Here is a 56,447-nt window from a genome sequence, read left to right on the forward strand (position 1 = left end):
CGGCCTCACGCAGAAGCAGATGGCCCATCTGTTGGGTGCTTCATCGCTATCTGTCTACAAGTGGGAGACGGGCCACGTTCACCCCCGGGCCGCGCAACTGGAGCGCATTGCTGAAGTGCTCAAGCTGGGCAAGCGCAAGGCGCTGGCTCTACTTAATCCGCAGTGAACGGCGGATAGTGAGTCGGCGGGCTCCCCCGCCATGTTCTCAGCGGCGGCGGTACTGCTCTCCCGGTGACGAGTCATTGCGTTCGTCCGCTAGTTCGAACAGGCACTGCATGTAGGGCTGGACGTCGCTCCAACGGGCGCGATCTTCATAGAAGCGCGACAGATTGCGCGTGGCCTCCACAGCATCTGGCCACCTGTCTGCAGCGCTTACACGCGTCATAGCTTCCCGGCTGTCTTGTTCGTCGTGCAGACTTCCGTCCTGCGCGCCATAGGTATGGAATTCAACGATCCGCCTGGGCTGTGCCAGGTCAGTGTCCTGACACATGCCGCTCGGAGGTGAGCTCTCACGCGAGGCATGGGCTTCGGCAAACGAGTCTTGGACCGTATGGAGCACGGAGCCGAACGCCACATGATGCAAGTACGGGAGCAGCTTGTCCTGACGCCCGAGGATGTAGAGGTCCGAGACTAGCCACTGTGTGCACCCGAAGTGCTCCTTGAGCGTGGCGTTGTCGATGTCTCGAAGAAAGGTGTCGGGCTTGATTTCTCGCGAGGACACCTTCCAGGCGAACTCCAGCCAGTCCAGCACCTTGGCACGGGTGGCTCCGGGGTGCACGCCCTCTTCACTGGCCATGGCATGCAGAAACTGTAAGTCGCCGAAGTGCGAGCGGGTCATCACGTTGCCGTGAAGACTACCCTTGGTCTTGCTGCACCCAACGATCGGCTGGGTCTGTGCTTTCTTCTCTGCATCCTTGAAGAGGCAGTACCAACAAAGCGGCTGCGTGGAGAACCGGATGGTCTGGGACACGTTGCAGGACTTGCCCAGGTAGGTGCAGTTGCCCTCATCGGGTGAAAGCTTGAACGGAGGTAGATCGTTCCAACGCACCCCGTAGATGACATAGGGCGTGGCAAAGGGCAGGTCCCGGGAGCTGCAGCTGACGTCTATGGCCAGGGTACCCGGTTCTATCGGACAACCCATGCCGATCTGGGTGATCTCTTCATGGACGCGGCCCTTGATCAGAACGCCCAGTCTTCCAGCCACTGTCGCCAGCGAGTTTTCTGTTTCGTTGGTCATCTTGGATTCGAAGGCAGATCCCATGGGGGCTATCTGGAAGGCCATGGCAGCGCTCGAAAGAGCCAGAGTGACCGCAACCGTCACGAACTGACGCGCAACAGAGCGCATTGAAAGCGATGACTCGTGACGAAGAACGGCTGACTTGTCGATTGCGGCGTGCATATCCCCTCCTACGAGCGCACTCTAGATGGAGGGCAGTTTTAGGCAACTTAAAATTTGCGCGGCCACTCTGTAGTCACTAGGAGCGTCTAAGAGCTCCTGACTTCTTCAGGCTGGTTGCGGTCGTTCAGTATGAGCTGGCGAATGACCGGTTCGGCTAGAAGCGGAAATATGCCAACTCACCTAACCTGTGATTGGATGTGAGCACCATCGCCCGTGGGAGCGTAGTTGTGCGGCCGCCGGGGCGACTGAACTGTCGACTAGATTTCAGTCTGCTCAGATATTTCAAGCGCATCATCTACCTCGATGCCAAGATAGCGCACAGTGGACTCAAGCTTGGAGTGACCAAGAAGAAGTTGCACAGCGCGCAAGTTCTTTGTTCGCCGGTAGATCAGCGTTGCCTTGGTTCTTCGCATAGAGTGCGTGCCATATTCTGCTGGGTCAAGACCGAGCTCCTCCACCCAGCCACCTAGTATCCGCGCATACTGTCGTGTCCCCAAGTGCGGTGAGCCATGGATACGGCTCGGGAAGAGAAAGTCATCGGACTTAAGCCCTGCGACCTTGATCCACTTCTGCACAGCTTCACGGGCAGCTGCAGTGATTTCAAATTGGACGGGGCGTTGAGTCTTGTGCTGCATCACGACAGCGCGAGATGCAACTTGCTCACCGTGGCAGATGTCCCGAACTTTGAGGGCAACGAGGTCACAACCACGAAGCTTGCTGTCGATGCCAAGGTTGAAGAGAGCAAGCTCGCGAACGCGATTTTCTATCTGAAGGCGCACGCGCAGAGCCCAGATATCTTTGAGCTTGAAAGGAGCTTTCTGACCGACAAGCTTGCCCTTGTTCCAAGGCTCATAGCGAGGGGTGTTGACTTCGGATCCCATGATGGTCTCCCTTCGAGTTGAGGGGAGAAGACGATGCTCCTGATCGAATTCAAAGTCTTTGCTTCTGCTCAACTAGCTTGCTGACTCGCAATCAGCATTGGCCGACTGTCTGCTCAGTATTCCGGTGGACGCGCGTGTCTGCCGGACCGCGTCGAGTGGTGCTCCACAATTCTTGGCAACTTTCTGCAGTATCCGGGACGACTGAATTTGGATAGGCCGATGACCGCGATCCCCGAAAGCTGACTATCCTCTCCTTGCCGAGCAACCGACCACTGTCCTTACTGCCTGACCTTGACGAACTTCAGGGTTCATCAAGCAAGAGAATATCACCACGAGGATTCATGACGAAATCACCTGCACCATGAAGCGTGAACTTTTGCGTCTCCCCGCCTTGCGCGGCGGCTTTCTCGCCCTGTTGGCGGCGGTTCTTTTCGGCATCAGCACGCCTGCGGTCCAGAGGCTAGGAGCAGGGCTGGGGGCGTTCACGACGGCCGCGCTTCTGTACTCTGGAGCAGCTACAGTCGGAGCCTTGTCCTTGCGAACTGCAGCCCACGAGGCAAGGTTGCAGAGATCCGACACATGGCGCCTCATGGCTATGGCGGGGTTCGGTGCCGCCCTGGGCCCGGTCGCCCTAGCCTGGGGCCTGCAACAAACGAGCGGCGCAAGCGCATCACTCATGCTCACGCTGGAAGCGTTGTTCACCGCCACGCTGGCGTGGTGGCTGTACAGCGAAACTATGGATCGCCGTGTGTGGGCCGCCATGCTCTTGCTACTCGCAGGAGGAATGGCGCTCGTCCTGGACCAGGGCCTGCAAGGGGGCGTGCAGCTGCTGGGGCTGCTTGCCGTGCTGCTGGCCACGGTCGCCTGGGGGGTGGACAACACCTTGTCCCGTGGGCTGGCTGAGCGCGACCCCAGCCAGGTGGTGATGGCCAAGGCCACCTTGGGAGCCGCCGCGACGGCAGCATTGGCTGTTTCGACGGGTGAGCCCTTGCCGTCGTTGTATGCGGCACTCGGGCTTCTCGGCGTGGGAGCCACGGGCTACGGCCTGAGCCTCCGCTTTTACCTTCTGGCCCAGAGGGCGTTTGGCGCGGCGAGGACGGGCTCGGTGTTCGCCTTTGCGCCCTTCATTGGCGCTGCCGTGGCCTTCGGCTTCGGGGACCGCACTGCGGGATGGCTGATGCTGCCAGGCGGCGTACTGATGCTGGCGGGAGTGGTACTGCACTTGGCGGAAAGCCATGGTCACGAGCACACACATGAAGTGCTGGAGCACGAACATGCCCACCGGCACGACGACGGGCACCATTCACATGTGCACGATGTGATGCCGAAGGGCAGTCACAGTCACAAGCACATCCATGAGCCTATGACCCACGCTCACCCCCACGCACCAGATGTGCACCATCAGCACGTTCACAAAACCTCTTGAGTTCGACCGGATTGCGATGTACATACGCGGTCTGCATCTGACAGGATCTGTTGTCGGATCTGGCGCTTGTCCTTATCTCTTCCAAGAACGCAGCAGCAACGCATTGGTCACCACACTCACGCTGCTGAGCGCCATAGCTGCACCCGCCACCATGGGATTCAACAGTCCAAATGCAGCCAAGGGAATCCCGACCACGTTGTACGCGAATGCCCAGAAAAGGTTCTGACGGATCTTTGCGTACGTGCGCCGGGAGATGTCGATGGCATCTGCGATCAATACGGGGTCACCACGCATCAGCGTGATCCCCGCAGCATGCATGGCCACGTCGGTGCCCGTGGACATGGCAATTCCCACATTCGCCGCAGCCAGAGCGGGCGCGTCGTTGATGCCGTCACCTACCATCGCAACGTGCCTGCCACCTGACTTGAGCTGCGCCACGATATCCGCTTTGCCTTCCGGCAGCACATCGGCACGAACCTGATCGATGCCCAACGCGCGGGCTACCGCGCCTGCGCTCCCCTTGTTGTCCCCGGTGACCAGGACGGTCTTGATGCCCAGAGCATGTAGTTGGGCAATGGCCAGTTGTGAGCTTGGCTTCACTGTGTCTCCAAATGCCAATAATCCCATCACCACTGGCGCATCGGTCACCTCAGCCAACCAGGATACTGTGCGCCCCTCTTGTTGCATCTGTGCTGCAGCCCCGGTCAGACCGGCCATGTTGACACCCAACTCCTCCATATAACGTGTACTCCCGAGGCGGATCTGGCGTCCTTTGATGGCAGCAGAAATGCCTCTGCCTGCGACCGCTCTGACCTCAGTGGCGCGAGGAACGGTCACACCCTGGGTGCGCGCAGCGTCCACAACGGCTTTGGCCAGTGGATGCTCGCTGCCGTTCTGAATGGCCGCAGCAAACGGCAGTAACTGATCCTGGAGGCCTTCGGCAGGCATCGCAGCCGTCAAAGTGGGCTTCCCCTCGGTCAGGGTGCCGGTCTTGTCGAACGCCACGGTGTCGATGCGGTGGACAACCTCTAGCGCTTCTGCATCCTTGATCAGAATACCGTGGCGTGCTGCAACGCCAGTTCCTGCCATGATCGCAGTGGGAGTTGCTAAGCCCAGAGCACAAGGGCACGCGATCACAAGTACCGCGACGGCATTCAGGATTGCCTGCTCCCAGTTGCCAGTGGCGAAGCCCCAGCCCATCAGTGTGATGGCAGCAAGGCCGAGCACCACGGGCACAAAGACCGCACTCACTTCATCCACTATCCGCTGAATGGGAGCCTTTTTGGCCTGGGCCGACTCCACCATCCCCACGATGCGCGACAGGGTAGATTCAGCGCCAACGGCGGTTGTACGCACCAGCAGCAAGCCTTCTGCGTTCACGGAGCCCCCCGTCACCTTGTCGCCGACATGCTTCGCCACCGGCAGGCTCTCCCCGGTGATCAATGACTCATCCACCTGGCTTGCGCCTTCGATCACCGAACCGTCTACCGGGACTCTCTCCCCGGGGCGGACAACCACCATATCACCTACTTTCACGCGTGAGAGTGGTAGATCAATGTCACCGGTATCAGTGCGCACACGCGCAATTTCCGGGCGCAGCGCGTGCAGCGCCCGGATCGCTTCTGTGGTTTGCCGCTTGGCTCGGGCTTCCAGCCACTTCCCTAGAAGGACTAGCGTGACGATGACAGCGGAGGCTTCAAAGTACAGGTGGGGCGTGCCGTGCTCAGCGTGCTTGAACAGCAGGTACAAGCTCAAGCCGTACCCGGCCGACGTACCCAATGCGACCAGCAGATCCATGTTGCCTGCGCCTGCACGAAGTGCTTTCCAGCCAGCGCGGTAGAACCTCGCGCCCAGCCAGAACTGCACAGGCGTGGCCAGGGCCAGTTGAATCCAGCCGTTGAGCGTCCAGTCTTGACCGAACAGCATGCCAAGCATGGGCAATACCAGGGGGAAGGACAGACCAGCGGCTAGAGCGACCGGCCACCAGGGCGCCGACTGCTTGTCGTATTCTGTGGAGGTGCTCGTATCCGCAACCTGTGCCTCATAGCCCGCCTTTACAACGGCGGCTACAAGACGTTCGGGAGGCAAGCCTGCATCGAAACGAACCTGCGCACGCTCCGTGGCTAGATTGACTTCCGCATGCTTAACGCCTGGCACTGCCTTCAGCGCTTTTTCGACACGTCCAACACACGACGCGCAGGTCATCCCACCGATCGACAACTCGACAGAGTCGTCCGCCACGGCGTATCCAGCCTTTTGGACAGCTGCAGCCAAGGCTGGGACTGGTACCGTGGAAGCGGCGACCACTGACGCGCGCTCAGTAGCAATGTTCACGGTCACCTCGCGGACACCAGGGACGGCTTTGAGAGCCCTTTCAACCCGTCCAACACAAGAGCCGCAGGTCATACCAAGTATCGGAAGATTCAGGTGTGCGATCGAGAGCGAGGCGGACGGCCCCGCTTCATGGGCTGAGGTATTCATAGCAATCTCCATGTGGTGTTCAACTCCGGCGTTAACCGGCAGAGTTCGTACTTTCAGGGTTGACACGATGGGAGACGCAAGCGAGTCAGCGCTCCTTGTTTGGATATCTATCTGGCCACTTGACCTTGCCCCAGTGGCAAACCGGAGACTGAAAGCCTCTCAACTTTTTCCAAGAGGTGAAAAATGCATCAATTCCAACTCCCCGACATGACCTGCGGACACTGTGCTGGGATGGTGAGCCAGACGCTGCAGATGACAGACCCTGACTGCAAGGTTCAGGTGGATATGTCAAAACGTATGGTCACAGTCCAAAGTACTGAAGACCGCAAGACACTGGCCGAGGCGCTGACCGAAGCTGGATATCCGCCCGCCTGATCTAGGCTTTGCAAAACGTAATATTCGGAGCGCTCGACATTGACACGGTGGTAAGAGGCAAAGTCCTTGCTACCGTGTTATTCCATCGCACAGGAGCATCCATGACCACACTCATGAACATCGGCGAGGCGGCCAAAGCGGCAGGCGTATCGGCCAAGATGATCCGCCACTACGAGCAAACAGGTTTACTGCCAGAAGCTGAACGGAGCGAAGCTGGCTATCGAAAATACGGTGAGCGTGAAGTCTCAGTGCTGCGCTTCATTCGACAATCTCGCCGCCTCGGCTTCTCCATGCCCCAGATTGCAGAACTGATCGGCCAATGGGGTGACACACACCGCACCAGTCGGCAGGTAAAAGCGATTGCTGAGCGCCATCTAGCAGATCTGGAGGAGAAGCTGCGGGAAATTGTCGAGATGAAATCGGCGTTGGAGCAGTTGGTTTCGGTGTGCGCAGGTGACGATCATGCCCATTGCGCGATTCTGGAAAACCTCGCCGCAGACAGTCCCTCGGCCCCCAATCACAGTGCTAGCTTTGTCAAACCGAAGCGTCGCGGTGCCAAGGCCTCCACTGCGCACTCTGGGGTAGCCGAGAAGCCGACAACCAGTCATTTGGATCTCATGACTTGGATGCGTGGCGTACATGTACATCGTGGCGCGCACTGACCTGGATAGCCGAGAGCCATCCCCATGAAGCGGCTTCTGCGGGTCGCCGTGCTTGGCTGGCCGCGTATCGAGGCTCATGATTCCTTGCGCTCCCGGCCCAACTCCTGCTACTTGGAGTTGACTGGAAGCCTGAGTTGGGGCGCACGCTGAAAGAACGCGGGTGACCCAGCCGAAATCACAATGTCTATGCATTGAGAAATGGCTTTTTCGCTAACGATTTGACTCAGTGTGGTGACGAGCGCCCCTTGAGAGGTGTCCCTACTAGCTGGAACGCTTACGCCTGCCGAGAACGACTGTCGAAAATCACCATCTCAGCCGAGGGGAAAGACACCTCGGGCGCCTTGCTATGTGCCACCACTTGCCTAGCGCGCCGGCGCCACCATAGCGGTGGCAATTGCCAAATGCTGGGCCGGTCCAGTTCCTTCCTGAGAGAGAAAACCCTCGGCGAACGAGAAGTTTTTAGCAGATCGAACCACATGCGCTTGAAATGCAAGTGACTCGCTAACAAGTGCAAGGGACAAGAATTTGACCGACAACTCCAAGGTGACAACAACCCTGGAGTCGTAGTGGCCCAACCCGGCGAGTACGAAGGCTGCATCAAAGCCTGCAGCGATAACGCCGCCATTGATTGCGGAAGTCCCTCCACCTCCCTGAAGTCCAGATGTGATTTGGGTGAAATTTACGATCGCCGAGCCTGGCTCTTTGAACGCCCCCCTAAACCCAAACCAGGCAATCTCTTTCCTGGCGTTGAATTGAGCCAATTGTTCATCGCGCTTAGTGGGGTCTAGGCGAAACGGGATGGTTGGACTTTGCATGGGGAAGCAATGGTGCGTTTATCGTCCAAATGTACATTGAGGACGCGTCTTGCCTTGCATCCAACACACTTGCTGTATTGATTTCGATGCAGCCGTACTCCAACATTTCCACCTCGCCCTAACGCAAAGAGCATAGCCTTCGTCCTCGACGTGCTCGCGCGTCGAATCGTCGATTGGCGGGTGAGCAGCTCGATGCGAACGGACTTCGCGGTTGATGCATTTGAATAGGCTCTGTATGCCCGTCAGCCTGAGCGCGACGGCAGCTTGGTCTGTCACTCCGATAGAGGCTCGCAATACGTCAGCATTCGCTACACCGAGCGACTGGCGGAGGCTGGCATCGAGCCTTCGGTGGGCAGGAAGGGCGACAGCTACGACAACGCCCTGGCCGAGACCAACAACGGCCTGTACAAGGCCGAACTGATTCACCGCCGGGCTTCATGGGAAGCCAAGGAAGCCGTCGATTTCGCCACGCTCGAATGGGTATCGCGGTTCAACCACCATCGCCTGCTCGAACCCATCGGGCACATCTCGCATGCAGAGGCTGAGGCAAACTACTACCGGCACCTCGCCTGTCGGGCAACTGCGGGAGTGGGCTGACTTAAACCAAACAGCCTCCGCAGAAACCGGGGCGATTCACTATTCACGGGGCTTGATATGCAGAGCCCGCCCCGCCTCAAGCAAATGCAAATATTCAGACGCGTCCTCTAGCTGTTCTTCGCTGAATACACGAATACCCGCGTTCTCCAGAATGGCCGCCGTGACTCCCCTATGAGGCACCCGCGTCCCAGTGAATGTGCCGTCATAGGTACGCCGGGTACCACATGATGGACTACCCTCCTTCAAGACCGCCATGCGAACATTTTTGGCTCTTGCCAGGTGCAGTGCATACCGAGCCCCAGCGGTGAACGCTGCAGTGATATCGGCTGACTTCGAATCAATGACCCTTGCAACTCCAGCGAGTACAGCGTCGCCTCCTGAGCCAGCAGTGATTTCCGCAGGGTTACGCGGAATAGCCAGGCCGCCGGCCACCTCAGGACATACGGAGACGACTCTGCCTTCCTTCAGCCAAAGCTCCAGCAGGTTGTTGCTCGGCCGCTTATGTGTGCCGTCGTAGCGGACAGGATCGCCGAGTAAGCACGAGCTGACGAGAACGAGTTCCACACTTTTCCTGTTTACGTAGTGTGAGGGCCGGCCCCTCTCGCGGACGCTTGTCCGATATCGCCATAAATTGGCCTGACGTGGACTTGGAATGCGCTACGCCAATTGCGCAGGACGTAAAAAGATGATCGGGCAGCAATCTATTGACAGCTATTCGGCGGCTGTCGGCATAGCAACTACGCTGGGCGCGGCTGTCTTCCGCTCTGTTTGGAATGGGCGTCCACAACGGCCTCCAGAACTACGCGCGTAGCCGCTACCTGCTTTGATCCAAGCCTCTGCGCCAACGCCTCTTCGTAACGTTGATGGAAAGACCGGGCTTGGCACAAAGCGGCAAGACCCCGCGCTGTGAGTTCCAAGCGCTTGATGCGTTTGTCGCCCTCTACGGCGCTTCGGGAGACATAGCCCTTGGCCACCATGTCGTCCACCACCTTCAGCGCCCCCGGAGAACTCATGCCTAGCTGCGAAGCCAGCTCGCTCAGGTTGCACGGTGCCTCCGCCAGGAGACGGAAGACGTAGCCAAATGAGGATCCGATGTCGTCAAAACCGGCTGCAGCGAGATCGGCATCCAAGGCGTCCTTGAACGCTCCGAAAGCCACGTTCAGCAGTACCCCGAAGTCGAGGTGTTCGGTACTTGACATATTTAACCATGGTTAATAAACTGCGGTTAATTATACAAAGGAACCCTCATGCCATTGCTACTCCGTGCTGAATCCCCGACCTTCGATCTCCCTGGTATCTGCTTTACGACCTTGTCTTCACCGAGCCGTGGCTCTCGGGAGAACTCCGTCTGGGAGGTGACAGTCGCGCCCGGCGTCACCGGCTCCCCCCATCGAGTCACCCGTGAGGAGACCTTTGTGGCACTGCAAGGCGCTGCGGTCATTGAACTTGACGGTCAGCGTTGCGAACTGGTCGCTGGAAACGCCCTCGTTGTTGAAGCGGGACAAATGCTCTCGCTTTCTAACTCGGGGGCACAGGTGTTTCGCGCATTGGCCATCCTTCCTGTGGGAGGACAGGCTGTTGTTGAGGACAAGCCTCCCTTCACACCGCCATGGGCTGCTTAGGTACATAGCCTTAGTGCGGAAACTGCACGCCGACTGACCGGTGGCAGCGGCTGCTTCCGTTACGTGTGTTTGGTACCACCTGTTCTTTCTCGCGGGGAACACCCTGCCTTCGTCATCTTCACCATGTCCTCCATACTGATCTGTTCAGTCCCGATCCACGGCCACGTAACGCCGCTACTTGCGGTGGCGCGTTACTTTGTCGAACAAGGTCACAGCGTGCGGTTCATCACCGGAAGTCGCTTTGAAGCAGCAGTCCGTGAGAGTGGCGCCAGGCACATTCCATTGCCTGGTTCGGCTGATTTCGATGACCGCATCGATCTCAACGACCGATTTCCAGGAAGGGCAGCTCTTTCAGGTGTCGACGCCATCGCTTTTGATGTGCTGGAGTTGTTCACGCGGCCGGCCATGGCGCAATACAACGCTGTCGCATCTGCACATGCGTCTGAACCGATAGATGCCATGCTGGCGGACCCTGCTTTTGCTGGCGCTTCTTTGGTGCTGGGTAAATCCCGAGACGCGCGTCCGGCCGTGGTGATGTGCGGGGTGCTGCCCCTCTCCCTTGCCAGCTGCGACGCAGCCCCTTTTGGCATGGGCGTGCCGCCGATGCCTGGCTCGATCGGCAGGCTGCGAAACAAGCTACTCTCGACGCTCGCTGCAAGAATCCTGGCCCCAGCACAACGATATGCCGACGCCATGCACCGTCAGGTTTTCGGTGTGCCGATGTCGGGTCCCATTCTTGATTGGGCGCGGCGGGCAGACGCCATCACCCAATTCACCGTGCCCGAATTCGAGTACCCGCGCTCGGATGCGCCGTCAACGCTTCACTTTGTAGGGCCGATCTCTGCCTCGGGATCGTCAGCACCCCGGCCTGTTTGGTGGCGTGATCTGGATGGCACAAGGCCGGTAGTTCATGTAACACAAGGAACGATTGCCAACAAAGATTTCAACCAGCTGATCGGTCCAACCCTCCAAGCTTTGGCCAATGAAGACGTCATCGTCGTTGTAGCGACAGGCGGGCGGCCGCTGACGAGCCTTCCGCCACTTCCCGCCAATGCTCGCGCGGCTGAGTTCCTGAACTATGACGAACTGCTGCCCAAGACCGACGTCTTTGTGACAAATGCAGGATATGGCGGCGTTCAGTACGCCCTCCGATACGGCGTCCCCATCGTCGCCAGCGGAGGCCAGGAGGACAAGCCCGAGGTGGGCGCGCGCATTGCATGGTCCGGAGTCGGGCGCCGTCTGCGTCGGGTGTCGCCTCGTCCTTCCGAGGTTCGAGTTGCGGTTCGTGAGATCCTGCAAGACGACCGCTACCGCCGGGCCGCCGCAGCCATGGCTGAGCGAATGGCCCGTAGCGGAGGACTCGATGCTCTGGGTTCAGTCGTTGCGTCGGTGACCGACCGAGTTGCCGGGCTTACAGTCGAAGCTACCAAGGCTGGCGTTGCAATCCACCCGGTCCAAACCCAGTGGGAGAACGCAGCATGATTTTTGCGTTCAGCTCATCCACACCCGTGAAGCTCTGGAGGATTCCTGCTCTGGCTTTGCTACTAACCAGCCAATGCGCACAGGCGCAAATCGATTGCTGGATGGATGCTGAGTATCCCAAGACTGCAGATCTGAAGGTGGTGAGTGACCCCTCAGTCGCTCCGTTGAGGCAAACACTTTGGGAGTTCAACAAACTCCTTCACGCTCGCCCTGAGCTTCATTCGCTACCTCGCACAAGACTTCGCAGTAGCTGGCAGATCGGCGGCCAATGGACGGCTCCAGCAAGACCTGCACATTTCCTATTGCGTGACCACCGAGAGTCTGTGTGGGTGAAGGGCCGCTGCGATGTTGTTGCAGGTGCGGATCGAATTGGGCCCTTGTTGTCAGTAGTTGCCAGCATCAACGTACCTCACGCATTTTTTGAGTCAGAAGTACCGGAGCTGAAGGACGACAGGCTCGTAGCATGGCGCGCGTTGCCGGTCACTGGCACCCTGCGGGGGCGTCCCATATTCGGTGGGCACATGCTTGTCTTCACGAGCAGTGGAAAGTTGCCGTGGGTTCCGGTCACTACGGCGGAGTACCTTGACTTTACTGAGCGCGATCTGCAGCGCAAGTTGGAGGATGTACGCAAGGATGAGGAATCATCACCACCTGGTGAGCAAGATCGGATGTTGGATCGCATTGCCGAGGGACTGCGCCGCACAGATCCTGCAAACGCCGATCGACTCATCGCAGAGATTCGTGCGCAGCACTTACGCGCCAATGCAGGCGTTGCAGCGTCCGACGCGCGCCGGAGGAACCAGCTTGGTATTGACAATTCACCTGTAGAAACGATGTTGCGCCGAGTACGTACATGGCGAGCTAGCCTAACGGATGATCAACTGAAAGCGCAGGCACGGCTGGGTTTCAACGGACTGCATCCCGCAGACGTCCCGCCGGACCGCTTTCCCCTACTTGCGAAACCGGATCCCTCCTTCCCCTGGGACCGAGCAAATCCAGCAAGAGCACAGATGATCAAACTAGAAGTCCGAGGCGGAGATCGTTTCGAGCAGCCCATGCAACGCGTCATGGAAGGTCTGGATCTTGAAGCTATCGATGCGCTGGTCGTCGCTAGATGAGACGTGTCGATCAGGGAGAAACGCGGCGCACCGAGATTAATCTCAAGCCCAAAGTAGCGGCGTTGATACCGTGCCGTCGATATCCCACCAATGCCATTTCACCCGTGCATGACAACTAACGATCACTACGAGCAGCACCTGGCCCCCGTCTACCTGTGGATGGAGGGCGGATCCCAAGCTGCTTTGCAAAGAGGCGCCTCCGAAATTCAGACGTTGGGCCTACCGATAGGGCTGGGCTCCAACGTGGTGGACCTGGGCGCGGGATTCGGGATGCATGCCATTCCGATCGCGAGGACAGGTGCATCCGTCTTAGCAATCGATGCGTCTGCGCTTTTGTTGCGAGCGCTCGAAGAACTCAGCGAAGGCGTACCGATCCGTACGGTTTGCGACGACCTTCTCACATTTCCTAAACACCTGACGGAACGTCCTGACCTCATTCTCTGCATGGGCGACACCATCACACACCTACCCAATATGGGTGCTGTTTTGTCACTTATCGACAGTGCGGCAACGATTTTGACCTGCGGTGGAACCTTTGTGATCTCACTTCGCGACTACTCCACACCACTCTTTGGTAGCCAGCGATTTATCCCCGTGCGAAGCGACGAAGAGCGACTGCTCACATGCTTCTTGGAATACGAGGCAACAAGCGTGCTGGTGCATGACATTGTTCAAGAGCGAACTGCTAATGGGTGGACAACGCGGGTCAGTCACTACCGGAAACTGCGTTTATCCGTCGGCCATCTGATCACCCAGCTGGAAACAAGCGGATTTGTTGTGACAAGAGAGGTTGGCCTACGAGGTATGGTGCGACTTGTTGCTATCAAGCGCTGAGTGCATTTGGCTTAATCATATTCCCCTCGGCCAAAGGCAGCAAAAAAGAGTCATGGAAACGAATCCGCGTAGTTCTCTTTGTATTGCAGCGAGATCAGTTGGATATTGCCAGGCGCTGCACGGTCCAGTACAGCGACAGCACCAGCAACGCGACGGAGCCCCCACGCACCACCACTAAGCGGTACCACGCCCTGCGCGCCAATGCCACTGAGACCGTGCACCACAGGGCGACCACCATCAGTTGGCCCACTTCAACCCCCAGGTTGAACCCCGCCAGGGCCCACAACAGCGAAGCCCCCGCCACGCCCGCTTCGACCAGCACCCCGGAAAAACCCAGCCCGTGCACCAGCCCAAAGCCCAGAGCAAGCCAGCTACTGCGCAGGCCTTGGACGGGAAACAGGTTCAGCAACGCCGAGATGCCGATGCTGATGGCAATGGCGGGCTCCACCCAGTTGCCCGACACGGTGACCCAGCCCAGGCCTGCCAGTGCCAGCGTGATGGAATGGCCCACGGTGAAACAGGTCACCGTGAGCAGGAGCGCCTTGATCCCGGCGAAGCGGTCCCTGGCGCCGGAGTCCAGAGTTTCAGCGATCGGTGTTGTACCGGACTCCGTGTGCAACAGCAGATCGCGGTGGCGGGGCTGCGGCCGCGCCAGGGAGATGGGCAGCAACAGTGCCAGCAAAAAGGCCAGGTGGTCGTAGCCAGACAGGATGTGGTGCACCCCCTCGGTCACAAAGAGCAGCAGCGTGGCCAACCCGCCGCGTGGGGCGCCGGGCTTTTTTGCGTCCGCACCTTGGGCCCCTTCCGCACCGTCTGCCCCCGCTTGTCCTGCGCGGCTGCCCGCAGAGCGCAGGTCGGTGCCGGAGCGCCCGTCAGGGGCCAGCACGGCCGCCAGCGTCTGGCCGCTCAACGCGCCGCCCACCAGCAGGCGGTGTGTGGGGTCGATGCCCTGCATCAGGCCGTAGCGCAGGGTGATCGCCTGGGCTGGCGCACAGGGCAGCGTGGCAGCCAACCGCGCGTAACGCCCATCGGTGCGCTGCTCCAACGCTTCAAAGCGCCAGGCAGGCACCGTCGCCGTTCCGTCGCACTGCCACAACATGCCCTGGCCCACCCACTGGACGATGGCGGGCATGGACTGTCGCACCTCGCCCCATGTGAGCTGGCGGTCGCCATCGGCATCGAGCTGCTCCAGCGCGGCATCCACATCCTTCAAGGCCACCGACAGCACAAGGCCTATCGATGCGCCCGCCCCTGCAGTGCCCAGGGATGCCGACGCATCCGCCACCCGCAGATAGGCGTCGCTGGCCTTGTGGGCCCAGGCGCTGGGCGCCAGTGCTGCGGCAGTCAACGCGACAGCCACCATGGCCCGCAGGGAACGCCCGTGTGGGCGCAGGAGGCCCGTTATCCAGTGCATGCAGCACATCATTGGGCTCCCCGAGTCTGCCAGCGCGCCAGGCGCAGGTCTTGCAGTCCTGCTTGCTGCAGGGCCTGGCGCACGGCCTGGTGGGCAGCAGCGTCGCCCGACTGCTCAGAGGTCTGCAGTGCAAGCCACCAGTCGAGTGGCTCTTTTTGCAGGGCAAGGTTGGTGCGGGCCGCCTTCCATGCGGCGGCGGGTTGCCCCTGCAACCACAGCGCCATCAAGGCACGCTCCCGGGCGTGGGCGCCCATCCCCTCTCCGCGCGCCGCGATGGCGGCAAAACGCGCTTCCAGGTCGCGCACCAGGGGCTGCCACGCGGCGTCCCCCATCAGCCGAAGGGCCTGCGCGCGCCGCAGCAGCACGGAGTCGCTGTCGGGCTGGTGCCTGAGCACCTCCAGTGCGGCGCTCGCACGATTGCGGCGCAACAGCTGGTCGGCATAGGCCAGCGCGGTGTAGCCGTCGGGGGCATCGGCCAGGCTGCGGCGGTAGGCCGCGTCGGCAGCGTCATCGCGCCCTGCGCGCTCTTCGCTCTCGGCCAGCAGCGACCCGATCCAGGCCCGCTGGGCAGCATCCCCCGCCACCTGCTGCCGCAGTGCGGTGAAGCCATTGCGCGCGGCATCGTGCTGGCCTTGCAGTGAACGGGTTTCAAGCAGGCAGGCGGTGGCATATAGCGCAGCACCATAGCGGGCTACGTTGCGGCAGGCGGCCTCGGCGGCCTCATAGCGCGCGGCCACACGCTCCAGGGTGGCCAGCGTGAGCCAGCCCTGCACCTGTGCGGGGTTGGTTTGCAAGGCGCGCTCCAGCGTGGCGCGCGCGGCTGAAAATTCATGGCGCCCTTGCTCTACGGTGGCCTGCAACACCAGCAGATCGGCCGGGGCGTCCGCCTGGCCCCACCAGCGAGCCAGGGCCGCCTGTGCCCGGCCCAGGTAACGCGGGTCCGCCGTCTCGCGTGACAGCGTGATCCAGCGCCGGGCCGTGGCGGCAGCGGCCTGGGGCGTGGCGGGGGCTGCGCTCACACGCTCGGGCAGACGCTCGACCACATCGGCATTGAGGCCAGGTGGCAAGTCCTGCGGCAAGGCCGCCAGGGCCGTGCCCGCCCAGAACACCAGGCACAAGGCCACGCACAAACAGTGATGAGGTTTCTTCATGGGCTCGTGACAACAGCGGATATCGAAAGAGACACAATCACCCACGCACGCCCTGGCCACACCCCTTCAGGGCGCAACCAGGACATCGCGCGAGGGTCAGAGCCGCGAATCGGGCTCTTCAGCCTCGGTGCTGGACAGCACCAGCTGGTCAACCGCCTGAGGTTCAGTGGTGTCCGATGTGCCGCTGGCCACAATGGGCTGCACATACGCGAACGCGTTCACCATCACGGGGCCCCCATTGCCAGGGTCTGCCGTGTTGTCGCCGCTACCGCCCCCGCCACAACCGGTGATGGCCAATGCCGCCACCGAAGTGAGGGCCAGGTGCTGAATCCGAAGGTTCTTTTGCATGGTGTGGCTCCTTCGGATCAGAAGTTCTTGGCACCGGGCAGCGGTGGGTTCACATACGGAAACGCCGTACGGTAGTCCGTCGCCTTGGTGCGCGAGCCGTCCACAAACGCTACCCCTCCTGCCGGGGCATCACCCGGCTTGCAGCCCACCTTGAGCGTGTCCGTGGCACCCGTCACCGTGCACAGCGCACCCATGGCCACGCGCAGCGATACGTCCACCACGTCGTCGCCCAAGCGGCGGCCATTCGGGAAGCCGGCCGCGTCCCCTGCCACCACCCCCAGCGAGTTCTGCGCAGCTGCAGCCGTGGCGGCAATGCCGGTGTTCAAGCGCAGCATTTCGGCCAGGGGACCGCCGGCACCCAGGCCGGTGATGTTGCCGGGGCGATTGACGGTGGGCAGCCCCGTGAGGAAGGCCGTCATCAGGTCGGTGCGCGGGAAGTTCGTGGGGGCCTTGGCGCCAAACAGCGTCTCGACCAGCGCGGGCAGCGTGGGGTGCGTCACGTAGTCCGCAAAGTTGGCCGCATCATCCTTGGGCTTGGATGCGTTGAACTTGTCTTTGTCCTTGAGGCCAATCACCACCTCGTTGACCAGCGGCATGCCCAGGCGCGAGACCTGCGTCCATGCGCCACCGGCCTTCTCGCTGGCCTGCAGGCCCGAGTCTGGCTTGCCATTGAGCAAGCGGGCCTGGCGCAGGCTGGCAGTGGTCCAGCCGCCAATGACCTTCTCGCCCGATGCCGCCGTGAGGCAATTGGTGGGCACTTCCACCGCGAGCGACGTCACGTTCTTGTTGGCAATCTGGCCCGCGCCGAAGGCCGCAGCATTCGACTCGCTGGTGATGACGGCGGCAGGTGCATTCACCAGATCAAAGATGGTGCCCAGCGACACCGGGAACGGGTCCTGCCGCTGGCCCACAAACACCTTGCCGGGGGTGGAGCAGCCGGGGATATTGATGCCATACACATACTTGTCGGCATAGGCGTCGTAGGCGGCCGCATTGCCCAGCGATTTTTCACCGATGTAGTCGATGGGCTTGGTGAAGGTGGTGCCCCCACCGGCCATGGTGATCTGCTCGCGCTTGCCGGTACGGCGGTCACCGCGCACGATGAACATCTCGTACTCTTCACGGTAAGCCAGCGGGTCGCCCGCTGCGCCGCTGATGCCACCGGCGTTGCGCAGCGGAATGGCCACCTTCTTGCGGGCACCGTCAGGGCCGATATCGAGTGTGATGCCGTTGCCACCATTGTTCAGCGTGTTCTTGAAGCGGAACTGAAAGGTGATGTCCTCCGCTGCGTCGCCGTTGTTGTCGATGTGGATCTCGTACAGCGCATTCGAGTCCAGGCTGAAGTAGTTGGGGCCGCCATAGGCATCCTGCAGCGGCAGGTAGTTGGCGATCATGGTGACAAAACCCGATCGACCCGGTTCGTAGCTGTTGAACAGGTAGAAGTCACTGCCGTCAACCTTGGGCTGGGTCGTGATGAACGGCGCCTCGCGGTGGCTGGACGCCAGACTGACGCCCGCTGCGCTGGCAGCCAGAACAGCCAGCACGGCCAGACTGATTTTTCTTGATGGCATATAGATCTCCTCGTAGTGGATTGAGAGGTGCCAAGCACCCCATCTCTTTACGCAACCAAAAAGTGTCTAGATTCAATTGACCTATTGGCAACTACCCTAATGGGGCAAAACAGAGCTAGTTGCGGTACCTCATGTCAAGTCCTGAGCCACCTGAAGCACCGAGGCCGAAGGCACATTGAGGAATTCAGGCTCTTTGTTGATGAACCGGGCAATCAGCTAGGAGCAGGCAATGCGATTGATCTTGCGCCGCTCGCGGGTGACCCATTTCATGCAGCACCTCCTTGTGTTTCCAGAGGCAGGCCTGCGGCTTGCCAGGCTTCGATGCCGCCAACGATGTAGCGGGCATCCATGCCGCGTGCCCGCAGCGCCAGAACCGTGGAGCGGCCAATGTCCTTGCCGCGCAGACAGTACAGCAGCACCGGCTTCGTGGCGTCCAGTTCTTGGCTCCACTCCAATACGCGCGCAGGATCGCGCCAGGACGCTCCGGCAATGACCTGCGGGCTTTGCAGATAGTCCTCCTCACGTCGCACATCGAACGCACCTTCCGCACCGGGCAGCGCTGCGCCTGTGTCGATGCCAAATGCCAACGCATCCGCCTCGACGGCCGCCCCGTAGCGCTTGTAGACCTTGTCCCACTGGATGTTGGCCATGAAGGCATCCACATAGGCGCCCGCCTTGGCACCGAAGTCCAGGTGGTAAGCATGCTCGTACATGTCCAGTGCCAGCACGGGCGTGGCGCCGGCCAAGAGGTGCGTGTGGTCGGCAGCCCAGTGGTTGATGAGGCGGCTTTCGCGGGAAGACCAGGACAGCAAGGCCCATCCCGATCCGCCGCCCATGGCCTTGGCCAGCCCCATGAACTGGCTGCGCCACGCCTCGATCGAGCCAAAGTCGCGCGCGAGCGCAATGGACAAGCCGCAAGAAGGCAGCACGCCGTCGCCGCCCAGGTTGTCGAAATACAACTCATGCAGGAAGGCCGAGTTGGCGGCGATCAACTCCTCGCGCTTGAGACCGTTAATGGTGAAGGTGGCTGCGGCACTCCAGTCCAGCGCTGCGAGTTCGCTCCGTACGGCGTTCAGGCGCTTGACGGCACCCGAGTAGTTGTTTTCGTGGTGGCTGGTGATCAGACGGTTCGACAAGCCAGAGAGTTGATCGGGGTTCAGCGTCAGCGGGCGGATTTGGTAGTTCATGAAGTTCTCCATCAAATGGTCAGCGTCAGACGTGGGCAACCAGCGGATAGACGACCAAGCCGATCAAGGCGGCAGCAAGCACCACCACAGGCTCGGGCAGCTTCTTGAACCGCCACAGGACCGCAGCGGTGGCGAGAAACAGCGTAGCCGTGGGCAGATCAACGATGGACCGTTGGCCCAGCACCACCACGGCTCCCGCAATGGCACCGACGGCGGCTGCTGTCACGCCGTCTACAAACGCCACGACGCCGGGATGTTTGCCGTGCTTCTTGAAGTACGGCGCCGGGATCACGGTGAGCAGGTAGCAGGGCAGAAAGGTCGCCGCAGCCGCGACAACTGCGCCCCAGAAGCCGCTTGTCAGGAAACCGATGAACCCGGTGGTGATAACGACCGGGCCTGGGGTGATCATGGCGACGGCCACGGCGTCCACGAATTGGCGGTCGGTCAGCCATGCGTACTCATTCACCACGCCGCCGTAGAGGAAAGGCACGATGGCCAGGCCGCTGCCAAAGACGAAGGCGCCCGCATAGGTGAAGTACGCAGCAATCTGTCCCAGCTTGTGCCAGTCGAGGGTTTCCAGGCTGAGTGCCCCAGCGATAGGTGCGGCCCACGCTACGCTCTGCAGTTGGCCGCCGGTGTGCTTCAACGGTCCCCGCACAGCCCACACCAATAGGCCCGCGCCCAGAAAAACCCAGATCACCTCGGACTGGGTGATGATGGTCACACCAGCGCTGAGCAGGTAGATGGCCCACAACAGCTTGTCCTTGCCCACGCTCTTGGTTGTGAGCTTGTAGGCGCTCAACCCAATGATGCCGATTACGGAAGCTCCAACGCCATAGAACACGGCTTGCATCCAAGAGATGCCGCCATAGGCTTTGTAGGCGACACCCAGTGCAACCACCATCACAAATGACGGCAGCACAAACGCCAGGCCAACAAGCGTTGCACCCCACAGGCGGAAGTGGACGTACCCGAGGTAAATGGCCAACTGGGCGGCCAGCGGGCCCGGCATCAGCTGGGCCAGGGCCATGCCTTCCTTGTAGTCGGCATCCGAAATCCAATGCCGCTGCTCCACCAGATCGCGGTACATGTAGCCGACCAGGGCCACGGGGCCGCCAAAGCCGAGTGTGCCCAGGCGCGACATGTAGAGCACCAGTTGCCACAGCGTGTAGCTTGGAGGAGTTTCAGCGCTGGCATCGGGTGCGGCCGCTATCTTGAGATCGTTCATGTTCATTCCTGAGGCGTAGAGGTACTAAGGCTTGCGTAGGGTCGAGAAATGGGCATGGAGCGAATCCAGAACCCCGCCCACATCGGCCAATAGGGCGTCGTCGTCCGGCCAGCGCTGACGCGCTCCGGCCAGTACAGCCTCGAAACCGCTGGCTTCAGGTGTGGTGGTTCCCCCTACGTCCAGGGCATGCACCATGGTCCCCAGACGCTGGAGGCCGCGATCACCGTCCAAACCAAAGCTCGCCAGCAGTACCTCAAACGTCACCCGCTCACCCACATGCGAAAAAGTGGCACCATCGAAATCGAAGCCCAGCGCGTCAGATGGGCAGTCGGCAGGGGTGTCCAGCCACACGAAGCGCGCACTGGGGTCAATGAAGCGCTGAATGAGCCAGGCGCTGGCCACGCGATCTACCCAGAGATGGCGGCGTGTTGCCCACAGGCGCCCCTGGTACTGCATGCGGTCACGCCGGGCAATGCGGCCTGCTGCCGACTGGGGTTCGCCGGGTGACAGGATGGCTTCCACTGCGTTAGTGAAGTCCCGCCATTGGGCTTCTGCGCGAATGGAGGCTTCACCTGGAAAGAAGTCGATCTTGCGGGTGGCCTCGTAGGTGCGCGCGTGCCGACGCTGCAGACGTTGCAGCTCGGCGGCAGATAGCGAGGAAATAAGCTGGCGCGCTTGCGCCAACTCTTCAAGCCAGGGTGCGTAGTCGGCCGTTCGATCAAACAGCGCTTGGTAGGCTGCTTGCTCAGCCATGTCCTTCGCTTGAACACGCAGCAGCCAAGCTTGCCCGCCTTCTTGCAGGGCCTCGTCGGCCAGGGTTTGTAGCTGCGCAGCCTGCTCCGCCTGTGCGGGCAGCAGATAGGTGCCGTCGCGCAAGGCGGCACAGCCCAGTGCCTTGACGGCACGCCAGATCCGCATGCGCGCTGTGGCCGCCGCGGATGGGAGGCTGACGACGAAAGCCAGCCAAGTGTCAGAGGTGAGAGACATGACGGCAGCTTAGTGAGCCGTCACGAATGCTGCAACAATGTAGCGATCTCTACATAACCTCGAATGGATTGGCTGCTCGCTTCACTACTTGCGGGGTCAGCAGAATGGCCGCTTCTATACACAAACTACGCATTCAGAGGCGGAGCGATAACGACCGCAAACGCTGCAAAGCCGTCGGCCTGGCCCACATGCAGGTCCGCTTGCGCCAGCATGTGCTGTGGCTGCGGGCAACGTGACCATCGATTGCAAACTCTATTCCGAGGCGCTAGGCCTTACGATTCGAAAAGTTGCAAACTCTATTTCGCATTTGTGAACTTTATTCCGATAGACCAGTCCTGCGTGGACGCTGCGATCATCGACCTGGACGGCACCATGGTGGACACGCTGGGCGACTTCAGCGAAGCGCTCAACCGCATGCTGCAGGACCTGGGCCTGTCGCCCATCGACGCGGGCTCGATCGAGTCCATGGTGGGCAAAGGCTCCGAACATTTGCTGCGTTCAGTGCTAAAACATGTGCTTCCGCGCTATGGCGCTGATGATGTTGCTATCAAAATTGAAGAGCTCTATTCTTCGGCCTGGGCCAGCTACCAGCGCCACTACCTTGCGATCAATGGCCAGTTTGCCGGGGTGTACGACGGCGTGGAGGCCGGATTGCAAGCGCTGCGCGCCCGGGGGCTGCGCCTGGCCTGCCTGACCAACAAACCCACCAGTTTTGCGCTGCCCCTGTTGGAGTTGAAGGGGCTCGCCGGGCACTTTGAACACGTGTTTGGCGGCGATGCGTTCGAGCGTAAGAAGCCCGATCCGCTGCCGCTTCTCAAGACCTGCGAGGCCTTGGGCGTCAGCCCGGCGCGCACGCTGATGGTGGGCGACTCCAGCAACGATGCGCAGGCCGCGCGGGCGGCTGGCTGCCCTGTGGTGCTGGTCACCTACGGCTACAACCATGGCCAGCCGGTGCGGGCCGTGGATGCCGACGGGTTTGTGGATTCGCTGGCGCAGCTGGCCTGAGCTGCGCCTTTCCTGTCCTCTTTCTTTCCTTCTTTTCTGTCAGGCCGTCAACTGGCGCGGCGCCACGGCGCGGTAGTCCAGCCGCGATGCGCTGGTGCCGCCACTGCGCGTGGGGGCGGCCATGGCATCGCCTTGACGGGCTGCATGGGCTGACAGCCGGAAGACCGCCACAGCATCCACCAGCTGTCCCGCCTGGGTCTTGAGGCTGTCGGCCGCAGCGGCGCTTTGTTCCACCAGGGCAGCGTTTTGCTGCGTGGCCTGGTCCATCTGTGTGATGGCCTCGCCCACCTGGCTGACGCCCTGGCTCTGCTCGCTGCTGGCGGCGCTGATCTCGCCCATGATGTCGGTCACGCGGCGGATGGAGGCGACCACTTCGCTCATCGTGGCGCCCGCCTTGTCCACCAGGGCCGTGCCGCGCTCCACGCGTTCCACGCTGGTGCCGATCAGGCCCTTGATCTCTTTCGCCGCCTCGGCGCTGCGCTGGGCCAGGTTGCGCACCTCGCCCGCCACCACCGCAAAGCCCCGGCCCTGCTCGCCCGCGCGGGCGGCTTCCACGGCCGCATTCAGCGCCAGGATGTTGGTCTGGAAGGCAATGCCGTCGATCACGCTGATGATGTCGGCGATCTTGCGCGAGCTGGCGCTGATGGTGTCCATGGTGCGCACCACCTGGCCCACCACCTCGCCACCGCGTGTGGCCGCATCGGATGCGGTGGACGCGAGCTGGTTGGCCTGGCGGGCCGAGTCGGCGCTTTGCGACACGGTGCCGGTCAGCTCCACCAGCGAGCTGGCGGCGCTTTGCAGGTTGTGCGAGGTCTGCTCGGTGCGCTGGCTCAGGTCCAGGTTGCCCGACGCCACTTCGGAGCTGGCCACCAGGATGGAGTCGGCCGTCTGGCCGATCTCGCCCACCAGGGTGCGCAGGCGCTCCTGCATGGCGGCAATCGCTTCGAGCAGGCGGCCGGTTTCGTCATGGATGCGTACTTCGACCTGCGAGGTGAGGTCGCCACGCGCAATGCGCTCGGCCACCACCACGGCGCGGCCGATGGGCGCAGTGATGCTGGTGGTGATGCGCCACGCAATCAGGGCGCCCAGGCCAATGGCCAGTGCCACCAGCAGGCCGCCCACCAGGCGCGCCTGGCTTTGGGTGTTCTCTGCGGACGCCGTGGCCTCGGCATTCAGGCTGTTCTGCAACTCGATCAGTTCGCGCAGCTTGGCGCGCCAGGCGGTTTCGCCCGGGGCCACGCGGGTCATCAGCGCCAGCGTGGCGCTCACGGTGTCGCCGTCGTCGGCGGCCTTGATGGCGTTGGCGAGTTCGGGGCGCGCCTTGCGGCCCAGTTCCTGCACCTCGGCCAGCAGCTTGATCTCGGCCGGGGTGGCGCCGTCGGGCGTGAGCAGCGCGGCCAGGGCGGTTTCCTGGGTGGCGTACTCCTTGAGCGTCTTGTCCACCGCCTCGATCTGCGCGCGTGCCTGTTTGGGGTCGATGTCGTTGAGCATGGCGGCCGAGCGGCTCTGGATGCCGATGGCGCTCACGCTCTCCAGCATGCCGTTGACCAGCTTGGCCTTGTTGGCCCCGGTGCCCGTGATCTGGTGCATTTGCCCGTTGACCTGGCTCACCGACAGCTGGCCCAGGGCCGCCACCGCGATGATGAGCACCAGCATGCAGCCAAAGCCCAGGCTGAGCCGGCTGGAGATCGACAAGGATTTGAGAGAAGCGGCGGCAGGCATGGAAGTCCTTGTGTCTCGGTGGGCGTCAGGGGATCGGGGGATTCAGGTCGGCGCGAGCTGACCGGTGCGCATGGACCGAAGCAATATCGGTGCCCACAGGGACAGGCCGGGCCCTTGCACGTTCGACGCAGTGTAGGCAGAAATCTCAAAATGTGTCATGAGCGTTGCGGATGGGGACATGCCCGAATTGCATGGCTGCATTTGTTACAAATGAGTCGCCCTGTTGTGGTGGCGCGGCAGCACCAAAGTGCAACAGGACGTGGACGCAGAATTTGCATAAAAAGTGCTGCTACCGCGCAATGGATATGCCTTTATTGCTATTGTTATTGATAGCACTCCAAGGCCCTGCGGGTTTGCCCCGGGGGGCGACGGCCGGAGGGCGATCAGGTATAAACCTGTAACAGTTGCGAGGTCTTTTATGCATCCCACTTTTTGTTCTTCGGCGCTGCGCGCCGTACCGGCGGCCGTGGTGGTGGCGCTGCTCGCAGGGTGTGCGGCCACGCCTGCGCCCGACACCGGCCTGCGCGAAGCGGTGGTGGCGGTGACCAGCGCCCACGAACTCATCACCTTCCACGCAGGCCAGCCCGACCGCATCCTGGAGCGGCGCCCGGTCACCGGCCTGCCCGCAGGCGACCGGCTGGTGGGCATCGACTTCCGCGTGGCCAAGGGCGTGCTGTATGCGCTGTCGCAGGCCGGGCGCCTGTACACGCTCGACATCCCCACGGGGGCGCTGCGCCCGGTGGGGGCCGCGCCAGCGGTGCTGCCGCTCGTCGGCAGCGTGTTCGGTTTTGACTTCAACCCGGCGGCCGACCGCATCCGCGTGGTGTCCAACACCGGTCAGAACCTGCGCCTGCACCCCGACACCGGGGCCGCCGTGGACGGCGACCCGGCCGTGGAGGGCGTGCAGCCCGACCCCGCCCTGCGCTATGCCTGGGCCGATGTGAACGCCCGCCGCAAGCCCGACATCGCGGGGGCCGCCTACACCTACAACCCCAACGACAGCAAGATCACCACCAACTACGCCATCGACCGGGCGCTGGGCGTGCTGGTCATGCAGGGCTCGCGCGAGGGCACCACGCCCGTGGTCTCGCCCAACACCGGGCAGTTGCGCACCGTGGGGTCGCTGGGCCTGGGGCCGCTGAGCGACGTGGCGTTTGACATTGCCGACGTGGGCAACACCGCCCTGATTGCGGTGCGCACGGCGGCCGACAACCAGACCCGCCTGCACCAGGTGGACCTGGCCACCGGCGCCACCCGGCCCCTGGGCCTGGTGGGCGAGGGCGCGCCGCTGGTGGGTATGGCGATCGAGCCATGACCGCTGGCAGCGCCCGCCCCCTGCGTCCGTCGCCCCGCTTACGCCGCTTTGGCAGCATGGGCCGCTCCGGCCGTGCGCTGCTGTGCGCATGGGGGCTCGTGGGCGGGGGGCTGGCCGCCCAGGCGGGCCCGGTGCAGGTGGAGGTGGCCGATGCGGCGGGCAAGCCGCTGGCCGACGCCGTGGTGTTTCTGGACTCGGCCGATGCGCGCAAACTGGCCCGGCCGCTGGCGGGCGTGGAGATGGCGCAGGAAAAGCGCCAGTTCGTGCCCGGCGTGCTGGTGGTGACCACCGGTACCGAGGTGCTGTTCCCCAACCGCGACACGGTGCGGCACCATGTGTATTCGTTCTCGCCCGCCAAGAAATTCGAACTCAAGCTCTACACCGGCACGCCGACCAACCCCGTGCTGTTCGACAAGACCGGCGTGGTCGCGCTGGGCTGCAACATCCACGACCAGATGGTGGGCTGGATCCTGGTGCTCGACACCCCCTACTACGCACGCAGTGCGGCAGGCACCGGCCGGGTGCTGCTGGACAACGTGCCGCCCGGCACCTACACGCTGCGCACCTGGCACACCCGCCTGCCCGTGGGCGCCCCGGCGCTGGAGCAGGCGCTGACCGTGCCCGCCACCGGTGTCGCCACGGCCACGGTGCGCATGACGGGGTTGCAGCCTTGACGCGGCTGCGCCTGGCCCGGCGCAGTCTGATCCTGCGGCTGGTGGGGTTGTCGCTGCTGCTGCTGCTCATCGTGCAGGCGGCAGGGTTTGCCGTGGTGCGGGCCTCCATCGACCGCAATGCACGCGCCCAGATCGCGCGGGCTCTGGACCTGGACGAAAACATCTGGCGCCGCCTGCTGGAGCAGAACGCCGAGCGCTTGCGCCAGGGCTCGGCGCTGCTGGCGGCCGACTACGGCTTCCGCTCGGCGGTCAATTCCGGGGACGAGGACACCATCCAGTCGGTGCTGGAGAACCACGGCAGCCGCATCGGCGCGGCCGTGACGGCCCTGCTGGGCACCGACCTGGAATTGCGTGCTGTCAGTCTGATGGAGGGCATGGAGCAATTCCCCGCCACGCTGCGCGAGGTGGTGCCCCGCCTGGCCAGCCAGCCCCAGGGCAGCCAGACCGTGGTGATGGACGGCGTGCCCTACCAGTTTGTGATGGTGCCCATGCGCGCGCCGGTGGTCATTGGATGGGTGCTGATGGGCTTCCCGATCGACCAGTCGCGCGCCGACGAGATGCGGCAACTGCTGGCGGTGCATGTGGCACTGGTGGTGAAGGGGGCCGACGGCGTGGTCAAACTGCCCGTGGCCACGCTGCCCCCCGATGCCCGGACCCTGCTGCTGAACGCGGGCGGGGCGGTGGGCGAGCTGCAGACGGCCGAGGGAACGCTGCTGGTGCGCACCAGCGCGCTCGACAGCGTGGGCGGTGAAGTGCGCTCGCTGCTGCTGCGGTCGGTGGACGAGGTGGTGGCCCCCTACCGCCAGCTGCAGGTGCTGCTGGCCATCATCACCGTGGCCGGTGTGCTGCTGTTTGCGGTGGGCACCGGGCTGGTGGCGCAGCGGCTCACCACGCCCCTGCGTTCGCTGCTGGCGGCCACGCAGCGCCTGTCGCGCGGCGAATACGACGTGCCGCTGGAGCACACCGGCCGCATGGACGAGATCGGCAACCTGGCACGCTCGTTTGACCACATGCGCGTGGACATCGCGGCGCTGCAAACCGAAATCCGCCGCCTGGCCTATTGGGACCGCCTGACCGGCCTGCCCAATCGGGAGCGATTTCGCGAGGCCGTGGTGCGGGCCCTGGCGGGCCACCCCGATCACCCGGGCCGCGCGGGCCGCACGGCCACGCCCCAGCCGGTGGCGGTGCTCACCCTCGATCTGGACCGCTTCAAGCATGTGAACGACGTGCTGGGCTACGCGTTTGGCGACCGCCTGCTGCAGGCCGTGGCCGGGCGCCTGAGCCTGCAGGTGCGATCGCCCGACGACATGGTGGCGCGCCTGGGCGGCAACGAGTTCGCCATTCTGCTGCTGAATGCAGACGCCGCTGCCGCCCACGACATCGCCCAGCGCATCAACCAGTCGTTCGAGGAGCCGCTCGCGTTCGAGGACCAGACGGTGGACCTGAGCGCGGGCATCGGTTTTGCCTGCTGGCCGGGCGATGCAGACGATGCCGACACCCTGCTCAGCCGCTCGGAAATCGCCATGTATGCGGCCAAGCGCAAGCTCAGCGGGGCGCTGCAGTACGACGCCGCGTTCGACTCGACCAGCGCGCAGACCCTGTCGCTGCTGACCGAGCTGCGCCATGCGGTGGAGCACCACGAGCTGCGCCTGTACCTGCAGCCCAAGGTGCCGCTGCATGGCCAGGCGGGCCTGGCGGCCGAGGCGCTGGTGCGCTGGCAGCACCCGCAGCGTGGGCTGGTGCCGCCCATGCAGTTCATCCCGTTTGCCGAGCAGACCGGCTTTGTGCGCCAGCTCACGCTGTGGATGTTTGAGGAGGTCGCGCGGCTGCTGGCCGACCCGCGCACGCGGGGCCTGCCGCTCAGGGTGTCGGTCAACCTCTCGACCCGCGACCTGCTGGACCCGGAGCTGAGCAACCGGCTGGCCGACATCCTGGCGCGCCACGGGGTGGCGGCCAGCGCGTTCTGCCTGGAGATCACCGAAAGCGCGATCATGGACGACCCGCAGCGCGCCGAGGCCATGCTCAACCGGCTGTCCGAGCAGGGCTTCAAGCTGTCGATTGACGACTTTGGCACCGGCTACTCGTCGCTGGCCTACCTCAAGCGCCTGCCGGTGGACGAACTCAAGATCGACAAGTCCTTCGTGATGGGCATGGAAACGGGCGAGGACGACGCGATGATCGTGCGCTCCACCATCGACCTGGCGCACAACCTGGGGCTCACCGTTGTGGCGGAAGGGGTGGAGACCGCTGGCATCCTGGAGCAGCTGCGCACCCTGGCCTGCGACGAGGCGCAGGGCTACCACATCACGCGGCCCCTTCCGGTCGATGACTTCCTGGCCTGGCAGGCACGCCAGGGGTAGGCTGCGCCGGGTTCTTTCGGTCGCCGGGGTCTTCAGATCAGGGGCGACCGAAATTCATTTGGGCCCCTGGCGGCCCACAGGCGAAAATACGCGCAATGTCTTCTTCTGCTCCTCGCCCGCCTGCGGGCCCTGCCGCCCCGGCCACCGATGCCGGTGGCCCTTCCTCGCCTGCGGCGCCGCGCCCCGTGCTGCGCCGCCCCACCCTGACGGCCAAGCCTGCACCTGCGCGGCCTGTGCCGCCACCCCGGGCCCCCCGGCCTGCCCGGTCGCCCGCACCGTCCACCTACCGCGTCGCGTCGGGCGCGTTTGTGGCGCCTGTGCGCCAGGTGCCTGCGCCTGCCACCACCACCGTGGGTGGCCTGCCCACCTCACGCCTGAACAAGCGCATGGCCGAGCTGGGTCTGTGCTCGCGGCGCGAGGCCGACGACTGGGTGGAGCAGGGCTGGGTCAAGGTCAATGGCGTGGTGGCCACCATGGGTCAGCAGGTCACGGCGGCCGACCGCATCGAAGTGGACAAGATCGCCCAGGGTTTCCAGGAGCAGCGCGTCACCATCCTGCTGAACAAGCCGATTGGCTATGTGAGCGGCCAGGCCGAGGACGGCCACACGCCCGCCGTGGCGCTGATCAACCCCCGCACCCACTGGCGTGATGACCCCAGCCGCAACCGCTTCTCGCCGCCGCAACTGCGCGGCCTGGCGCCTTGCGGGCGGCTGGACATCGACTCGGTGGGCCTCTTGGTGCTGACCCAGGACGGCCGCGTGGCCCGGCAGATCATTGGCGAGGACTCCGAAATGGAAAAGGAGTACCTCGTGCGCGTGGTCTACCAGGCACCGGGCCAGACGACGGCTCGCCACCCCGGCGAGCGCTCCGCGCCGCTGCAGGAAATCGACGAGCGTGACCCGGTCAGCACCAATGTGCAGGCGGTGTTCCCCAAAGAGTTGCTGGAACGCCTGCGCCACGGCCTGAGCCTGGACGGCGAGCCACTCAAGCCCGCCAAGGTCGATTGGCAGAACCCCGAGCAACTGCGTTTTGTGCTCACCGAGGGCAAAAAACGCCAGATCCGCCGCATGTGCGAACTGGTGGGGCTCAAGGTCGTGGGCCTCAAGCGCATCCGCATCGGTCGCGTGACCCTGGGCCACCTGCCCGTGGGGCAGTGGCGCTATCTGTCGCCTAACGAGCGCTTCTGAGCGCTGCCGGGCTCCGTACAACCCCGCCTTTTTTCTGGATCGGAGCCTTCTCATGCCTTCCTCGCGGCCACCGCGCATACGCGACAGCGCACCGGCTTCCGGATCCAACCCGCTGCGGCAGCTGCGCGCCTCCGACCTGCGCGGTGTGGCCCGCCTGGCCACGCAGGCCACCACCGGTATCAGCCGCGTGGCCGAGGGCGTGCACCAGTCCGTGCGCGGCACCCTGGGGTTGCCCGGCGGGGCCCAGCCGGGCCGCACCGGGGGGCTGACCGGTTTGGTCTACCAGAGCATCCGGGGGGTGACGCAACTCGTGGATGCGGGCCTGCAGGCGGGGCTCGCGCGGCTGGAACCCTTTTTCTCGGCGAGCGCGCCCGGCACCGAGGTGCTGTGGGAGCGCGAGGCGGTCCTCGCCGCCCTCAACGGTGTGATGGGCGACCGCCTGCAGCAGGACAACAATCCGCTGTGCACCCGCATGGGCTGGTACCAGCAAGGCCTGCCGCTCGATGTGCGTGCCCTGGGCGCTGCGGGCACGGCCACCGGCAAATTGCTGGTGCTGGTGCACGGACTGTGCATGAACGATCTGCAGTGGCAGCATGGCGGCCATGACCATGGCGCCCACCTGGCCCAGGCGCTGGGCTACACGCCGGTGTACCTGCGCTACAACACCGGCCAGCACATCTCGACCAACGGCGCCGAGCTGTCGGCCCTGCTCGAATCCTTGGTGGCCGGCTGGCCCGTGCCCGTGACAGAGCTGGCCGTGCTGGCCCACAGCATGGGCGGACTGGTGGTGCGCAGCGCCTGCCACCATGCGGCCACCCAGGCGGCGGCCCCAAGCGGCTGGCTGCCCTGGCTGCGCCAGGTGGTTTTTCTGGGCACGCCGCACCATGGCGCACCGCTGGAGCGGGCGGGCAACTGGGTGGATGTGCTGCTGGGCAGCACCCCCTATTCGCGGCCGTTTGCCCGGCTGGCGCAGCTGCGCAGCGCGGGCATCACCGATTTGCGCTACGGCCATGTGCTCGATGCCGACTGGCAGGGGCGCGACCGCTTTCGCACCCGCCCCGACCTGCGCACTCCCGTGCCCCTGCCTGCCGGGGTGGCCTGCTACGCGGTGGCCGCCACGCTGGCCGCGCGGCGCAGCCCGGTGTCTGAGCGGCTGGTGGGGGACGGGTTGGTGCCCTTGCACAGCGCCCTGGGCATCCACGATGATGCGAGCCGGGGGCTCGGGTTTGCCAAGGAACGGCAGGCGGTGTTCCACCGCCTGGGCCATCTGGCGCTGCTGGGCGATGCCGGCGTGGCCCGGCAGCTGGAGCAGTGGATGGCGGCGCCCACATGACGCTGGCCCGGTGCCGGGGGTGCGGCTACGATGTGTTCATGCAGCAATAGACAACAAGGAGAAACTTGTGAGTGATGTGAAATACCGCCTGGTGACCCGCAGCGACTTTGACGGCCTGGTCTGCGCCGTGCTGCTCAACGAGCTGGATCTGATTGACGAAATCACCTTTGTCCACCCCAAAGACATGCAGGATGGCAAGGTCGCCATCACCAGCCGCGACATCACCACCAACCTGCCTTATGTGCCCGGGGCGCACTTGGTGTTTGACCACCACGAGTCCGAAACGGTGCGCAACTCGGGCCGCCGGGCCGAGAACCACATCATCGAAGCGCACGCGCCCTCCGCCGCGCGTGTGGTCTACAACCATTACGGCGGCAAGGCTGCCTTCCCGCGCATCACCGAAGACATGATGGCGGCGGTGGACCAGGCCGATTCGGCCCAGTATTCGCGCGAAGACATCCTCGACCCCCAGGGCTGGGTGCTGCTGAACTACATGATGGACTCGCGCACCGGACTGGGCCGCTTCCGGGAGTTCCGCATCAGCAACTACGCGCTGATGATGGACCTCATCCAGTATTGCCGCGACCACACCATCGACGACATCCTGGCCCTGCCCGACGTGCAGGAGCGGGTGCAGCTTTACCGCGAGCATGCGGCCAAGGCCAAGGAGCAGCTGCAGCGCTGCGCCATCCGCATCGGCAAGCTGGTGGTGCTGGACCTGCGCGAGGAAGAGACCATCTGGGCCACCAACCGCTTCATGATCTATGCGCTGTTTCCGGACTGCAACATCTCCATCCACGTGATGTGGGGGCTGCAAAAGCAGAACACGGTGTTCGCCACGGGCAAGTCCATCCTGGACCGCAGCAGCCACGTTCACATCGGCAACCTCATGCTGGAGTTTGGCGGTGGGGGCCATGCCGCTGCGGGCACCTGCCAGGTGTCCAACGAGAAGGCCGACACCATCCTGCAGACCCTGGTGCAGCGCATCACGCTCGAAAACTGAGCGGTCTATCGCTCAATCTTCGCCGAACAGCCCCCGGTAGATGGCCGCGCCCAGCAAGGCGCCCGCAATGGGCGCGGCCCAGAACACCCACAGCTCCGACAGCGCGTAGCTGGGCCCAAACAGGGCGGGGCCGGTGCTGCGCGCCGGGTTGACCGAGGTGTTGGTCACCGGGATGGAGATCAGGTGGATCAGCGTGAGGCACAGGCCGATGGCCATGCCGCCCACGCCTTCTGCCGCGTGCCGCGAGGTCACGCCCAGGATCACGATCAGGAACACCGCCGTGAGCACGACCTCGGCCACCACGGCTGCCAGCAGCCCGTAGCCACCGGGTGAATGTTCGCCGTAGCCGTTGGTGGCAAACCCGCCAATGTCCGCCCCGGGCTTGCCCGTGGCGATGAGGTAAAGCACCCCGGCGGCCACAATCGCGCCCAGCACCTGCGCCACCACATAGCCAGGCAGTTCAGACACCTTGAACCGGCCGCCCAGTGCCAGGCCCACGGACACCGCCGGGTTGAAATGCCCGCCCGAGATGGGGCCCAGTGCGTAGGCCCCGGTCAGCACCGTCAGGCCAAACGCCAGGGACACGCCCAGAAACCCGATGCCCAGCTGCGGAAACGCGGCCGCCAGTACCGCGCTGCCACAGCCGCCGAAGGTGAGCCAGAACGTGCCGAGGAACTCGGCAGACCATTTTTGCAATGAGGTGGGCATGGGCTTGTCCAAAAAAGCAGGGGGGCAGCTGCTGGCGCAAGCCCACAGCCAATGCGGCATCTTAGGAGGGCAAAATGTGCTGAACAAGCGTTAATTGCGTGCAAATTGTCAACAATGCTCTTCTGGGCGCTGGGAGAGCATCTGGCGCGTCAAAGCCGCATCAGATGGCGGGACTGCTGTCCGTGCCCTCTCGGTTGCCGGTAGTTCAACGCCGATTTCTCGGATTCAGTGGACTAACACTCAGCTGGTCTTGAAATCGCGCCATCCGCCCCGAGGTGAACACGCGCGAATGTCTTTTGCACCGCAGGTGCACCCAAGGCGTTTCTCAAGATCGTATGAAGTAGCCCATTCCAAGACCAAGACACCATGAGCACCAAACAAACCCTGTCTTTCCAGGCCGAAGTGGCCCAGTTGCTGCATCTGGTCACCCACTCGCTGTACTCCAACCAGGAAATCTTCCTGCGCGAGCTGATCTCCAACGCGTCCGACGCCTGCGACAAGCTGCGTTTTGAGGGGCTGAACAACTCCGCCCTGTTCGAGGATGCCTCCAACCTCGAAGTGCGTGTGAGCTTCGACAAGGCCGCCAAGACGCTGACCATCACCGACAACGGCATCGGCATGAGCCAGCAAGAGGCCATCGACCACCTGGGCACCATTGCCAAGAGCGGCACCAAGGACTTCATGGGCAAGCTCTCGGGCGACCAGAAGGCGGACGCCCAGCTCATCGGCCAGTTCGGCGTGGGCTTTTACTCAGGCTTCATCGTGGCCGACAAGATCACCGTGGAATCGCGCCGCGCAGGCCTGTCGGCCGAGCAGGGCGTGCGCTGGACGAGCGGCGGCACGGGCGACTTCGAGGTCGAAACCATCACCCGCCCCGCACGCGGCACCAGCATCATCCTGCACCTGCGCGACGATGCCGAGGAATACCTCAACGCCTGGAAGCTCAAGCAGGTCATCGCCAAATACTCCGACCACATCAGCCTGCCCATCCTGATGGAAAAGGAAGAGTGGAAAGACGGCGAGCTGATCAACCCCAATGACGAAAACGGTGGCCGCCAGCCCGGTGGCATGGTCAAGACCGGCGAGTGGGAAACCATCAACAAGGCCAGCGCCCTGTGGACGCGCCCCAAGAAGGACATCACCGAAGAACAGTACGCCGAGTTCTACAAGGCCATCAGCCACGACCACGAGGCCCCGCTGACCTGGGCGCACAACCGCGTCGAAGGCAACACCGAGTACACGCAGCTGCTGTACATCCCCGCCAAGGCCCCGTTCGACCTGTGGAACCGCGACAAGAAGGCGGGCGTGAAGCTCTACGTCAAGCGCGTCTTCATCATGGACGACGCCGAGGCGCTGATGCCCACCTACTTGCGCTTCGTCAAGGGCGTGATCGACTCGGCCGACCTGCCACTGAACGTGAGCCGCGAGCTGCTGCAGGAAAGCCGCGATGTGCGCGCGATCCGCGAGGGCAGCACCAAGCGTGTGCTGAGCATGCTGGAAGACCTGGCCAAACACGACAAGCACGACACCGCCGCCAATGCCGACGGCGTGACCGATGTGGTGGACGCCGACGACAAGGCCAAGGAAGGCAAGTACACCAAGTTCTACAGCGAGTTTGGCGCGGTGCTGAAGGAAGGCCTGGGCGAGGACTTTGGCAACCGCGAGCGCCTGGCCAAGCTGCTGCGTTTTGCGTCCACCACCAGCGACGCCGTGACCGTGGGCTTTGCCGACTACAAGGCCCGCATGAAGGAAGGCCAGGAGGCGATCTACTACATCACCGCCGACACCCTGGCCGCTGCCAAGAACAGCCCGCAGCTCGAAGTCTTCAAGAAGAAGGGCATCGAAGTGCTCTTGATGACTGACCGCGTGGACGAGTGGGCGCTGAACTACCTGCACGAGTTTGACGGCACGCCACTGCAAAGCGTGGCCAAGGGTGCCGTGGACCTGGGCAAGCTGCAGGACGAGGCCGAGAAGAAGGCCGCTGAAGAAGCCGCCGAGGCCTTCAAGCCCGTGCTGGCCAAGCTGAAAGAAGCGCTCAAGGACAAGGCCGAAGATGTGCGCGTGACCACCCGCCTGGTCGATTCGCCCGCCTGCCTGGTGGTGCAGGACGACGGCATGAGCACGCAGCTGGCCCGCATGCTCAAGCAGGCTGGGCAGCATGCGCCCGAGTCCAAGCCCGTGCTGGAGGTGAATGCCGAGCACGCGCTGGTGAAAAAGCTCGACGGCAGCGTGCACTTCCACGACCTGGCCCACATCCTGTTTGACCAGGCCCTGCTGGCCGAAGGCGGCCTGCCGGAAGACCCCGCTGCCTACGTCAAGCGGGTCAACGCGCTGCTGGCCTGAGAGCCGGCCGGTGACTGACGTGCGTCCTTATGGGGCGAAATATGCCGCCACCGCGCATGGGTAGGCGTTTGATTGCTATCAAAAAGTGAAACCCCGGGGCTGAATGGCGCCGGGGTTTTTCTTTGGATGCGGTGAACGTGGCGGGCTGCTGCGGTGCCTGACTCATTCCTGCGGCTGTGCCTGCTCCAGCAGCCGCGCATACACCTGGTTGCGCTCTTGCGGGTCCGCATCCATCAAGGTCTTGAGGGCCTCATCGGGCAGCCGCACGCCCCGGCGCCGGTCGGTCGCCACCGGCAGATTGCGCCAGCCGGAGAGCACCAGCCAGTCCCACAACTCCCCTGAAATCCGGTGGGTGACGGCCATCTTCAGTTCTCCCCGCTGAATGTCCGTGCCCACTGCAGGCACCTGCCCCACCGGCGCGGGGCGGCGTGCCTGTCGGATCGACAAAACGTTGCGTATCCAGTCCTTCATGGGCGGGCTGTGGGGAATGTTGAGCTGGTGCAGCATAGCCCACTGTGCTGGTTTTGCTCAAGCCTCATGGGTCCGCATGGCACTGCACGGTGCCGCTGTTCGCAGCGCAAATCACCGTTTTGGCATGTGCGCAATGTCCTGCGATCCACCGCTTGAATCGCTGAAGCCTTGATGGCCTGCATCGGGCAAGCAAACCAAGCGCCGCACTGTCGCCCGCCGAGTCGAACAACGCTGCAATGCACCAGCGTGGTGCGAACGACACGCATGGCACCCGGCAATGGTCAACGATTGTTGCCCTGCCGCAAAGCGCATTTTTCGTAGATAGATTTGAGCGCTGCTTTCAGCCACCAAGGCTGGGCGTCTTCGCGGTCTCCCCTCACACCGATTTTTACCGCCCCGAAAGGGGTCGGTGAGGTTGCGGCGTGGCCAAAAAAACTTGAGCTGTTCATCACTTCAGGACCATCTATGTTCAATCCGTTGTCGCGCCTCTTTGTGGGCGCGCATCCGCCCAGTCAACATACACAGGAATTTGACGATACCCAGCCGCCCGGGCAGGGCATGCTCCACCAGCGCTGGGCGGAAGTATCCCGCCAGGCATCACGCACCATGCGCCGGTTTTGCTGGCTGCTGCTGGCGAATGGGATGTTCGCAGGCGCGGCCTTGGCGCAGTCTGCAGATCTGGTGGTGAACCACGCGGACTCTCCGGACCCGGGGCCAGCCGGTGGCATCTTCACGTACACACTGCGCATCGACAACAACGGACCCAATGGGGCGGTGGGTGTCACGTTGACAGACACCTTGCCCGCAGGTTCTGTCTTCATGGATGTCAACACCACCGCAGGCACCTGCAACCAGGCGGGCGGCACGGTCAATTGCGCCTTGGGCGACATTCCGTTCAATGCCAATCAAACCGTGACGGTGCGCGTGCGCTTGCCCTCGGCCGGCGTGTGGACCAACACCGCCACGGCGGGCAGCACCACCACCGATCCCAACACCAGCAACAACGTCAACAGCATCCAGGCCACAACTGCCACGCAGGCGGCGGATCTCTCGCTGTCGGCAGTTCCGTCTGTTGCGAGCGTGAATGCGGGCCAAGCCTATAGCTATGCGTTGCAGGCCACCAACCACGGACCGGACGCCGCAGATGGCAGCCAGAGCATCACCTTCACCGTCCCCGCAGGCGCTTCGATCACCGCTGCGCCCTCGGGCGGTGGTTGGTCGTGCACGCCGTCCAGCGGCTACCCGCTGAGCAGCGGCAACGTGAGCTGTACCCGTTCGGGCACCTTGGCGAACGGCGCCACCACATCGGTTTTGACCGTGCCTGCCGTGTCCAATGTGAACGGCACCGTGACAGCCGCATTCGCCGTGGCGGGCCGCAAGCCAGATAGCGCGGCCATGCCAGATGGCGATCTGACCAACAACACGGTCACCGTGGATGTGGCCTCCAACGCCGGGGCGGATGTGTCGATCACCAAGACGGCCGCCAGCTCCAACGTGGCGCAGGGTGCCAATGTGGTGTACACGCTGACGCCCCGCCTCAATGGCGGTGTGTCGCTGGTGGGGCAGGTCGTTACGGTGACCGATACCTTGGGGGCCGGGCTGACCTTTGTTTCTGCGACGGGCTCGGGATGGACATGTGATGCCACCATCACCTGCACCCGGTCAGAGTACACGGGCGCCAACTTCAGCAACATGCCCGCCATTACCGTGACAGCCACAGCGGACAACACCGGGGTGTTGACCAACACGGCGGGGGTCAGCACCGCGCTGCCCGATCCTGTGCCCGGCAACAACAGCGCCACGGCCAATGTCACGTCCAGCAACGACGCAGACATGCGGTTGACCAAAACGGCCAGCATCAACCCGGTGGTGCCCAACCAGCCGTTCAACTACACCCTGACAGCACGCAACACCGGCCCCTTGGCCATCCCGGCGGGGCAGACCATCACCATCACAGACCAGGTTCCGGCGGGGGTGACCCTCAACACCCTCGTCAGCGCAACCGGATGGACCTGCGATGCTTTGCCGTTTGCAGGCCCTGGTGCATGGAACTGCTCTCGCTCCACCGCGTTGTCGGCCAACACCGACGCGCCCGTGGTCACCGTCTCTGCCATGCTGACCGGCACCGGTACGGCCACCAACAACGCCTGCGTGGCCCTGGGGGCAGGCCTGCGGGTGGACAGCAATGCTGCCAACAACTGTGCCGGGGTCAGTGTCACATCGACGGCCACACAGGCCGATCTGCGCGTAGTGTCCAAAACAGCGTCGCCCACCACCGTGGTGGCCGGCGAGAACCTGACCTACGTCATCACCGTGGAGAACCTGGGCCCTGCAACAGCCACCAACGTGGTGGTGTCGGACACCTTGGCCAGCCTGGTCAACACCGGGGGATTTCAGTCGGCTGTGGCCTCGCAGGGCTCTTGCACACCCAGTGGAGTGACCAACGGGACTTCGCAGAGCCTGAGCTGTTCACTGGGCACCCTGACAGCGGGTGCACAAGCGACGGTGACCCTGGTGGTACGTCCCAATATCGCAGCTACTGGCAATCGCACGAACACGGCAACTGTGCGGTCCACCGATGTGGGAGACCCTGATCAATCCAACAACAGCGGCAGCGTGACCAGCCAGGTCACGGCCCTGGTGGATGTCACGGCCGCCAAGACCGCGACTCCCGCCTCGGTGGCTGCCGGGGCTCCGATCACCTTCGTGGCGACGATCGGCAACACGGGGCCGTCCACCGCGCAAACGGTGCAGATGGTAGACACCTTGCCCTCCAATGCCGCCTTCATCGAACTGGTCGCGGTCAGCGGGGGCGGGACCTGTTCGCCGATCACAGCGGGCACGGTCGGAGGAACCCTCACCTGTACCTGGAGCAGCATCACGGCGGGCTCGCAGCAGACGGTCACCTACCGCATGCGGCCCCTGGGCAACGCTGCGGGCAGCAACGTCGTCAACAGCATTGCCGCAACCACGGCCACTGCCGAGTCCAACACAAGCAACAACAGCGCAACGACCACGACACCCGTCACGGCCGCGCAGCTTGACATCCTGGTGAACAAGGTGGACAGCGCCGACCCGGTGGACCTGGGGCAACCAACCACCTACACCATCACCATCAACAACAGCGGCCCTTCCTATGGGACCAATGTGGTGATGACGGACATCTTCCCGGCCCCAGGCTCGGCGCCAACCGCAACCTTCAGCTACCAGGGTGCATTGACCGTGAATGCGGGGGGCGTGTGTACTGAGCCGACTGTGGGCGCTACCAGTGGCACGCTGCGCTGCGTCTTTCCTGGTTTGAACAGTGGCCAGACGGCAACGGTCACTTATGCCATGCGTGCGGAAGCGCTCACGGTGGCGGGCGCCACCAGCGGTACGGCATTCAACCAGGCCAGCGTGACCGTGGACGAAACGGAAACCACCCTGGCCAACAACGTGGTCACGCATGACACCACCGCACGCCGCTTTACCGTGGCAACCGATCTGGCGCTGGTCAAGTCGGCACCTGCGGGCCCATTGGCGCCCGGCGCATCGCTCAACTACACCCTGACGGTCACCAACAACGGCCCCCTGGCCAGCGACGGGGCGCAGGTGGTGGATGTGCTGCCTGCGGGGGTGAACTTTGTCTCGGCCGTTGGCTGCGTGAATGCGGCAGGCACAGTGCGGTGCGCGATCGGGCCCCTGGCGGTGGGGGCTTCGCGGACCTTCACGCTGGCGACGGCGTTGGCGTCGCCCTATACCGGCGCCCGTCCGCTGGTCAATACGGCCACGCTGGATGCTCCGGGTGATACCAATCCCGGCAACAACTCCAGCACCGCCACCACCACGGTGTCGGTGCCGCCCAGCGGTGCCAGCAGCATTCCCACTTTGTCGGAGTGGGGGCTGATCCTCCTGTCCACCTTGCTGGGCCTGATGGCTTGGGGACAGGCGGCGCGGGGGCGTCGTCGCTGACCATTTTTTGCTAGTTCCCTCTGGCGCTCCGCGCACCTGCGCAGCGCGCCGGATGGGTTTGGCCAGCACGCACCAAGGCGTGCTGGCCGTTTTTTTGTTTGTCGATAATGGAGGCTTCGCCTGCATTTTCTGCAGGCGGCTTTGTTGTCCAAGATTTTCATGCTGCGTTTTTTTCTGACCTTTGTACTGCTTCAGCTCACCTTTTTTGGCATCAACATGCTGGGCGTGGTGCAGCAGCATGTAGTTCTGCCATGGACGGCATTGCTGGCGCGCGCCTGCGTGGCGTTGGTCATGCTGTTCGATGAAACGGCTGCGGCGGCGGGCAAGGTGTTGTGGAACACCGCGACCGGGTTTGGTGTTTCGATTGAGCCCGGATGCAACGGCATCGAAGCCTGCATCGTGCTGTTTGCAGCCGTGCTGGCTTTTCCCTCGTCCTGGCGCCACAAGCTGGTGGGGCTGTTGGTCGGCTTTCTGGCGGTGCAAGGGCTCAATGTGGTGCGGGTGATCAGCCTCTTCTACCTGGGGCAGTGGAATACCCAAGTGTTCAACTTTGCGCACGAGTACTTGTGGCAAGCACTCATCATGCTGGACGTGCTGGTTGTCTGGCTGCTGTGGGTGCGCGCAGGCAGCAAGTCCCAGGAGTCGTCCGTGCCTCCATCGCCGCCTGAAGACCCGCCTGCGCCCCCGGCGCACTCCGCGGCTTCGCCAAAGCCTGCGGGCCCGTTGGTGAGCGCGTCTCTGGACCTGTCGCCGCCGGTGCGATGAGCCGAAAGCGAAGGAACGGACTGACCATGCGCCGACTTTCTCCCTTGACGATCTTCATGCTGTCCGCCTTCGGGTGGATCGTGGCCCTGACGGCACTGTGGTCGCAGGTGTCCGCCTGGACTTCCTACCCCGTGGGGGTGCTTTCGCACATGGCGCTGGAGCAGAGTGCGCCCATGTGGGTGCGGCAGGTGCACTTGTCGCCGGGCAACATGGAGGTGGACACAGCGATCTCCGTGCCCGTTCCTGACGCAGGTGGGCGACGTGGGGAGATCACCATTGATGTCAGCACAGCACGTTATGCCTACGGGCTGCCGATCTTCATTGCGTTGGTGCTGGCGGCCCGTGGTCGGGGGCGCCTGGGCCGGGTGGCCGCAGGGTATGCCCTGCTGCTTCCGTTCCAGGCGTTCAGCCTGACGATGAGCGCCCTGATGCAAATGGTGCTGGCTGCCCAGGCCGACATCCGCCTGCTGAGGGTGTCCCAGTGGCAAATGGAGGCCATTGTGTATGGCTATCAGCTGGGCTCGTTGGTGTTGCCTACGCTGGTGCCTATCCTGCTGTGGCTCTGGATGGACCGCAAGTTCGTGAACGATGTGCTGATTCGCAGTTGGCGCGAGTCGCTGCCGCCTGCTGCGTCCTCGCCTTGAGCCTAGCCTGCGGGCACAGCAGCCCGTTATCCTGAAAGTGTTTCGGTGGCCGCTGCGCGTTGCTGCGCTGGGGCGCGGTGGAGGGCCGGTGCGCCCACAGGATCCAGCCGGTACCCCATCCCATAAATCGCCGAGATCGTGTAGCCGTTGTCCTCGGTCAGTTCCAGCTTGGTGCGCAGGCGAGACATGTGGGTGTCGAGCGAGCGCGAGGGGGTTTCGGCGCCGTCGCCCCAGACGGCTTCGCGCAGGTGTGTGCGGGACAGCAGGCGGCCAGCGTTGCGGAACATGAACAGGGCCAGTTCGTACTCGCGGTTCTTGAGTTCGATGGGCTGGCCGTGCACGCTCAGGGAGCGCTTGTCGGCGTCAAAACTGTAGGCGCCGAAGGCCATGCGTGCGCCCATGCTTTCGGGGTAGGCGCGGCGCAGCAGCGCGGTGGTGCGGGCCACGAGCTCGCCCATGCGCAGGGGCTTGCTCATGAAGTCGTCAGCACCGCGCGAGAGCGCCTCGATTACGTCGCGTTCGTCGTTGCGGCGGGTGATGAAGAGGATGGGCAACTGCATGCCGCCCATGTCGCGCACGGTCTGCACGACCTCGGTGCCCTCCATGTCGGGCAGGTGCCAGTCCACGATCAGCAGGTCGAAGGTGTCATGCCGCAGGGCCTTGAGCAGGCTGGTGCCGTCGGCGTAGGTGTGGCACACATGGTGGTGGCATTCCAAGGTGCCCTTGATCTGCTCCAGCAGGAAAAGGTCGTCGTCAAGGACTGCGATGCGCATGGTGGTGGGCTCGGGGCCGGGGGCCGTGAAAAACAACTACAAAACACCCCCGTGGGAGGGAGTGCCTTGATGGTGCCCCACATCAGGCCGCTGTGCGCAGGGGTTGACAATCGTTTGCAATGGACCGGGCTTGTCCCGGCCTCGCTCACCCCTGCTCAGGCCACCAGCGGGTCTTCCAGCATCGCCTCGATCTGCTCGATCAGCATGTCCACCTGCCCGCGCCAGTAGTCGCTGCTGCCAAACCACGGGAAGTTGGCGGGGAAGATCGGGTCCTGCCAGCGGCGCGCGAGCCAGGCGCTGTAGTGGATGAGGCGCAAGGTGCGCAGCGGCTCGATGAGCGCCAGCTCGCGGCGGTCGAAGCTGCGGAACTGTTCGTAGCCGTCGATCAACGCACCGAGCTGGTGGGTGCGCTGGCGCCGGTCGCCCGACAGCAGCATCCACAAATCCTGCACGGCCGGGCCCATGCGCGCGTCGTCCAGGTCCACAAAGTGCGGGCCACCGCGGCCCCATTCATCCAGCGGGGTCCAGAGGATGTTGCCGGGGTGGCAGTCGCCGTGCAGGCGGATCTGGGTGGCATCATTCAAGCCAAATTGGCCTGTGGCGCTGGTGGAATATGCGCTGGTAGCTATTAAATCGAGAGCTTTGTCGCACTGGGTCTTCCAGGCGGCTTGCATGTCGAGCGGGATGATCTCGTTCATCAGCAGCCAGTCGCGCGATGCCGTGCCAAAGGTGGCCTGGTCCAGCGTGGGCCGGTGGGCAAAGGGCTGGGCGGCGCCCACGGTGTGGATGCGGGCCAGAAAGCGGCCGATCCATTCCAGCACCTCGAAGTCGTCCAGCTCGGGCTGGCGTCCGCCGCGCCAGGGGCTGACGGAAAAGGCAAAGCCATCGTGCTGGTGCAGGGTGGTGCCGTTCAGCACCATCGGGCCCACGGCGGGCACCTCGGCCGCCATCAGCTCTGCGGCAAAGGCGTGTTCTTCGAGGATCTGCGCCTCACTCCAGCGGCCCGGGCGGTAGAACTTGGCCACCACGCGCTGGCCGTCTTCCAGCGTGGCCTGGTACACCCGGTTTTCGTAGGACGACAGGGCCATGAGACGGCCGTCGCCGTACAGGCCCACGCTGGCCAGCGCGTCCAGCACCTGGTCGGGGGTGAGGCGGGCGTAGGGATGTTGGTCGTTCGAGGCGTTGGCAGCGGTATCGGGGGGCAATGGGGTCATGCCCCATTGTCGCCGCCGCGCCCTTGCCGGCCGCGCATAGCGTTTCAGCCAGGCAGCAGGGTGGCGATATGCCCGGCGCGTGGGTCGCCGCTGCCTGCCAACACGGTGGCAAACAGGGCCTGCGTGGCCTGGGGCCCCGCATGGTGCTGCACCACCAGCCAGGGCTGCGGCCCGGCCGACACGGCGGTGCTGAACTGGTTCCAGGCCGCGACCAAGCGGTCGTTCAGGCCCTGCGCGCCCCAGTCGGTATGGCGCTTTTTGACCTGGGCGGGCGCAAAGAACATCACCGGGCGCGGGCCGGGCAGCTGGCCGGCGCCGCCCAGATCGCCCACATGGCTCGCACCCACCGAGCAGCTGTAGGCCAGGCCGGTGAAGTGGGCATGGATGCGCTGGCGCAGGCCCACGCTGCCCGCAAAGTCGATGTAGACGCTGGGCGTGGCGCCGTCGAGGGTGTTCAGTGCGTCGTAGGTGACCACGCGGTGGTAGCAGCCCAGGCTTTCGCAAAACGCCACGTTGCCGGGCGAGGTGAGGCCGATGACCTCGATGCCCTCCCGCTGCGCGAGCTGGAAGGCGGTGCCATAGGCGGTTTTGCTCGACGCGCTGGACAGCAGCATGCGCCGGGCGCCAAAGAACTGCTGGTCGGCCAGAAAGTCGTCGATGAGCCACGAGGTGATGAACAGCGGCCGCAGCAGGGCCTGCACGTCTTCGTTGTCGGCGCGGTACAGCCCGTCGGTGCTGGTGCGCAGGTAGTGGTTGTAGACCGCATGCAGGCCCGCGCGGTGCGGTGCGCCGTCGCTAAAGCCCGTGGGGTTGACGCGCTCTGGCGACAGCACGGCCTGGCTGGCCATGGGCCAGTAGCCATACAGCCGCTCGCCCACGGCCACGGCCGGGTGCAGCGACTGCACCACGGTGCCAAAGCCCCACACGGGCACGATGCCCCAGCCGGCCTCGCCGGTGGGGAAGAACTGCCAGTAGTTCAGCATGTCCCCCAGCGCGGCGTAGGTGATGTTGTTGGCCGTGAGGGCAAACGACTCGACCCGCACGCGGACCTGGCCCTCGGCCAGCGGGGTGTCGTCGGTGGTGGTCAGGCGGGTGGTGGCCAGCTGGTCCTGGCGCACGAGGAGGGTGGTGGTGCTCATGCCGCGACGCTAAACCAAAGCGTGCGCGCGCTCAAGCGATGCGCGCCGCCTGGGCGACAGGTGGGCGGCGTGGCGGTGCGCCAGATTGCTAACGGGCTCAGTCCGCCGTGGGCTGCGCCAGTTGCTCGAAAGGCAGCGCCTGCTTGACCAAGATGACGGTGCAGGGCGCATCGCGCGCCACGCGCATGGGCACGGTGGCAAAAAAGCGCTGGGTCTGCAGCCCGTGGGTGGCGGCGCCCAGGATCATCATGCTCACGTGGTTGCTGGCCGCGTAGCGCACCAGCGCCTGGGCCACGTCGCTGGCTTCCAGCACGTGGTAGCTCACGGCATGCCCGGTCAGGTCCAGCCCCTGGGCCCACTGGCGCAGGCGGGCCATGTGCTGGCGGTGCAGCGTGGTCTCGCTGCGCTCGCTGTCGCTGGTGCTGCTGGCGCCGGGCGACACCACCGTCACGCAGGCCAGCCGCGCGCCGGGGCGGATGCCCAATGATCGACCCACGGCCTGGCGCAGCGAGTACAGTGTGGCGTCTGTCACGTCGGCATGGGGCACGGCCACCATCAGGATGGGCGTGTCCTCGATCTGCTGTGAGGGCAGGGGGCTGGGCGTGTAGTGCATGCCCGCTGCGCGCAGCCAGCGGCGCAGGTGCGTGCGCAGCGGCGTACGCTCGGTGCGCTCGCCGCGTTCGGTGATGAGCACCTGCTCGGGGTTGGACAGGTCAAACGCCAGGTGCGCGGCCGAGGGGTAACGGCTTGCGGCCTCGGGCTCCAGGCAGCGCAGGATGACCTCCTGCAGCCAGGGCGGGATGTCGGCGCGGTGCTTGCGCGGCGGCGCGGGCGTCATCCACAGGCGCTGGCGCATGCCGCCGCTGGTGGTGGGTGCGCCAAAGGGCAGCTCGCCCGTGGCCAGCTCGTACAGCATCACGCCGATGGCAAAGATATCGCTGCGCGGGTCGCCGCGCACGCCCACCACCTGTTCGGGCGCTATCCAGGCGGGCGAGCCCACGGCCTGGCGCATCTCCTCGGCAAGCAGGTCGGGGTAATGCGCGTGGCAGGAGAGGCCAAAGTCCAGCAGCACGGCCGTGCCGTCTTCCTTGACGAGCACATTGGCAGGTTTGAGGTCCAGGTGGCACACGTTCTGCTGGTGCAGGCTGTGCGCGGCGCGCGCCGTGGCCGCGCCCAGGCGGGCGATGGTGGCGATGTCGCAGCGCCCGGGCGCATCCAGCCAGTGCTGCAGCGTCTGGCCGGGGATGTATTCCATGACCAGGTAGGGCAGCCGCATCAGGTCGCCCGCCGCTACAAAACGCGGCACATGCGGGCCGCTGAGCACCGGCAGGATCTGCAGCTCGACCTCGAAGCTCACGATGTTCTCGGCCCCGTCGCCCGCCGTCATGCGCGGGATCTTCATCGCCATGGCAAAACCGGGGCTGCGGTCGGCCTGCGCGTATTCCACGGCGTAGATGTGGGCCATGCCGCCCGCGTGGATGCAGTCCACCACGCGGAAGCCGTCGATCTCGGTGCCGGGTTCCAGCAGCTTCATCTCACTGGCCCTTTTCCAAGCGGTCGGCATAGAAGCCGGGCAGGCCTGCCGCGCGAATGGCAGCGGCGGCGGCCAGGTGGTCGTAGGGCACGCGGTAGAAGGTGATTTGCTTGGCGGTGTCGTCGAACAGCGCGTACATGGCGCGTGCATCGCCGTCGCGCGGCTGGCCCACCGAGCCCACGATGCCCAGCCACTGGCGGTGCGTTGGCACGGGCACGGGCACGCCGGGCTCGGGCGCAAAACGCATCAGCTTGGCGGTGGGCGTGAGGAAGTACAGCACCTGCTCGTGCACATGGCCGCAGAACACATAGCGGATGGCGGGGTCGATGCCCTGGGCGGCCGTCATGCTGCGCTCGGCGGCATTGGAGTCCTCCACGTACCGCCACTGCGCGGGCATGTCGGCACTGGCGTGCACCAGCAAGGCGCTGCTGCCCAGCCGCGCCGTGAGCGGCAGCGACTGCAAAAAGGCGATGTGGCTGTTGCCGAGCTGGTCGTGTGTCCACTGCGCTCCCAGCTCGCTGCGGTTGCGTGGGTTGGCAGGCGGGGCCAGGGCCATGGCGTCGTGGTTGCCCAGCACACACAGGGCACCTTGCTGGGCCAGGTCGCGCACCTGCTCCACCACGGCCACGGGCTCGCCGCCGTACCCCACCAGGTCGCCCAGCAGCGCAAATTGTTCGGCGCCCTGTGCGCGGGCGTGTTGCAGGCAGGCGTCCAGGGCCTGGCGGTTGGCATGGATGTCGGACAGCAGGGCGATTTTCATGGGGTTGTCTCCAACCCCATCATCGCGCGCATGGCTGAATGCCAGCTTGCAGGTGGCAGTACCTGCGCGGCGTCAACGCAAAAATAGCTGCCAGCGCTTGTTGATCAAGCGCTGGCAGCTATGGTTTTGGTAGCTCAGAGGCTGCGCTGTGCGACGGGCTTTTTGTCCAGCGCCAGCACCAGGCCCAGCGCGATGATCGCGGGCAGCGCCTGGCTAAAGAAGATCTTGGGCGCCGCGGTGGCGGCGCCAAACACCCCGGCCACGATCACGCAGGCCAGGAAGAAGATCTTGAACACCCGGTTGCCGGTGAACAGCCCCCAGAACAGGCCTGCCGCCAGAAAACCGTTGTATAGCCCCTGGTTGGCCGCCAGCGTGGTGGTGGCGTCGGCCAGCTCCTGGGTCAGGTTGAAGGTTTTCATGCCCAGGGGCTTGTTCCAGAAGAACATTTCGAGCACGAGGATGTACACATGCTCGATGGCCACCAGGGCCACCGCGATGCGGGGAATCAGCAGGCGGCCCATGGTCTTAGACGATCGTGATGGTCACGTCGATGTTGCCGCGCGTGGCGTTGGAGTAGGGGCAGACCTGGTGGGCTGCGTCCACCAGCTTCTGGGCGGTTTCCTTGTCCAGGCCGGGCAGGCTGATGGCCAGGCGGGCGGCGATGCCGTAGGCGTTCGGGATGGGGCCCAGGTCCACTTCGGCGTCGATGGACACGTCCTGCGGCACGGGGATGCCGATCTTGCCACCCACAGCCTTCATGGCGCCGATGAAGCAGGCGGCGTAGCCGGAGGCGAACAGCTGCTCGGGGTTGGTGCCGGTGCCGGCGGTGCCGGGCGAGGACAGCTTGACGTCCAGGCGGCCGTCATCGGTCTTGGCGGCGCCATCGCGGCCACCGGTCACGTGCGACTTGGCGGTGTACAGGACTTTTTCGAGCTTGGTCATGGTGTCTTCCTTGCGGTTGTTGCCCACGGTGGGCGGTGGAGGGAATCGGTTCTGGCGGTATCGTTACGTGTTTCTGCGGGCCGTCAGCGTTGCTCGCTGAGCCGGTCTCGCAACTGCTTGAGTTCGGTGGTCAGGGCGGTCAGCTCGGCAATCGAGCATTGGCTGCTTTGCAGCACGCACTGCGGAATGGCCTCGGCCTGGTCGCGCAGAGCGCGGCCCTCGGCCGTGAGGGTGATGCGCACGCGGCGCTCGTCCTGCACATCGCGCAGCCGGGCAATCTGGCCCTGCGCCTCCAGGCGCTTGAGCAGCGGCGTGAGCGTGCCGGAGTCGAGAAACAGGCGCTCGCCCAGCTCGGACACGGTCACGCCGTCCTGTTCCCACAGCACCAGCATCACGAGGTACTGCGGGTAGGTCAGGCCGATGCGGTCGAGCAGGGGCTTATACAGCTTGGTCATCGCCAGCGAGGCGGAATACAGCGCAAAGCAGACCTGGTTGTCCAGCCGCAGGATGGCGGGGCTGGGAGTGTGGGGCGTGCTGTGGCTGGGCATGGGGTGAATTGTGGGTGCAAATTCAATTGTGTGCAATTGAATTGTGAAAAACTTTGTTAATGGATGGGATTGGGTGGGTGGGGAAGCGGCGCTGCGCCATCGGTGCTATTCGCGCGTCCCGCTGGCGCAGGCAGGGGCGCTGTGCCCCTTTACCCTCAGAAATTTGCTATCAATAGCAGAGCTGCTAGTGCATGATTCATCTGTGCTGGCGGTCGATTGGGCTTGAAATTTTGGCGCGTGAGGGTTCGGGCGACGACGAACCACCAGGCCCTCAGCGCCCGCTGAACTGCGCGGGCCGGCGCTCGACAAAAGCACGCACGCCTTCGGCCGCGTCTTCGCTGTTGGCCAGTTGCTTTTGCACGGGGATGAACTCTGCCACCGCCGCCGCCTGGCCTTGCTCGATGGCCTTGAGCACGTTGAGCCGCGTGGCGACCACGGCCAGAGGCGCCTGGGCTTCGATGCGCTGGGCAATCTGCAGCGCTTCCTGCAGCTCCTGGCCAGTCGGCACCACTTTTTGCACAAAGTTCAGCCGGTACGCCTCGGCGCTGCCGAACTCGTCGGCCGTCAGCAGGTGCAGCAGCGCATTGCCCGTGCCCGCACGCTCTGCCATGCGCAATGTGGCGCCGCCCGTGGCCATGATGCCGCGCTGCACTTCCATCTGCGAGAAGCGGCAGTTGTCGGCCGCCACCACGATGTCGGCGCCCAGCATCAGCTCGATGCCCACGGTGAAGCAGATGCCCTTGACCGCCACCACCATGGGCTTGGTGCGGCGCCGGTAGCCAGGCAGGCCGTAGTCGTGCGGCTCCACCAGGCCTTCGGGGATGGCTTTTTCGCCGCGCTGCATGTAGGCGCTCACGGCGGGCAGGTCGAGCCCTGCGGTGAAGTGGTCGCCAAACGCATGCAGCACGCCCACGCGGAGCCGCGGGTCGTCGTCCAGCCGGGTATAGGCCTCGGCCAGCTGGCGGAACATGGGGGGCGTCCAGCCATTGCGCTTGGCAGGCCGGTTGATGCCGATCAGCAGCACATGGCCGATGACCTGGGTGTCGATGTTGCCCTCGGGCGGGGGCGTGGTGGGGGTGATGTTTGTCATGGGCGCAGGTCTCCTGGCCCATGATTGAAAACGCAATGGAAACTGCGCGCCGTCCCCCGAGGGACAGCGCGCTGAGGGCCGTCAGTAGGTGTAGACGCCCTGGCCCGTCTTGCGGCCCAGGCGGCCGGCGGCCACCATTTCCTTGAGCAGTGGGCAGGGGCGGTACTTGCTGTCGCCAAACTCGGTCAGGTACACATCCATCACGGCCAGGCACACATCCAGACCAATCATGTCGGCCAACGCCAGCGGGCCGATGGGCTGGTTGCAGCCCAGCTTCATGCCGGCGTCGATGTCCTCGGGCGTGGCCAAACCTTCGGCCAGCACGAAGAAGGCCTCGTTGATCATGGGCACCAGGATGCGGTTGACCACAAAGCCGGGCGCGTTCTTCACGGTGATGGGGCTCTTGCCCAGCGCCTCGGCCAAGGCCTTCACGGCGTCGTGCGTGGCGTCGCTGGTCTGCAGGCCGCGGATGATTTCCACCAGCGCCATCATGGGCACGGGGTTGAAGAAGTGCATGCCGATGAAGCGGTCGGCGCGGCTGGTGGCGGCGGCCAGCTTGGTGATGGAGATCGAAGAGGTGTTCGAGGCAATGATCACCTCGGGCGCCACGATGGCGTCCACCTGCTTGAGGATCTTGAGCTTGAGCTCGTAGTTTTCGGTGGCGGCCTCGATCACGAGCTGCGCGGCCTTCAGGTCGTCGTAGCTGGTGGAAGTCTTGATGCGCGCCAGGGCCGCCGCCTTGTCGGCTTCGCTGATCTTTTCCTTCTTGATCAGGCGGTCCAGGCTGCCGGCCACGGTGGCCAGGCCTTTTTGCACTGCAGCATCCGAGATATCGACCATCACCACGTTGATGCCCGACACCGCACAGGCCTGTGCAATGCCGTTGCCCATGGTGCCTGCGCCGATGATGCCTACGGTCTGAATCGTCATATAGAGAGCCCTCTTCAAAGTGAAACGGATGGACGGAATGGTAAGGCGAATCGCACGACCGTTCGGTTATCGTGCGTCAAACCTGAACCAACAAACCGCTGCGCAGCATGGCGGAGGAGACACCACAACATGTTCGACTACATCGTGATCGGCGGCGGCTCGGCAGGCTCTGTGCTGGCCGGGCGCCTGACTGAGAACCCCGCCGTGCGCGTGTGCCTGCTGGAGGCGGGGCCTGCCGACAACAGCGTGCTCATCCACTGCCCGGCCGGGCTGGCCGTGATGGCCAAGTTCGAGCTGAACGGCTGGGGCTTCAACACCACGCCGCAGGCGGCGCTGAACAACCGGCGCGGCTATCAGCCACGCGGCAAGGTGCTGGGGGGCTCCAGCTCCATCAACGCCATGGTCTACATCCGGGGCCAGCATGCCGACTACGACCACTGGGCCGCGCAGGGCAACCCGGGCTGGGGCTGGGAGGATGTGAAGCCCTACTTCCTGCGCGCCGAGAACAACGAGCGCGGTGCTAATGCCTGGCACGCCCAGGGCGGCCCCTTCAACGTGGCGGACCTGCGCTCGACCAACCGCTTCAGCCACCACTTCACCGAAGCGGGTGTGCAGGCGGGGTATCCGCACAACACCGACTTCAACGGTGCCACGCAGGAAGGCGTGGGCCTGTACCAGGTCACGCACAAGAACGGCGAGCGCCACAGCGCGGCCAAGGGCTACCTCACGCCGCACCTTGCGCGCTCCAACCTGCAGGTCATCACATGCGCCCATGCCACGCGCATCCTGTTCGAGGGCACGCGCGCCGTGGGTGTGGAATACCGCCAGGGCGGTGCGCTCAAGCAGGTGCGCGCCGGGCGCGAAGTGCTGCTGAGTGCGGGCGCGCTGCTGTCGCCGCAGCTGCTGATGCTGTCGGGCGTGGGGCCTGCCGCGCATTTGCAGCAGCATGGCATCCCGGTGCGGCGCGACCTGCCCGGCGTGGGCCAGCATCTGCACGACCATCCCGACGTAGTGCAGGTGCTGGACGCTCCCGATCTGAAGGACCTGTTCGGCCTGTCGCTGTCTGGCATGGTGCAGACGCTGCGCGGCATTGTCGAATGGCGCAAGCACCGCACCGGCATGTTGACCACCAACTTTGCCGAGGCGGGGGGCTTCATCAAGAGCGACCCATCCGAGTCAGAACCCGACCTGCAACTGCACTTTGTGATCGGCAAGCTGGTGGACCACGGGCGCAAGACCGTGTTCGGCCACGGCTACTCGGCCCATGTGTGCCTGCTGCAGCCCAAGAGCCGGGGCTCGGTCACGCTGGCCAGCCGCGACCCCATGGCCTTGCCCTTGGTGGACCCGAACTTCCTGGCCGACCCTGACGACATGGCGCGCATGGTGCGCGGCTTCAAGCAGACCCGCGCCATCCTGTCGCAACCAGCGCTCGCGAAGTTCGGCGCCAAGGAGCTGGCGGCCTCGGCCAATGCGCGCACCGATGCCGAGATCGAGCAGTTCATCCGCCAGTACGCCGACACCATCTACCACCCCGTGGGTACCTGCCGCATGGGGCCTGGGCCGCTGGATGTGGTGGATGCCGAACTGCGTGTGCATGGCCTCGCGGGCCTGCGCGTGGTGGATGCATCCATCATGCCGCGCATCGTGAGCGGCAACACCAATGCGCCCACGGTGATGATTGCGGAGAAGGCGGTGGACCTGCTGCGTGCGCGGGTGTGAAGGAATTCACGTTTGCGGCGCTGAACGCGATTTTTAAGGTTCGCAGAAGGTCTGCTTAAGGAGTTTTTAACAGGCAAAACGGCCGCGCGTTCCTAGACTTCTTTTCATGGAAGCGGGTGCATGGTGCACCCGGCCCGGCACCCCTCAAAGCAGGGTGTCGAGAGGCCCCACGAGGCCATGAAAGAAGCACATGAAGATTGATGCCCGCGAAATTGCCGCACTGACCCAAGCCCAGCCCGTTGCGCCCCGCATGGACATGTACGCCAGCATCCACAAGGCGCTGCGCGCCTTTATGGCCGACACGCTGCTGGGCCTGGGCCGCATGGATGTGGACGACGACCTGGAGTTTGCCCAGACCTGCGACCGCGTGATGCAGCTGCTGGACCTGTGCCGCGCGCACCTGCACCACGAGAACCAGTTTGTGCACGCAGCCATGGAGGCGCGCCAGCCCGGCTCCAGCCAGAGCATTGCCGGTGAACATCTGGAGCACGAACAGGCCATCGTCGCTTTGGCAGACGGCGTAAACCACCTGATGGCCTGTGCCAAGCCAGCACGAGCTGCAGCCACCCTGGCCCTATACCGCCAGCTGGCGCTGTTTGTGGCGCACAACTTCGAGCACATGCACGAGGAAGAGACTGCGCACAACCGCGTGCTGTGGCAGTGCTACACCGACGCGGAACTGGCGGGCGTGCACGATGCGCTGGTGGCCTCGATCCCGCCGCACGAAATGATGGTGGTAGCCCGCTGGATGGTGCCCTACATGTCACCCGCCGAGCGCACGGCCATGCTGTCGGACATGCAGCAACATGCGCCTGCCCCTGTGCTGGCAGCGGTGCTGGCGCAAGTGCAGCCGCATCTCACGCAGCCCGAGTGGACCAAGCTCATGCGCAGCCTGGGCCTGCCGGTGGTACCGGGTCTGGTGCATTGACCATGTAGAGCCACCGGCGCGCAGGCGTCAGGCGTCTTCCAGCACCACGGGGCGCAGCACACACAGCCGAAAGCGCCCGCGCCCTGTCTTTTCGATGTGGATGTGCGGGCAGTTCTCCTGCAGGCGGCGCTGCAGCAACAGCAGGCGGGCCTCCAGGTTGTCGGCCACATCGGGCAGGCGCAGGGCGGGGTCCAGCCGCAGCTCGCGGTTGGTGAAGTCCACGCGCCCGGTGTGCTGGTGGTCGCGCAGCAGCTTCCAGATGATGGCGCCCGCCACGCCCTTGATCAGGTAGTCGTCGTTGATGAATACGCTGTCGTTGGCCGCAAAGTGGCGCACCCGCAGCGCGCTGCCGCTCACCGGCGGTGCCGCCGTTGGAGTAGGCAGCGGCTCGGGCGCATCGGGCGCGGCCTGCAGCAGGTCGATGGCGGCCGCCAGCTGGCCTGCAATGGCCACCAGCAGGTCTTCATCCTCGAAGCCAAAGCGCATGTCCTCGGGGCTCTCGGCAAACAGCACACCCAGCAGGCGCCCGGCCGACAGCAGCGGCACCGCCACCTGGCTGTGCGGTTCTGGCAGGCCAGGGTAGGGGATATCCATGCCACGCAACGGGGGCGCATCGGGCGCGGCATGCGCGTCCATACTTTCGCGGATGGCATGGCTGTACAGCGCGGCGTGCGTCATGTGGCTGATGCGCACCGGCGTGCGCTCGCGCGCGGCCATGCCGATCACTCCCTGACCCAGCCGGATTTCTGAACCCACGCCCGACGTGGCGTAGCCGCAGCTGGCCACCGTGTAGAGCTGCTGGGCGCTGGCGTCCAGCATCAGCACCATCGTGTGTTCGATGCCCAGCTTGTCCTGCAGGCCCTGCAGCGCGCCTTGCAGCAATTCGTCCAGCCCTGAGCAGCGCGCGATGCTCTCGCTGCACAGGCGCAGCGTGTGCAGCAACCCGGAACGCGGCGCCGGTGCCGGCAGGCCTTCGCCCGCTACCGATTCGATGCGCTCCACAGCGTAGATGTCGGCCCCTTTGAGTTCAAACACCTCGGCCATGCCCGCATGCGACGCAATGCCCGCCAGCTGCGCGCGCATGCTCTCGAACACCGGGCCGCTGTCCTCGGTGCGCTCGTACAGCAGGTGCAGGCGGTAGAAATGGGCGGTGAGCGGGTCCAGCACCAGCACGGACGCGCGCGGGTTGCGCAGGATGTTCTGGCGGGTCTTGTTGAAGAACTGGAATGACAGCGCCACATGCGCCGCATCCACATAGACCACCTGCGAGATGTAGGCCACGTTGGGTGTGCCGTCGGGGTCGCAGGTCGCCATGATGGCGGGAATCGCCCCCTCCAGGCAGGGGCGGATGCTGTGCAGGGACGGCGCTGCGGGGCTCATGGCTGCGGCGCAGGTGGTGAGGGTGATGTGGGTGGCGAACACAACTCCGCGCCTGCGCGCGGGCCCGGTGTCTGGTCGAACGCGCTGGTGGGCGTGAAGCTCACGGCCACCACATCCTGCAGCGGCGCTGCCAGCATGGCGCCCACATACTGCGGCCCGTAACCGACCTGGCCCACCTCCTGCACCATGGACTGCAGGTAGGCCTGCAACACGGGCAAGTCGCCGTCATGGGCCGGGCGCTGCGTGGCCCGGCGGGCCTTGAGCTGCAGCGTCTGGTGGGTGGACGGCACGCTGAACACCACGGCAATCTCTCCGGTGTGCGCAATGTCCTGCAGCAATTGTTCGGACTGGCTGCGCCGCAGGTACACCGTGACCTCCCGCCCATCGCCGCTGATGTGGCTGCCCACGGCCCGCATGATGCTCGGGCGCAGGGCCGCATCGCGGGACGCCACGATGGCCGATACGCCCTTGGCCACCATGGCGATATGGCTGGGGCCGAGCAGTGCGGTCATGCCTTGAAGCGCTTGCGGGTCAGGGCCAGGGCCACCCAGAAGGCCGCCAGGGTGGTCACCATCAGCACCAGGCCGTGGCGCCACGGGTGGGCGGGCCACTGGTCCATGAACAGCGGGCGCACCAGCTCAACCGCGTTGGTCAGCGGCAGCCAGTCGGAGATGGCGCGCACAATGGGGGGCAACTGCTCGCGCGGGAAGAACACGCCCGAGAGAAACATCATGGGCGTGAGCACCAGCGTGAAGTAGTAGGTGAAAAAGTCATACCCCTTGGCCAGGGCGTTGAAGATGAGCGCGATGCTGGAGAACATGATGCCGACAAACAGCAGTACCGGCCAGGCCACCAGCAGCTTGGGGCTGTGGCTGATGCCTAGTGCCAGCATCACGCCCAGGATGGCCGTCACGGTGAACAGCGCCTTGAACGCCGCCCACAGCATCTCGGCCAGCACCACGTCGTCCAGGCTGACCGGCGCGTTCATGATGCCGTCCCAGGTCTTTTGCACATGCATGCGCGAGAAGGCCGAGTACAGCGCCTCAAAGCTGGCCGCGTTCATGGCGCTCATGCAGATGGAGCCGCTGGCCAGGAACAGGATGTAGGGCACCTTGGTGTCGCCCGCCGCGCCGCCCACGTTCACCTGCCCCACCAGGGCCCCCATGCCGTAGCCAAAGGCCACCAGCCACATCAGCGGCTCGGCAATATTGCCCACCAGGCTGGGGATCGCCAGCTTGCGCCAGACCAGCAGGTTGCGCAGGAACACGGGCCACCAGCGCACGGACAGGCTGGGCGGGCGCCATACCGACGGCGGGGGCGGGGCCACAGTGGCCACGGAGGACGGGGTAACGGTTTGCATCCGCTTATTGTGCGATGTTGGCGGTCGGGCGCACAGTCCCCGATGTGTTCCTGCCCGCCCACTGGGCACGTCCATTGCTTGGGAGCTGCCATGCCCACCCATGTCCTGAACCTGCCTGCCGGTGCCAGTGCCCTCTGGCAAAACCGCCTGGGGCTGCTGCTGGAATCCACGGGCGAGGGGGTGTTCGGCATCGACCTGGCGGGCAACTGCGTGTTCATCAACCGGGCGGGTGCACAGATGCTGGGCTTTGCGGCCGATGAGGTGATGGGGCGCAACATGCACGCGCTCACCCACCACAGCCACCCTGACGGCAGCCCGTATGCCGACAGCGACTGCCCCATCTTCAACGCGTTCCGCCAAGGCCTGCCTTGCCGGGTGGATACCGAGGTGTTCTGGCGCCGCGATGGCTCGGCGTTTGCCGTGGAGTATTCCAGCCACCCCATCCTGGAGGGCGACCAGGTGCACGGCGCCGTGATCGCCTTTGTGGACATCACCAGCCGCAAACGCGCTGCCGACGAGCTGCAGCGCGCGCACGACGACCTGGCCCGCGCCAATGACGAGCTGGAGCGCCGCGTGGCCGCGCGCACCCAGGAGCTGTCGCAGGCACTGGCGCAGCTGCGCGAGCTGTCGGCCTACTCAGAGCAGGTGCGCGAAGACGAACGCACCCGCATCGCCCGCGAGGTGCACGACGAGCTGGGCAGCCTGCTGGTGGCGCTGAAGATGGATGTGAACTGGCTGCACAAGCGCCTGGGCGAGCAGGGCGAGCGCACGCCCGAGGCCGCAGGCGACATGCGCACCCAGATGCGCTGCAAGTGCCAGAACATGAGCCGCCTGATCGAAAACGCCGTGGACAACGTGGGCCGCATCATCACCGACCTGCGCCCCAGCATCCTGGACCACCAAGGCCTGTGGGCGGCGCTGGAGTGGCAGGCGCAGGAGTTTGTGCCGTCGGCCGAGCTGGAGCTGGCGTGGCACATGGAGGTGCCTGCCACCCTGCACCTGCCCGAGCCCGCAGCCATCGCGGTGTTCCGCATCTTTCAGGAGATGCTGAGCAATGTGGGCCGGCACGCG

The 56,447-nt window shown here is 64.3% G+C and carries 51 protein-coding genes and 2 pseudogenes (2 of these 53 running past the window's edge); 23 read left to right on the forward strand and 30 right to left on the reverse strand.

Translation table 11 applies throughout. The features are described from left to right. Positions 1 to 166 carry the 3' portion of a helix-turn-helix transcriptional regulator gene (locus tag AC07Z7_RS01805; RefSeq protein ID WP_444825665.1) on the forward strand. The gene continues 287 nt to the left of window position 1, outside the view, so the window shows 166 of its 453 coding nt (coding positions 288–453); its start codon lies off the left edge, out of view; the stop codon is at positions 164 to 166. A 39-nt stretch (positions 167 to 205) separates the two neighbouring features. Here the strand turns inward: AC07Z7_RS01805 and AC07Z7_RS01810 are convergent, their stop codons facing one another. Both AC07Z7_RS01810 and AC07Z7_RS01815 read right to left on the reverse strand, forming a co-directional pair. Further along, entirely contained in the window at positions 206 to 1,399 is a 1,194-nt protein-coding gene (locus AC07Z7_RS01810) for a hypothetical protein (protein WP_444825666.1), read from the reverse strand. 257 nt (positions 1,400 to 1,656) lie between these two features. Next, positions 1,657 to 2,280 (reverse strand): tyrosine-type recombinase/integrase, encoded by a 624-nt coding sequence (locus AC07Z7_RS01815; protein WP_082493247.1) that lies wholly within the window; start codon positions 2,278 to 2,280, stop codon positions 1,657 to 1,659. A 361-nt stretch (positions 2,281 to 2,641) separates the two neighbouring features. Between AC07Z7_RS01815 and AC07Z7_RS01820 the strand changes: the two genes are divergently transcribed. Beyond that, on the forward strand, positions 2,642 to 3,706 hold the full coding sequence (locus AC07Z7_RS01820) for a DMT family transporter (RefSeq protein WP_494765119.1): 1,065 nt from the start codon (positions 2,642 to 2,644) through the stop codon (positions 3,704 to 3,706). A gap of 72 nt (positions 3,707 to 3,778) precedes the next feature. Here AC07Z7_RS01820 and AC07Z7_RS01825 read toward each other — a convergent pair whose 3' ends face one another. Then, positions 3,779 to 6,187 (reverse strand): heavy metal translocating P-type ATPase, encoded by a 2,409-nt coding sequence (locus tag AC07Z7_RS01825; protein WP_494765120.1) that lies wholly within the window; start codon positions 6,185 to 6,187, stop codon positions 3,779 to 3,781. A 183-nt stretch (positions 6,188 to 6,370) separates the two neighbouring features. Here AC07Z7_RS01825 and AC07Z7_RS01830 point away from each other — a divergent pair, with 183 nt between their 5' ends. Further along, positions 6,371 to 6,562, forward strand: coding sequence for a heavy-metal-associated domain-containing protein (locus tag AC07Z7_RS01830; protein ID WP_494765121.1), 192 nt, complete (start codon positions 6,371 to 6,373; stop codon positions 6,560 to 6,562). A gap of 101 nt (positions 6,563 to 6,663) precedes the next feature. Next, positions 6,664 to 7,224 (forward strand): Cu(I)-responsive transcriptional regulator, encoded by a 561-nt coding sequence (cueR, locus tag AC07Z7_RS01835; RefSeq protein ID WP_494765122.1) that lies wholly within the window; start codon positions 6,664 to 6,666, stop codon positions 7,222 to 7,224. Positions 7,225 to 7,586: 362 nt separating this feature from the next. On the opposite strand, the gene AC07Z7_RS01840 is transcribed toward cueR, so the two are convergent. Beyond that, positions 7,587 to 8,039, reverse strand: a complete 453-nt coding sequence (locus tag AC07Z7_RS01840; RefSeq protein ID WP_494765123.1) for a PaaI family thioesterase — start codon at positions 8,037 to 8,039, stop codon at positions 7,587 to 7,589. Between the two features lie 132 nt (positions 8,040 to 8,171). Here AC07Z7_RS01840 and AC07Z7_RS01845 point away from each other — a divergent pair. Next, a pseudogene (locus tag AC07Z7_RS01845) lies at positions 8,172 to 8,636 on the forward strand (DDE-type integrase/transposase/recombinase); the annotation flags it as partial. 39 nt (positions 8,637 to 8,675) lie between these two features. Here AC07Z7_RS01845 and AC07Z7_RS01850 read toward each other — a convergent pair. Together AC07Z7_RS01850 and AC07Z7_RS01855 are read right to left on the reverse strand one after the other, a co-directional pair. After that, positions 8,676 to 9,200 carry a 2-thiouracil desulfurase family protein gene (locus AC07Z7_RS01850; protein ID WP_494765124.1) on the reverse strand — a complete coding sequence of 175 codons (525 nt, stop codon included), beginning with the start codon at positions 9,198 to 9,200 and terminating at the stop codon, positions 8,676 to 8,678. Positions 9,201 to 9,373: 173 nt separating this feature from the next. Beyond that, a complete protein-coding gene (locus tag AC07Z7_RS01855) occupies positions 9,374 to 9,835 on the reverse strand; it encodes a MarR family winged helix-turn-helix transcriptional regulator (RefSeq protein WP_494765125.1) in 462 nt (153 codons plus the stop codon). Between the two features lie 48 nt (positions 9,836 to 9,883). Between AC07Z7_RS01855 and AC07Z7_RS01860 the strand changes: the two genes are divergently transcribed. The 4 genes from AC07Z7_RS01860 to AC07Z7_RS01875 all read left to right on the forward strand — a co-directional run bounded on the left by AC07Z7_RS01860 (position 9,884) and on the right by AC07Z7_RS01875 (position 13,692). Beyond that, a complete protein-coding gene (locus AC07Z7_RS01860) occupies positions 9,884 to 10,258 on the forward strand; it encodes a cupin domain-containing protein (RefSeq protein WP_494765126.1) in 375 nt (124 codons plus the stop codon). Between the two features lie 123 nt (positions 10,259 to 10,381). Beyond that, positions 10,382 to 11,740: a glycosyltransferase gene (locus tag AC07Z7_RS01865; protein WP_494765127.1), complete on the forward strand. Its 1,359-nt coding sequence runs from the start codon at positions 10,382 to 10,384 to the stop codon at positions 11,738 to 11,740. After that, positions 11,737 to 12,858 carry a hypothetical protein gene (locus AC07Z7_RS01870; RefSeq protein WP_494765167.1) on the forward strand — a complete coding sequence of 374 codons (1,122 nt, stop codon included), beginning with the start codon at positions 11,737 to 11,739 and terminating at the stop codon, positions 12,856 to 12,858. Before AC07Z7_RS01865 ends, AC07Z7_RS01870 begins: the two co-directional genes overlap by 4 nt. Positions 12,859 to 12,966: 108 nt before the next feature. Further along, positions 12,967 to 13,692, forward strand: coding sequence for a class I SAM-dependent methyltransferase (locus tag AC07Z7_RS01875; RefSeq protein ID WP_494765128.1), 726 nt, complete (start codon positions 12,967 to 12,969; stop codon positions 13,690 to 13,692). A 94-nt stretch (positions 13,693 to 13,786) separates the two neighbouring features. Here the strand turns inward: AC07Z7_RS01875 and AC07Z7_RS01880 are convergent, their stop codons facing one another. From AC07Z7_RS01880 to AC07Z7_RS01915, 8 genes and pseudogenes are all read right to left on the reverse strand, one after another. After that, on the reverse strand, positions 13,787 to 15,106 hold the full coding sequence (locus AC07Z7_RS01880; RefSeq protein ID WP_494765129.1) for a HupE/UreJ family protein: 1,320 nt from the start codon (positions 15,104 to 15,106) through the stop codon (positions 13,787 to 13,789). A gap of 8 nt (positions 15,107 to 15,114) precedes the next feature. After that, positions 15,115 to 16,257, reverse strand: a complete 1,143-nt coding sequence (locus tag AC07Z7_RS01885; protein ID WP_494765130.1) for a hypothetical protein — start codon at positions 16,255 to 16,257, stop codon at positions 15,115 to 15,117. Between the two features lie 96 nt (positions 16,258 to 16,353). After that, positions 16,354 to 16,605 (reverse strand): hypothetical protein, encoded by a 252-nt coding sequence (locus tag AC07Z7_RS01890; protein ID WP_116749267.1) that lies wholly within the window; start codon positions 16,603 to 16,605, stop codon positions 16,354 to 16,356. A 17-nt stretch (positions 16,606 to 16,622) separates the two neighbouring features. Further along, a complete protein-coding gene (locus tag AC07Z7_RS01895) occupies positions 16,623 to 18,176 on the reverse strand; it encodes a DUF4331 domain-containing protein (RefSeq protein WP_494765131.1) in 1,554 nt (517 codons plus the stop codon). 138 nt (positions 18,177 to 18,314) lie between these two features. Then, positions 18,315 to 18,446 (reverse strand): annotated as a pseudogene (locus AC07Z7_RS01900) (chromate resistance protein ChrB domain-containing protein); the annotation flags it as partial. Next, the gene (locus tag AC07Z7_RS01905) at positions 18,443 to 19,363 is read right to left on the reverse strand and encodes a Fe-Mn family superoxide dismutase (RefSeq protein ID WP_494765132.1); all 921 of its coding nucleotides are present in this window, start codon (positions 19,361 to 19,363) and stop codon (positions 18,443 to 18,445) included. The pseudogene AC07Z7_RS01900 and the gene AC07Z7_RS01905, both read right to left, overlap by 4 nt. Before the next feature lie 25 nt (positions 19,364 to 19,388). Beyond that, on the reverse strand, positions 19,389 to 20,591 hold the full coding sequence (locus AC07Z7_RS01910) for a chromate transporter (RefSeq protein WP_494765133.1): 1,203 nt from the start codon (positions 20,589 to 20,591) through the stop codon (positions 19,389 to 19,391). 24 nt (positions 20,592 to 20,615) lie between these two features. After that, a complete protein-coding gene (locus AC07Z7_RS01915) occupies positions 20,616 to 21,578 on the reverse strand; it encodes a chromate resistance protein ChrB domain-containing protein (protein WP_494765134.1) in 963 nt (320 codons plus the stop codon). A gap of 309 nt (positions 21,579 to 21,887) precedes the next feature. On the opposite strand from AC07Z7_RS01915, the gene gph reads away from it, so the two are divergent. Then, on the forward strand, positions 21,888 to 22,583 hold the full coding sequence (gene gph / locus AC07Z7_RS01920) for a phosphoglycolate phosphatase (protein ID WP_494765135.1): 696 nt from the start codon (positions 21,888 to 21,890) through the stop codon (positions 22,581 to 22,583). A 39-nt stretch (positions 22,584 to 22,622) separates the two neighbouring features. Here the strand turns inward: gph and AC07Z7_RS01925 are convergent, their stop codons facing one another. Then, the gene (locus AC07Z7_RS01925; protein WP_494765136.1) at positions 22,623 to 24,305 is read right to left on the reverse strand and encodes a methyl-accepting chemotaxis protein; all 1,683 of its coding nucleotides are present in this window, start codon (positions 24,303 to 24,305) and stop codon (positions 22,623 to 22,625) included. Between the two features lie 418 nt (positions 24,306 to 24,723). Between AC07Z7_RS01925 and AC07Z7_RS01930 the strand changes: the two genes are divergently transcribed. The 6 genes from AC07Z7_RS01930 to AC07Z7_RS01955 all read left to right on the forward strand — a co-directional run bounded on the left by AC07Z7_RS01930 (position 24,724) and on the right by AC07Z7_RS01955 (position 32,177). Beyond that, positions 24,724 to 25,620: a DUF4394 domain-containing protein gene (locus AC07Z7_RS01930; protein WP_494765137.1), complete on the forward strand. Its 897-nt coding sequence runs from the start codon at positions 24,724 to 24,726 to the stop codon at positions 25,618 to 25,620. 56 nt (positions 25,621 to 25,676) lie between these two features. After that, on the forward strand, positions 25,677 to 26,294 hold the full coding sequence (locus tag AC07Z7_RS01935) for a methylamine utilization protein (RefSeq protein ID WP_094289145.1): 618 nt from the start codon (positions 25,677 to 25,679) through the stop codon (positions 26,292 to 26,294). After that, a complete protein-coding gene (locus tag AC07Z7_RS01940) occupies positions 26,291 to 28,654 on the forward strand; it encodes a putative bifunctional diguanylate cyclase/phosphodiesterase (protein WP_494765138.1) in 2,364 nt (787 codons plus the stop codon). The genes AC07Z7_RS01935 and AC07Z7_RS01940 overlap by 4 nt, the downstream gene beginning before the upstream one ends. Positions 28,655 to 28,749: 95 nt before the next feature. After that, positions 28,750 to 29,841, forward strand: coding sequence for a pseudouridine synthase (locus AC07Z7_RS01945; protein ID WP_494765139.1), 1,092 nt, complete (start codon positions 28,750 to 28,752; stop codon positions 29,839 to 29,841). A gap of 52 nt (positions 29,842 to 29,893) precedes the next feature. Then, complete coding sequence (locus tag AC07Z7_RS01950) at positions 29,894 to 31,174, forward strand: esterase/lipase family protein (RefSeq protein WP_494765140.1); 1,281 nt, start codon at positions 29,894 to 29,896, stop codon at positions 31,172 to 31,174. Between the two features lie 67 nt (positions 31,175 to 31,241). Further along, the gene (locus tag AC07Z7_RS01955; RefSeq protein WP_252661818.1) at positions 31,242 to 32,177 is read left to right on the forward strand and encodes an exopolyphosphatase; all 936 of its coding nucleotides are present in this window, start codon (positions 31,242 to 31,244) and stop codon (positions 32,175 to 32,177) included. A gap of 12 nt (positions 32,178 to 32,189) precedes the next feature. Here the strand turns inward: AC07Z7_RS01955 and aqpZ are convergent, their stop codons facing one another. Then, a complete protein-coding gene (aqpZ, locus tag AC07Z7_RS01960) occupies positions 32,190 to 32,885 on the reverse strand; it encodes an aquaporin Z (RefSeq protein ID WP_094289432.1) in 696 nt (231 codons plus the stop codon). Between the two features lie 366 nt (positions 32,886 to 33,251). On the opposite strand from aqpZ, the gene htpG reads away from it, so the two are divergent. Beyond that, positions 33,252 to 35,228, forward strand: coding sequence for a molecular chaperone HtpG (gene htpG, locus AC07Z7_RS01965; protein WP_494765141.1), 1,977 nt, complete (start codon positions 33,252 to 33,254; stop codon positions 35,226 to 35,228). 162 nt (positions 35,229 to 35,390) lie between these two features. On the opposite strand, the gene AC07Z7_RS01970 is transcribed toward htpG, so the two are convergent. Further along, positions 35,391 to 35,735: a hypothetical protein gene (locus AC07Z7_RS01970; protein ID WP_494765142.1), complete on the reverse strand. Its 345-nt coding sequence runs from the start codon at positions 35,733 to 35,735 to the stop codon at positions 35,391 to 35,393. Between the two features lie 570 nt (positions 35,736 to 36,305). Here AC07Z7_RS01970 and AC07Z7_RS01975 point away from each other — a divergent pair. The 3 genes from AC07Z7_RS01975 to AC07Z7_RS01985 all read left to right on the forward strand — a co-directional run bounded on the left by AC07Z7_RS01975 (position 36,306) and on the right by AC07Z7_RS01985 (position 41,059). Next, on the forward strand, positions 36,306 to 39,650 hold the full coding sequence (locus tag AC07Z7_RS01975) for an IPTL-CTERM sorting domain-containing protein (protein WP_494765143.1): 3,345 nt from the start codon (positions 36,306 to 36,308) through the stop codon (positions 39,648 to 39,650). A 159-nt stretch (positions 39,651 to 39,809) separates the two neighbouring features. After that, positions 39,810 to 40,415: an exosortase H gene (gene xrtH / locus AC07Z7_RS01980; protein ID WP_252661812.1), complete on the forward strand. Its 606-nt coding sequence runs from the start codon at positions 39,810 to 39,812 to the stop codon at positions 40,413 to 40,415. Between the two features lie 26 nt (positions 40,416 to 40,441). Beyond that, positions 40,442 to 41,059, forward strand: a complete 618-nt coding sequence (locus AC07Z7_RS01985) for an exosortase H-associated membrane protein (RefSeq protein ID WP_252661810.1) — start codon at positions 40,442 to 40,444, stop codon at positions 41,057 to 41,059. A 26-nt stretch (positions 41,060 to 41,085) separates the two neighbouring features. On the opposite strand, the gene AC07Z7_RS01990 is transcribed toward AC07Z7_RS01985, so the two are convergent. The 10 genes from AC07Z7_RS01990 to AC07Z7_RS02035 form a co-directional block, all read right to left on the reverse strand. Continuing rightward, complete coding sequence (locus tag AC07Z7_RS01990) at positions 41,086 to 41,832, reverse strand: response regulator transcription factor (protein ID WP_494765144.1); 747 nt, start codon at positions 41,830 to 41,832, stop codon at positions 41,086 to 41,088. A 155-nt stretch (positions 41,833 to 41,987) separates the two neighbouring features. Next, on the reverse strand, positions 41,988 to 43,046 hold the full coding sequence (locus AC07Z7_RS01995) for a serine/threonine protein kinase (RefSeq protein ID WP_494765145.1): 1,059 nt from the start codon (positions 43,044 to 43,046) through the stop codon (positions 41,988 to 41,990). 44 nt (positions 43,047 to 43,090) lie between these two features. Further along, a complete protein-coding gene (locus tag AC07Z7_RS02000; RefSeq protein WP_494765146.1) occupies positions 43,091 to 44,185 on the reverse strand; it encodes a DUF2855 family protein in 1,095 nt (364 codons plus the stop codon). A gap of 97 nt (positions 44,186 to 44,282) precedes the next feature. Further along, the gene (locus AC07Z7_RS02005) at positions 44,283 to 45,719 is read right to left on the reverse strand and encodes a serine/threonine protein kinase (RefSeq protein ID WP_494765147.1); all 1,437 of its coding nucleotides are present in this window, start codon (positions 45,717 to 45,719) and stop codon (positions 44,283 to 44,285) included. A gap of 1 nt (position 45,720) precedes the next feature. Then, a complete protein-coding gene (locus tag AC07Z7_RS02010; RefSeq protein WP_056745617.1) occupies positions 45,721 to 46,479 on the reverse strand; it encodes a metallophosphoesterase family protein in 759 nt (252 codons plus the stop codon). 134 nt (positions 46,480 to 46,613) lie between these two features. Then, positions 46,614 to 47,000 (reverse strand): DUF1304 domain-containing protein, encoded by a 387-nt coding sequence (locus AC07Z7_RS02015; RefSeq protein ID WP_494765148.1) that lies wholly within the window; start codon positions 46,998 to 47,000, stop codon positions 46,614 to 46,616. Positions 47,001 to 47,004: 4 nt separating this feature from the next. Then, positions 47,005 to 47,421: an organic hydroperoxide resistance protein gene (locus AC07Z7_RS02020; protein ID WP_494765149.1), complete on the reverse strand. Its 417-nt coding sequence runs from the start codon at positions 47,419 to 47,421 to the stop codon at positions 47,005 to 47,007. 83 nt (positions 47,422 to 47,504) lie between these two features. Continuing rightward, a complete protein-coding gene (locus AC07Z7_RS02025; RefSeq protein ID WP_209816363.1) occupies positions 47,505 to 47,969 on the reverse strand; it encodes a MarR family winged helix-turn-helix transcriptional regulator in 465 nt (154 codons plus the stop codon). A gap of 271 nt (positions 47,970 to 48,240) precedes the next feature. Continuing rightward, positions 48,241 to 49,059, reverse strand: a complete 819-nt coding sequence (locus tag AC07Z7_RS02030) for a crotonase/enoyl-CoA hydratase family protein (protein ID WP_494765150.1) — start codon at positions 49,057 to 49,059, stop codon at positions 48,241 to 48,243. A gap of 81 nt (positions 49,060 to 49,140) precedes the next feature. Then, on the reverse strand, positions 49,141 to 49,989 hold the full coding sequence (locus AC07Z7_RS02035; RefSeq protein ID WP_015012375.1) for a 3-hydroxybutyryl-CoA dehydrogenase: 849 nt from the start codon (positions 49,987 to 49,989) through the stop codon (positions 49,141 to 49,143). Between the two features lie 129 nt (positions 49,990 to 50,118). Here AC07Z7_RS02035 and AC07Z7_RS02040 point away from each other — a divergent pair, with 129 nt between their 5' ends. Further along, complete coding sequence (locus AC07Z7_RS02040; RefSeq protein WP_494765151.1) at positions 50,119 to 51,708, forward strand: GMC family oxidoreductase; 1,590 nt, start codon at positions 50,119 to 50,121, stop codon at positions 51,706 to 51,708. A 190-nt stretch (positions 51,709 to 51,898) separates the two neighbouring features. Next, positions 51,899 to 52,636, forward strand: coding sequence for a hemerythrin domain-containing protein (locus AC07Z7_RS02045; protein ID WP_494765152.1), 738 nt, complete (start codon positions 51,899 to 51,901; stop codon positions 52,634 to 52,636). Positions 52,637 to 52,663: 27 nt separating this feature from the next. On the opposite strand, the gene AC07Z7_RS02050 is transcribed toward AC07Z7_RS02045, so the two are convergent. The 3 genes from AC07Z7_RS02050 to AC07Z7_RS02060 are packed head-to-tail and all read right to left on the reverse strand — an operon-like array spanning position 52,664 to position 55,376. Beyond that, complete coding sequence (locus tag AC07Z7_RS02050) at positions 52,664 to 54,016, reverse strand: GAF domain-containing protein (RefSeq protein ID WP_494765166.1); 1,353 nt, start codon at positions 54,014 to 54,016, stop codon at positions 52,664 to 52,666. Then, positions 54,013 to 54,528, reverse strand: coding sequence for a hypothetical protein (locus AC07Z7_RS02055; RefSeq protein ID WP_494765153.1), 516 nt, complete (start codon positions 54,526 to 54,528; stop codon positions 54,013 to 54,015). The genes AC07Z7_RS02050 and AC07Z7_RS02055 overlap by 4 nt, the downstream gene beginning before the upstream one ends. Then, positions 54,525 to 55,376 carry an ABC transporter permease gene (locus AC07Z7_RS02060; RefSeq protein ID WP_494765154.1) on the reverse strand — a complete coding sequence of 284 codons (852 nt, stop codon included), beginning with the start codon at positions 55,374 to 55,376 and terminating at the stop codon, positions 54,525 to 54,527. Before AC07Z7_RS02060 ends, AC07Z7_RS02055 begins: the two co-directional genes overlap by 4 nt. A gap of 90 nt (positions 55,377 to 55,466) precedes the next feature. Between AC07Z7_RS02060 and AC07Z7_RS02065 the strand changes: the two genes are divergently transcribed. Next, positions 55,467 to 56,447, forward strand: partial view of a sensor histidine kinase gene (locus AC07Z7_RS02065; RefSeq protein ID WP_494765155.1) — the 5' portion only. 228 nt of this gene lie beyond the right edge of the window; the window shows 981 of its 1,209 coding nt (coding positions 1–981); it begins with the start codon at positions 55,467 to 55,469; the stop codon falls past the right edge of the window.

The organism is Acidovorax sp. GW101-11A03 (genome assembly GCF_059424825.1).

Coding starts and splice junctions, on each gene's coding strand:
- AC07Z7_RS01810 (WP_444825666.1), bottom strand. CDS start 1,399: ATGCACGCCGCAATCGACAAGTCAGCCGTTCTTCGTCACGAGTCATCG.
- AC07Z7_RS01815 (WP_082493247.1), bottom strand. CDS start 2,280: ATGGGATCCGAAGTCAACACCCCTCGCTATGAGCCTTGGAACAAGGGC.
- AC07Z7_RS01820 (WP_494765119.1), top strand. CDS start 2,642: ATGAAGCGTGAACTTTTGCGTCTCCCCGCCTTGCGCGGCGGCTTTCTC.
- AC07Z7_RS01825 (WP_494765120.1), bottom strand. CDS start 6,187: ATGAATACCTCAGCCCATGAAGCGGGGCCGTCCGCCTCGCTCTCGATC.
- AC07Z7_RS01830 (WP_494765121.1), top strand. CDS start 6,371: ATGCATCAATTCCAACTCCCCGACATGACCTGCGGACACTGTGCTGGG.
- cueR (WP_494765122.1), top strand. CDS start 6,664: ATGACCACACTCATGAACATCGGCGAGGCGGCCAAAGCGGCAGGCGTA.
- AC07Z7_RS01840 (WP_494765123.1), bottom strand. CDS start 8,039: ATGCAAAGTCCAACCATCCCGTTTCGCCTAGACCCCACTAAGCGCGAT.
- AC07Z7_RS01855 (WP_494765125.1), bottom strand. CDS start 9,835: ATGTCAAGTACCGAACACCTCGACTTCGGGGTACTGCTGAACGTGGCT.
- AC07Z7_RS01860 (WP_494765126.1), top strand. CDS start 9,884: ATGCCATTGCTACTCCGTGCTGAATCCCCGACCTTCGATCTCCCTGGT.
- AC07Z7_RS01865 (WP_494765127.1), top strand. CDS start 10,382: ATGTCCTCCATACTGATCTGTTCAGTCCCGATCCACGGCCACGTAACG.
- AC07Z7_RS01870 (WP_494765167.1), top strand. CDS start 11,737: ATGATTTTTGCGTTCAGCTCATCCACACCCGTGAAGCTCTGGAGGATT.
- AC07Z7_RS01875 (WP_494765128.1), top strand. CDS start 12,967: ATGACAACTAACGATCACTACGAGCAGCACCTGGCCCCCGTCTACCTG.
- AC07Z7_RS01880 (WP_494765129.1), bottom strand. CDS start 15,106: ATGCACTGGATAACGGGCCTCCTGCGCCCACACGGGCGTTCCCTGCGG.
- AC07Z7_RS01885 (WP_494765130.1), bottom strand. CDS start 16,257: ATGAAGAAACCTCATCACTGTTTGTGCGTGGCCTTGTGCCTGGTGTTC.
- AC07Z7_RS01890 (WP_116749267.1), bottom strand. CDS start 16,605: ATGCAAAAGAACCTTCGGATTCAGCACCTGGCCCTCACTTCGGTGGCG.
- AC07Z7_RS01895 (WP_494765131.1), bottom strand. CDS start 18,176: ATGCCATCAAGAAAAATCAGTCTGGCCGTGCTGGCTGTTCTGGCTGCC.
- AC07Z7_RS01905 (WP_494765132.1), bottom strand. CDS start 19,363: ATGAACTACCAAATCCGCCCGCTGACGCTGAACCCCGATCAACTCTCT.
- AC07Z7_RS01910 (WP_494765133.1), bottom strand. CDS start 20,591: ATGAACGATCTCAAGATAGCGGCCGCACCCGATGCCAGCGCTGAAACT.
- AC07Z7_RS01915 (WP_494765134.1), bottom strand. CDS start 21,578: ATGTCTCTCACCTCTGACACTTGGCTGGCTTTCGTCGTCAGCCTCCCA.
- AC07Z7_RS01925 (WP_494765136.1), bottom strand. CDS start 24,305: ATGCCTGCCGCCGCTTCTCTCAAATCCTTGTCGATCTCCAGCCGGCTC.
- AC07Z7_RS01930 (WP_494765137.1), top strand. CDS start 24,724: ATGCATCCCACTTTTTGTTCTTCGGCGCTGCGCGCCGTACCGGCGGCC.
- AC07Z7_RS01935 (WP_094289145.1), top strand. CDS start 25,677: ATGGGCCGCTCCGGCCGTGCGCTGCTGTGCGCATGGGGGCTCGTGGGC.
- AC07Z7_RS01945 (WP_494765139.1), top strand. CDS start 28,750: ATGTCTTCTTCTGCTCCTCGCCCGCCTGCGGGCCCTGCCGCCCCGGCC.
- AC07Z7_RS01950 (WP_494765140.1), top strand. CDS start 29,894: ATGCCTTCCTCGCGGCCACCGCGCATACGCGACAGCGCACCGGCTTCC.
- aqpZ (WP_094289432.1), bottom strand. CDS start 32,885: ATGCCCACCTCATTGCAAAAATGGTCTGCCGAGTTCCTCGGCACGTTC.
- htpG (WP_494765141.1), top strand. CDS start 33,252: ATGAGCACCAAACAAACCCTGTCTTTCCAGGCCGAAGTGGCCCAGTTG.
- AC07Z7_RS01970 (WP_494765142.1), bottom strand. CDS start 35,735: ATGCTGCACCAGCTCAACATTCCCCACAGCCCGCCCATGAAGGACTGG.
- AC07Z7_RS01975 (WP_494765143.1), top strand. CDS start 36,306: ATGCGCCGGTTTTGCTGGCTGCTGCTGGCGAATGGGATGTTCGCAGGC.
- xrtH (WP_252661812.1), top strand. CDS start 39,810: ATGCTGCGTTTTTTTCTGACCTTTGTACTGCTTCAGCTCACCTTTTTT.
- AC07Z7_RS01985 (WP_252661810.1), top strand. CDS start 40,442: ATGCGCCGACTTTCTCCCTTGACGATCTTCATGCTGTCCGCCTTCGGG.
- AC07Z7_RS01990 (WP_494765144.1), bottom strand. CDS start 41,832: ATGCGCATCGCAGTCCTTGACGACGACCTTTTCCTGCTGGAGCAGATC.
- AC07Z7_RS01995 (WP_494765145.1), bottom strand. CDS start 43,046: ATGACCCCATTGCCCCCCGATACCGCTGCCAACGCCTCGAACGACCAA.
- AC07Z7_RS02000 (WP_494765146.1), bottom strand. CDS start 44,185: ATGAGCACCACCACCCTCCTCGTGCGCCAGGACCAGCTGGCCACCACC.
- AC07Z7_RS02005 (WP_494765147.1), bottom strand. CDS start 45,719: ATGAAGCTGCTGGAACCCGGCACCGAGATCGACGGCTTCCGCGTGGTG.
- AC07Z7_RS02010 (WP_056745617.1), bottom strand. CDS start 46,479: ATGAAAATCGCCCTGCTGTCCGACATCCATGCCAACCGCCAGGCCCTG.
- AC07Z7_RS02015 (WP_494765148.1), bottom strand. CDS start 47,000: ATGGGCCGCCTGCTGATTCCCCGCATCGCGGTGGCCCTGGTGGCCATC.
- AC07Z7_RS02020 (WP_494765149.1), bottom strand. CDS start 47,421: ATGACCAAGCTCGAAAAAGTCCTGTACACCGCCAAGTCGCACGTGACC.
- AC07Z7_RS02025 (WP_209816363.1), bottom strand. CDS start 47,969: ATGCCCAGCCACAGCACGCCCCACACTCCCAGCCCCGCCATCCTGCGG.
- AC07Z7_RS02030 (WP_494765150.1), bottom strand. CDS start 49,059: ATGACAAACATCACCCCCACCACGCCCCCGCCCGAGGGCAACATCGAC.
- AC07Z7_RS02035 (WP_015012375.1), bottom strand. CDS start 49,989: ATGACGATTCAGACCGTAGGCATCATCGGCGCAGGCACCATGGGCAAC.
- AC07Z7_RS02040 (WP_494765151.1), top strand. CDS start 50,119: ATGTTCGACTACATCGTGATCGGCGGCGGCTCGGCAGGCTCTGTGCTG.
- AC07Z7_RS02045 (WP_494765152.1), top strand. CDS start 51,899: ATGAAGATTGATGCCCGCGAAATTGCCGCACTGACCCAAGCCCAGCCC.
- AC07Z7_RS02050 (WP_494765166.1), bottom strand. CDS start 54,016: ATGAGCCCCGCAGCGCCGTCCCTGCACAGCATCCGCCCCTGCCTGGAG.
- AC07Z7_RS02055 (WP_494765153.1), bottom strand. CDS start 54,528: ATGACCGCACTGCTCGGCCCCAGCCATATCGCCATGGTGGCCAAGGGC.
- AC07Z7_RS02060 (WP_494765154.1), bottom strand. CDS start 55,376: ATGCAAACCGTTACCCCGTCCTCCGTGGCCACTGTGGCCCCGCCCCCG.